56 protein-coding genes and 1 pseudogene (1 of these 57 cut by a window edge) are annotated in these 51,691 nt (G+C 36.0%); 28 read left to right on the top strand and 29 right to left on the bottom strand.

Annotated elements, in window-relative coordinates:
• Window positions 1-385 carry the 5' portion of a DNA replication/repair protein RecF gene (gene recF, locus GV828_RS04735; RefSeq protein ID WP_166536331.1) on the bottom strand. Its footprint begins 695 nt before the window's first position, so the window shows 385 of its 1,080 coding nt (coding positions 1-385); it begins with the start codon at window positions 383-385; the stop codon falls past the left edge of the window.
• Window positions 386-530: 145 nt separating this feature from the next.
• Here recF and GV828_RS04740 point away from each other — a divergent pair, with 145 nt between their 5' ends.
• The 6 genes from GV828_RS04740 (at window position 531) to GV828_RS04765 (ending at window position 6,641) form a co-directional block, all read left to right on the top strand.
• Complete coding sequence (locus GV828_RS04740) at window positions 531-1,322, top strand: tetratricopeptide repeat protein (protein WP_166536332.1); 792 nt, start codon at window positions 531-533, stop codon at window positions 1,320-1,322.
• 69 nt (window positions 1,323-1,391) lie between these two features.
• Window positions 1,392-1,883, top strand: coding sequence for a 6,7-dimethyl-8-ribityllumazine synthase (ribH, locus tag GV828_RS04745; RefSeq protein ID WP_166536333.1), 492 nt, complete (start codon window positions 1,392-1,394; stop codon window positions 1,881-1,883).
• 151 nt (window positions 1,884-2,034) lie between these two features.
• Window positions 2,035-3,909: a DNA mismatch repair endonuclease MutL gene (mutL, locus tag GV828_RS04750; RefSeq protein WP_166536334.1), complete on the top strand. Its 1,875-nt coding sequence runs from the start codon at window positions 2,035-2,037 to the stop codon at window positions 3,907-3,909.
• Complete coding sequence (locus GV828_RS04755; protein ID WP_208103138.1) at window positions 3,906-4,715, top strand: rhomboid family intramembrane serine protease; 810 nt, start codon at window positions 3,906-3,908, stop codon at window positions 4,713-4,715. Before mutL ends, GV828_RS04755 begins: the two co-directional genes overlap by 4 nt.
• Before the next feature lie 8 nt (window positions 4,716-4,723).
• Window positions 4,724-5,587, top strand: a complete 864-nt coding sequence (locus GV828_RS04760) for a rhomboid family protein (RefSeq protein ID WP_166536335.1) — start codon at window positions 4,724-4,726, stop codon at window positions 5,585-5,587.
• 10 nt (window positions 5,588-5,597) lie between these two features.
• Complete coding sequence (locus GV828_RS04765) at window positions 5,598-6,641, top strand: endonuclease/exonuclease/phosphatase family protein (protein WP_166536336.1); 1,044 nt, start codon at window positions 5,598-5,600, stop codon at window positions 6,639-6,641.
• 178 nt (window positions 6,642-6,819) lie between these two features.
• Here GV828_RS04765 and GV828_RS04770 read toward each other — a convergent pair whose 3' ends face one another.
• Genes GV828_RS04770 through GV828_RS04795 form a run of 6 tightly spaced genes read right to left on the bottom strand, consistent with a single transcriptional unit; the run spans window position 6,820 to window position 12,137 of the window.
• On the bottom strand, window positions 6,820-7,440 hold the full coding sequence (locus GV828_RS04770; RefSeq protein ID WP_166536337.1) for a WbqC family protein: 621 nt from the start codon (window positions 7,438-7,440) through the stop codon (window positions 6,820-6,822).
• A gap of 9 nt (window positions 7,441-7,449) precedes the next feature.
• Window positions 7,450-9,156 carry a signal peptidase I gene (gene lepB / locus GV828_RS04775; RefSeq protein ID WP_166536338.1) on the bottom strand — a complete coding sequence of 569 codons (1,707 nt, stop codon included), beginning with the start codon at window positions 9,154-9,156 and terminating at the stop codon, window positions 7,450-7,452.
• Window positions 9,157-9,203: 47 nt separating this feature from the next.
• Window positions 9,204-9,905, bottom strand: a complete 702-nt coding sequence (gene dapB / locus GV828_RS04780; protein ID WP_166536339.1) for a 4-hydroxy-tetrahydrodipicolinate reductase — start codon at window positions 9,903-9,905, stop codon at window positions 9,204-9,206.
• The gene (locus tag GV828_RS04785; protein WP_166536340.1) at window positions 9,906-10,469 is read right to left on the bottom strand and encodes a DUF5683 domain-containing protein; all 564 of its coding nucleotides are present in this window, start codon (window positions 10,467-10,469) and stop codon (window positions 9,906-9,908) included.
• Window positions 10,469-11,365 carry a ParB/RepB/Spo0J family partition protein gene (locus tag GV828_RS04790; protein WP_166536341.1) on the bottom strand — a complete coding sequence of 299 codons (897 nt, stop codon included), beginning with the start codon at window positions 11,363-11,365 and terminating at the stop codon, window positions 10,469-10,471. The genes GV828_RS04785 and GV828_RS04790 overlap by 1 nt, the downstream gene beginning before the upstream one ends.
• A 4-nt stretch (window positions 11,366-11,369) precedes the next feature.
• Window positions 11,370-12,137 carry a ParA family protein gene (locus GV828_RS04795; RefSeq protein WP_166536342.1) on the bottom strand — a complete coding sequence of 256 codons (768 nt, stop codon included), beginning with the start codon at window positions 12,135-12,137 and terminating at the stop codon, window positions 11,370-11,372.
• Window positions 12,138-12,416: 279 nt separating this feature from the next.
• Here GV828_RS04795 and GV828_RS04800 point away from each other — a divergent pair, with 279 nt between their 5' ends.
• The 5 genes from GV828_RS04800 to chrA are packed head-to-tail and all read left to right on the top strand — an operon-like array spanning window position 12,417 to window position 16,075.
• Window positions 12,417-12,746: an ArsR/SmtB family transcription factor gene (locus tag GV828_RS04800; RefSeq protein WP_166536343.1), complete on the top strand. Its 330-nt coding sequence runs from the start codon at window positions 12,417-12,419 to the stop codon at window positions 12,744-12,746.
• 60 nt (window positions 12,747-12,806) lie between these two features.
• A complete protein-coding gene (locus GV828_RS04805) occupies window positions 12,807-13,280 on the top strand; it encodes a DUF6428 family protein (protein ID WP_166536344.1) in 474 nt (157 codons plus the stop codon).
• 18 nt (window positions 13,281-13,298) lie between these two features.
• Window positions 13,299-13,904, top strand: coding sequence for an arsenate-mycothiol transferase ArsC (locus tag GV828_RS04810; RefSeq protein WP_166536345.1), 606 nt, complete (start codon window positions 13,299-13,301; stop codon window positions 13,902-13,904).
• A 1-nt stretch (window position 13,905) separates the two neighbouring features.
• Window positions 13,906-14,937 (top strand): ACR3 family arsenite efflux transporter, encoded by a 1,032-nt coding sequence (gene arsB, locus GV828_RS04815; RefSeq protein ID WP_166536346.1) that lies wholly within the window; start codon window positions 13,906-13,908, stop codon window positions 14,935-14,937.
• A gap of 13 nt (window positions 14,938-14,950) precedes the next feature.
• On the top strand, window positions 14,951-16,075 hold the full coding sequence (gene chrA / locus GV828_RS04820) for a chromate efflux transporter (protein ID WP_166536347.1): 1,125 nt from the start codon (window positions 14,951-14,953) through the stop codon (window positions 16,073-16,075).
• A 55-nt stretch (window positions 16,076-16,130) separates the two neighbouring features.
• On the opposite strand, the gene GV828_RS04825 is transcribed toward chrA, so the two are convergent.
• The 5 genes from GV828_RS04825 to GV828_RS04845 form a co-directional block, all read right to left on the bottom strand.
• Window positions 16,131-17,009 carry an SDR family oxidoreductase gene (locus tag GV828_RS04825; protein WP_166536348.1) on the bottom strand — a complete coding sequence of 293 codons (879 nt, stop codon included), beginning with the start codon at window positions 17,007-17,009 and terminating at the stop codon, window positions 16,131-16,133.
• Window positions 17,010-17,288: 279 nt separating this feature from the next.
• The gene (locus tag GV828_RS04830; protein ID WP_166536349.1) at window positions 17,289-17,888 is read right to left on the bottom strand and encodes a hypothetical protein; all 600 of its coding nucleotides are present in this window, start codon (window positions 17,886-17,888) and stop codon (window positions 17,289-17,291) included.
• A 9-nt stretch (window positions 17,889-17,897) separates the two neighbouring features.
• Window positions 17,898-18,188, bottom strand: a complete 291-nt coding sequence (locus GV828_RS04835) for a hypothetical protein (RefSeq protein WP_166536350.1) — start codon at window positions 18,186-18,188, stop codon at window positions 17,898-17,900.
• Window positions 18,185-19,804: a hypothetical protein gene (locus tag GV828_RS04840; protein ID WP_166536351.1), complete on the bottom strand. Its 1,620-nt coding sequence runs from the start codon at window positions 19,802-19,804 to the stop codon at window positions 18,185-18,187. The genes GV828_RS04835 and GV828_RS04840 overlap by 4 nt, the downstream gene beginning before the upstream one ends.
• Window positions 19,767-21,320: a T9SS type A sorting domain-containing protein gene (locus GV828_RS04845; protein ID WP_166536352.1), complete on the bottom strand. Its 1,554-nt coding sequence runs from the start codon at window positions 21,318-21,320 to the stop codon at window positions 19,767-19,769. Before GV828_RS04845 ends, GV828_RS04840 begins: the two co-directional genes overlap by 38 nt.
• An 849-nt stretch (window positions 21,321-22,169) precedes the next feature.
• Here GV828_RS04845 and GV828_RS04850 point away from each other — a divergent pair.
• Entirely contained in the window at window positions 22,170-22,616 is a 447-nt protein-coding gene (locus GV828_RS04850) for a hypothetical protein (protein WP_166536353.1), read from the top strand.
• On the opposite strand, the pseudogene GV828_RS04855 reads toward GV828_RS04850, so the two are convergent.
• Window positions 22,570-22,776: pseudogene (locus GV828_RS04855) on the bottom strand (SDR family NAD(P)-dependent oxidoreductase); the annotation flags it as partial. The gene GV828_RS04850 and the pseudogene GV828_RS04855 sit on opposite strands and share 47 nt — an antisense overlap.
• Before the next feature lie 127 nt (window positions 22,777-22,903).
• On the opposite strand from GV828_RS04855, the gene GV828_RS04860 reads away from it, so the two are divergent.
• A complete protein-coding gene (locus GV828_RS04860) occupies window positions 22,904-23,401 on the top strand; it encodes a hypothetical protein (RefSeq protein ID WP_166536354.1) in 498 nt (165 codons plus the stop codon).
• A 10-nt stretch (window positions 23,402-23,411) separates the two neighbouring features.
• On the top strand, window positions 23,412-24,143 hold the full coding sequence (locus GV828_RS04865; RefSeq protein WP_235935414.1) for an LVIVD repeat-containing protein: 732 nt from the start codon (window positions 23,412-23,414) through the stop codon (window positions 24,141-24,143).
• 35 nt (window positions 24,144-24,178) lie between these two features.
• Here the strand turns inward: GV828_RS04865 and GV828_RS04870 are convergent, their stop codons facing one another.
• The 6 genes from GV828_RS04870 to GV828_RS04895 all read right to left on the bottom strand — a co-directional run bounded on the left by GV828_RS04870 (window position 24,179) and on the right by GV828_RS04895 (window position 30,532).
• Window positions 24,179-25,567: an amidohydrolase family protein gene (locus GV828_RS04870; RefSeq protein WP_166536355.1), complete on the bottom strand. Its 1,389-nt coding sequence runs from the start codon at window positions 25,565-25,567 to the stop codon at window positions 24,179-24,181.
• 132 nt (window positions 25,568-25,699) lie between these two features.
• Window positions 25,700-26,023, bottom strand: coding sequence for a LytR/AlgR family response regulator transcription factor (locus GV828_RS04875; protein WP_166536356.1), 324 nt, complete (start codon window positions 26,021-26,023; stop codon window positions 25,700-25,702).
• A 50-nt stretch (window positions 26,024-26,073) separates the two neighbouring features.
• On the bottom strand, window positions 26,074-26,355 hold the full coding sequence (locus tag GV828_RS04880) for a hypothetical protein (RefSeq protein WP_166536357.1): 282 nt from the start codon (window positions 26,353-26,355) through the stop codon (window positions 26,074-26,076).
• Window positions 26,356-26,665: 310 nt separating this feature from the next.
• Complete coding sequence (gene scpA, locus GV828_RS04885; RefSeq protein WP_166536358.1) at window positions 26,666-28,807, bottom strand: methylmalonyl-CoA mutase; 2,142 nt, start codon at window positions 28,805-28,807, stop codon at window positions 26,666-26,668.
• A 55-nt stretch (window positions 28,808-28,862) separates the two neighbouring features.
• Window positions 28,863-29,090: a hypothetical protein gene (locus GV828_RS04890; protein WP_166536359.1), complete on the bottom strand. Its 228-nt coding sequence runs from the start codon at window positions 29,088-29,090 to the stop codon at window positions 28,863-28,865.
• 65 nt (window positions 29,091-29,155) lie between these two features.
• Window positions 29,156-30,532, bottom strand: coding sequence for an MATE family efflux transporter (locus GV828_RS04895; RefSeq protein WP_166536360.1), 1,377 nt, complete (start codon window positions 30,530-30,532; stop codon window positions 29,156-29,158).
• A gap of 222 nt (window positions 30,533-30,754) precedes the next feature.
• Between GV828_RS04895 and GV828_RS04900 the strand changes: the two genes are divergently transcribed.
• Window positions 30,755-31,291 carry a hypothetical protein gene (locus GV828_RS04900; RefSeq protein WP_166536361.1) on the top strand — a complete coding sequence of 179 codons (537 nt, stop codon included), beginning with the start codon at window positions 30,755-30,757 and terminating at the stop codon, window positions 31,289-31,291.
• A 60-nt stretch (window positions 31,292-31,351) separates the two neighbouring features.
• Here GV828_RS04900 and GV828_RS04905 read toward each other — a convergent pair whose 3' ends face one another.
• Window positions 31,352-32,233: a PPK2 family polyphosphate kinase gene (locus GV828_RS04905; protein WP_166536362.1), complete on the bottom strand. Its 882-nt coding sequence runs from the start codon at window positions 32,231-32,233 to the stop codon at window positions 31,352-31,354.
• A gap of 198 nt (window positions 32,234-32,431) precedes the next feature.
• On the opposite strand from GV828_RS04905, the gene GV828_RS04910 reads away from it, so the two are divergent.
• The 4 genes from GV828_RS04910 (at window position 32,432) to GV828_RS04925 (ending at window position 35,120) form a co-directional block, all read left to right on the top strand.
• Window positions 32,432-33,268 carry a DUF6929 family protein gene (locus GV828_RS04910; protein ID WP_166536363.1) on the top strand — a complete coding sequence of 279 codons (837 nt, stop codon included), beginning with the start codon at window positions 32,432-32,434 and terminating at the stop codon, window positions 33,266-33,268.
• A 100-nt stretch (window positions 33,269-33,368) separates the two neighbouring features.
• Window positions 33,369-33,872 carry an RNA polymerase sigma factor gene (locus GV828_RS04915; protein ID WP_166536387.1) on the top strand — a complete coding sequence of 168 codons (504 nt, stop codon included), beginning with the start codon at window positions 33,369-33,371 and terminating at the stop codon, window positions 33,870-33,872.
• Entirely contained in the window at window positions 33,872-34,732 is an 861-nt protein-coding gene (locus tag GV828_RS04920; RefSeq protein ID WP_166536364.1) for a hypothetical protein, read from the top strand. Before GV828_RS04915 ends, GV828_RS04920 begins: the two co-directional genes overlap by 1 nt.
• Before the next feature lie 40 nt (window positions 34,733-34,772).
• The gene (locus tag GV828_RS04925) at window positions 34,773-35,120 is read left to right on the top strand and encodes an FEKKY domain-containing protein (RefSeq protein WP_166536365.1); all 348 of its coding nucleotides are present in this window, start codon (window positions 34,773-34,775) and stop codon (window positions 35,118-35,120) included.
• A gap of 46 nt (window positions 35,121-35,166) precedes the next feature.
• Here GV828_RS04925 and GV828_RS04930 read toward each other — a convergent pair whose 3' ends face one another.
• The 7 genes from GV828_RS04930 to GV828_RS04960 form a co-directional block, all read right to left on the bottom strand.
• Entirely contained in the window at window positions 35,167-36,798 is a 1,632-nt protein-coding gene (locus GV828_RS04930; RefSeq protein WP_166536366.1) for an ABC-F family ATP-binding cassette domain-containing protein, read from the bottom strand.
• A gap of 96 nt (window positions 36,799-36,894) precedes the next feature.
• Window positions 36,895-37,533: a DEAD/DEAH box helicase gene (locus GV828_RS04935; protein ID WP_166536367.1), complete on the bottom strand. Its 639-nt coding sequence runs from the start codon at window positions 37,531-37,533 to the stop codon at window positions 36,895-36,897.
• 72 nt (window positions 37,534-37,605) lie between these two features.
• Window positions 37,606-38,769 (bottom strand): sigma-54-dependent transcriptional regulator, encoded by a 1,164-nt coding sequence (locus GV828_RS04940; protein ID WP_166536368.1) that lies wholly within the window; start codon window positions 38,767-38,769, stop codon window positions 37,606-37,608.
• A 270-nt stretch (window positions 38,770-39,039) separates the two neighbouring features.
• Window positions 39,040-40,326 carry an ABC transporter permease gene (locus GV828_RS04945; RefSeq protein WP_166536369.1) on the bottom strand — a complete coding sequence of 429 codons (1,287 nt, stop codon included), beginning with the start codon at window positions 40,324-40,326 and terminating at the stop codon, window positions 39,040-39,042.
• Window positions 40,327-40,444: 118 nt separating this feature from the next.
• Complete coding sequence (locus GV828_RS04950; protein WP_166536370.1) at window positions 40,445-41,365, bottom strand: ABC transporter ATP-binding protein; 921 nt, start codon at window positions 41,363-41,365, stop codon at window positions 40,445-40,447.
• A gap of 175 nt (window positions 41,366-41,540) precedes the next feature.
• Entirely contained in the window at window positions 41,541-42,647 is a 1,107-nt protein-coding gene (dnaJ, locus tag GV828_RS04955; RefSeq protein ID WP_166536371.1) for a molecular chaperone DnaJ, read from the bottom strand.
• A gap of 30 nt (window positions 42,648-42,677) precedes the next feature.
• The gene (locus GV828_RS04960) at window positions 42,678-43,265 is read right to left on the bottom strand and encodes a nucleotide exchange factor GrpE (protein ID WP_166536372.1); all 588 of its coding nucleotides are present in this window, start codon (window positions 43,263-43,265) and stop codon (window positions 42,678-42,680) included.
• A 149-nt stretch (window positions 43,266-43,414) separates the two neighbouring features.
• Here GV828_RS04960 and GV828_RS13280 point away from each other — a divergent pair, with 149 nt between their 5' ends.
• From GV828_RS13280 to GV828_RS04975, 4 genes are all read left to right on the top strand, one after another.
• The gene (locus tag GV828_RS13280) at window positions 43,415-43,645 is read left to right on the top strand and encodes a hypothetical protein (RefSeq protein WP_394350648.1); all 231 of its coding nucleotides are present in this window, start codon (window positions 43,415-43,417) and stop codon (window positions 43,643-43,645) included.
• Window positions 43,564-43,773 (top strand): type II toxin-antitoxin system RelE/ParE family toxin, encoded by a 210-nt coding sequence (locus GV828_RS13285; protein ID WP_394350647.1) that lies wholly within the window; start codon window positions 43,564-43,566, stop codon window positions 43,771-43,773. Before GV828_RS13280 ends, GV828_RS13285 begins: the two co-directional genes overlap by 82 nt.
• A complete protein-coding gene (locus GV828_RS04970; RefSeq protein WP_166536373.1) occupies window positions 43,757-44,092 on the top strand; it encodes a helix-turn-helix domain-containing protein in 336 nt (111 codons plus the stop codon). The genes GV828_RS13285 and GV828_RS04970 overlap by 17 nt, the downstream gene beginning before the upstream one ends.
• A 272-nt stretch (window positions 44,093-44,364) precedes the next feature.
• Window positions 44,365-45,027, top strand: coding sequence for a YceI family protein (locus tag GV828_RS04975; RefSeq protein ID WP_166536374.1), 663 nt, complete (start codon window positions 44,365-44,367; stop codon window positions 45,025-45,027).
• A 51-nt stretch (window positions 45,028-45,078) separates the two neighbouring features.
• Here GV828_RS04975 and GV828_RS04980 read toward each other — a convergent pair whose 3' ends face one another.
• Together GV828_RS04980 and GV828_RS04985 are read right to left on the bottom strand one after the other, a co-directional pair.
• Window positions 45,079-45,984 (bottom strand): TIGR01777 family oxidoreductase, encoded by a 906-nt coding sequence (locus GV828_RS04980; protein ID WP_166536375.1) that lies wholly within the window; start codon window positions 45,982-45,984, stop codon window positions 45,079-45,081.
• 178 nt (window positions 45,985-46,162) lie between these two features.
• Complete coding sequence (locus GV828_RS04985) at window positions 46,163-46,615, bottom strand: DUF4442 domain-containing protein (protein WP_166536376.1); 453 nt, start codon at window positions 46,613-46,615, stop codon at window positions 46,163-46,165.
• Between the two features lie 231 nt (window positions 46,616-46,846).
• On the opposite strand from GV828_RS04985, the gene GV828_RS04990 reads away from it, so the two are divergent.
• The 5 genes from GV828_RS04990 to GV828_RS05010 all read left to right on the top strand — a co-directional run bounded on the left by GV828_RS04990 (window position 46,847) and on the right by GV828_RS05010 (window position 51,163).
• Window positions 46,847-47,347, top strand: coding sequence for a DUF4870 domain-containing protein (locus GV828_RS04990; protein ID WP_166536377.1), 501 nt, complete (start codon window positions 46,847-46,849; stop codon window positions 47,345-47,347).
• Window positions 47,348-47,457: 110 nt separating this feature from the next.
• Window positions 47,458-47,787: a PadR family transcriptional regulator gene (locus GV828_RS04995; RefSeq protein ID WP_166536378.1), complete on the top strand. Its 330-nt coding sequence runs from the start codon at window positions 47,458-47,460 to the stop codon at window positions 47,785-47,787.
• 6 nt (window positions 47,788-47,793) lie between these two features.
• Window positions 47,794-49,500, top strand: a complete 1,707-nt coding sequence (locus GV828_RS05000) for a PspC domain-containing protein (protein ID WP_166536379.1) — start codon at window positions 47,794-47,796, stop codon at window positions 49,498-49,500.
• A gap of 4 nt (window positions 49,501-49,504) precedes the next feature.
• Window positions 49,505-50,224 carry a head GIN domain-containing protein gene (locus GV828_RS05005; protein ID WP_166536380.1) on the top strand — a complete coding sequence of 240 codons (720 nt, stop codon included), beginning with the start codon at window positions 49,505-49,507 and terminating at the stop codon, window positions 50,222-50,224.
• A 105-nt stretch (window positions 50,225-50,329) separates the two neighbouring features.
• Window positions 50,330-51,163 carry a GIN domain-containing protein gene (locus GV828_RS05010; RefSeq protein WP_166536381.1) on the top strand — a complete coding sequence of 278 codons (834 nt, stop codon included), beginning with the start codon at window positions 50,330-50,332 and terminating at the stop codon, window positions 51,161-51,163.
• The last annotated feature ends 528 nt before the right edge of the window (window positions 51,164-51,691 follow it).

A 51,691-nucleotide genomic window follows, 5' to 3' on the forward strand; every position in this document is an offset into this window, starting at 1 on the left:
TACCTTCTATAATAAGGTCTCGATCTGCCGGCGAAATAATTACAAGCGGCAAAAATCCCAAATGATCGGAAAATTTTTCGTAAGGTTTTCCATTTCGTTTCAATACTTTCTTTTGTCCTTTTTTAAGTGAACAAACAATTTGCTCCGTTCGGCTGTCTTTCTCAAATTCGCCCTCAATCACAAAAAAATCTTCTCCATGCCGAATATTTTGCACCGCTAACGGATTAAAATAACTTTTCCCATAGGCCAAATGATAAATCGCATCAAGCACATTAGTTTTGCCCACGCCGTTTTTCCCTACCAAACAATTGATTTTTTGGTCGAAGTTAAAACTAACTTCAGCGAAATTTTTATAATTTAAAAGAGAAATATTTTTGAGATACATCTGAAAATGGCTATTGAATAAGAAACTCACCTAAATTGGGCGAATCGGTTTTAGGGCATGCAAATTATTGAAAAATAACGATAAAAACATCTTTTACATTTCAATAAAAATTTTATTTTTGCACCTCACTAAATTTAGAAAATTAATGGCAACTTATAACAAACGAGGATACAAAGCCCCAAAACCTAAGCAAGAAGAAGAGACATTTGAACAAGATCCGTTAGACAACATTTCTGAACAAGACAGTACCACAGCTGGTGTTTTTAATTCATTGGACGAAGGCGCTTCTAAAACGGAAGAGTGGGTTGCCAAAAATCAGAAAATTATTTTAGGTGTAATTGGAGCAATCGCTTTTGTAGCGATTGGTTGGTTAGTTTACACCAAATTTATTGTTGGTCCGAAAGAACAAGATGCTGCAAATAGTTTGGCACAAGCTCAAAAACATTTTCAAGAAGCAGCCAATGCAACTGATGCTAAAGTAGCTGATTCATTGTATGCACTTTCTTTAAAAGTAACAGAAGGCCAACCAGGATTTGTACAAATTGCCGAAGATTTTTCCGGAACTGACGCTGGAAATTTAGCTAATTATTATGCTGGAATCGCGTATCTTCAAACTAAAAAATACAAAGAAGCAATTGAATCTTTAGAAAAATTCAAGTCCGATGATGCTTTTGTAGCGCCATTGGCAAAAGGTGCAATTGGAGATGCTTTTTCACAATTAAACCAGCCAAAAGAAGCACTAGAATACTATTTAAAAGCAGCTAAATTGAACGAAAATGAAGTAACTTCGCCACGATTTTTACTTAAAGCCGGACAAACTGCTTTGGCATTAAACCAAAAAGAAGAGGCTTTGAAATATTTTACAGAGATTAAAGAAAAATACGACACTTCAATCGAAGCACAAAACATTGATGCGATGATTGGATTGGCGCAATAATTTAAACTCGCTTTTTAAGATTTGTAGTTTTTTTCTGCAATCAAAAATTAAAAATCTGAAATCCATTAGATGGCTACAGCAAATAAAAATTTATCAGAATACGATAAAAACACAATCCCAAACTCGGAAAATTTTCGGTTTGGGATTGTTGTTTCAGAATGGAATGATGTCATTACCGAAGGACTTTTTTATGGAGCAGAAGCCGCTTTGCTTGATTGCGGAACACTTCCTAACAACATCGTTCGCTGGAATGTTCCCGGAAGTTTTGAGCTCGTTTACGGTGCCAAAAAAATGATTGAAACCCAAAGCGTCGATTGTGTGATCGTAATTGGTTGTGTAATTCAAGGCGAAACCAAGCATTTTGATTTTGTATGTGAAGGCGTTACACAAGGTATAAAAGATTTGAATGTGCAAGCGGATGTTCCCGTAATTTTTTGTGTTTTAACCGATAATAATCAGCAGCAAAGTATTGATAGAAGTGGTGGAATTCATGGAAATAAAGGGACGGAAGCTGCTATTGCTGCCATAAAAATGGCGTGGTTGAGGCAACAAGCCGGATAAAATTTTTTTTGATAAAAATATTGAAACCTGATTATTGTTGTAAAACGAAATTCAGGTTTTTTTTATGGAAATTTTAAACTTTTTTGAAACAGATTTTACGCTGATTTTCTTTTCAATTATGTATCTTTGAAAGTCAATTTCAAAACAAAAAATGTCGAGCATAATTCAATTACTCCCAGACCATGTTGCTAACCAAATTGCTGCCGGTGAAGTCGTACAACGTCCTGCTTCTGTAGTAAAAGAATTACTTGAAAATGCTGTTGATGCCAAAGCGACCGACATTAAATTGATCATCAAAGACGCCGGGAAATCGCTGGTTCAAGTGATTGACAATGGCATTGGAATGACGGTTACAGATGCCAGACTTTGCTTTGCCAGACACGCAACTTCTAAAATTCGCCATGCCGAAGATTTATTTTCTCTGAATACCAAAGGTTTTCGTGGAGAAGCGTTGGCATCCATTGCGGCAATTGCTCACGTGGAACTTAAAACACGGCAGGAGCAAGAAGAATTAGGCGTTCACCTAATTATTGAAGGTAGTAAATTTATTGCGCAAGAAGTGGCGGTTGTACCAAAAGGAACTTCGTTTTCCATCAAAAATTTATTTTTTAATATTCCCGCCAGAAGAAATTTTTTAAAATCGGACACGGTGGAATACCGTCATATTTTAGACGAATTTCATCGCGTGGCAATGGCACATCCCAATATCCATTTCACAATGTACCACAACGGGAGTGAGCAATTTAACCTTCCTGCCTCAAATTTGCGTCAGCGAATTGTAAATATTTTTTCGGGAAAAACCAATGAAAAACTTGTTCCGTTGCAAGAAGGTACTGAAATCGTGAGCATTGAAGGATTTGTAGGAAAACCTGAATTTGCCAAAAAAGGACGAGGCGAACAATTTTTCTTTGTAAATAATCGATTTATCAAAAGTGGATATTTGCATCATGCCGTAATGGCGGCTTATGAAGGTTTGCTCAAAGATGGTTGCCAACCGAGTTATTTTATTTATTTAGATGTTCCTCCAAATACAATCGACATCAACATTCATCCGACAAAAACCGAAATAAAATTTGACGACGAACACGCTTTGTACGCTATTTTGCGTTCAACGGTGAAACATAGTTTGGGACAATTTAACGTGGCACCCGTTTTAGATTTTGACCGCGACCCGAATCTAGATACTCCGTATGCTTATCAAAATAAAGAATCTGCTGTTCCGTTGATTGAAGTTGACAGTAATTTTAATCCTTTTGCTGATGAAAAACCGAATTTCGGTCAAAGCAAAAGTGTTTTTAAAACTGAGTCATTTTCGTACAAAAAAAACCAACCTTCGCCAGCTTGGGAAAGTTTGTATGTTGGTTTAAAACATGACACCGAAACTTTGGCGGTTGAAAATATTTCGATTGAATCCGAAGAAGTGACCGGATCACTTTTTAATGATGCAGAGGTGGAACAAACGAGCCAGAAAACCTACCAAATTCACAAAAAATATATTGTAAGTCCCATAAAATCCGGGATGGTAATTATTGATCAGCAACGAGCACATCAACGTGTTTTGTACGAACAATTTTTAGCAAATATTACGGTTAGTCAAGCTTCGAGTCAGCAATTATTGTTTCCGTTGCATCTTTATTTTTCGGTTTTAGAAGTCAATTTAATTGCCGAATTAGAACAGTCTTTGGTCAACACGGGTTTTATTTTTGAAGAAATAAATTCAGACAATATAATTATTTCCGGAATTCCAGTAAACGTTTCTGAAAGTGAAGTTTCTATACTTTTAGAACAGCTTTTAAATGATTTACAAGACGGAATTCCTGAAAATAGTTTCAGCCAAAACGACACCATTTCTAAATCGATGGCAAAAAGTTTGGCGGTAAAAACAGGTTCGAGTTTAACCGAAAAAGAACAAGAAAATTTGGTAAATGCACTTTTTGCTTGCAAAGAGCCAAACATTTCGCCTTTTTACAAACCTACTTTCATTACAATGACGGTAGAAGATTTAGATAAAAAATTTAGTTTATGATGAATATCACTCCAGTAGTCAAACAGCTACTGATTATCAATATTATTTTTTACATCGGTTCCAATATTGTAGGCGACCCTGCTTATCAATATCTTTCGCTTTACCATTTCGAAAATTCTAATTTTGCCCCTTGGCAAATCCTCACGCACATGTTTATGCATGCGCGATTTCCGGGAATTACGCATCTTTTGTTCAATATGTTTGCTTTATATTCTTTTGGTTCAGCATTAGAACATTTCTGGGGTGGAAAAAAATTCTTGTTCTTTTACATTTCCTGCGGAATTGGAGCGGCTTTGTTTCATTCTGGGGTAAATTATTTTGAGATTCATCATCATTTAGAAAGCGTTTCAGCTATTTTAAGTCCAGAGGAAATTAAAGTTTTACTTAATGCAAATTATAATGGCTTATTCGAAAACGGGGTAATGGTCGATGGACAAGTTAAAAATATTTTGACAGCTGCAAACATCAACCAGTCGCAATTTGACGACATCGTGATGGCAGCTCAAGCCAATCAAATCCCGGCAGTTGGAGCTTCCGGAGCCATTTACGGTTTGTTAGTCGCTTTTGCTTTTATGTTTCCTAATGCCGAATTGATGCTTTTGTTTTTACCAGTTCCAATTAAAGCAAAATTTTTCGTGCCCGGAATTTTATTATTAGATTTATACCTCGGCGTTTCCGGAAATTCTATCTTTGGAAGTGGAGGCGGAGGTGTTGCGCATTTTGCCCACATTGGAGGTGCTATTGTAGGATTCATCATGATGTGGATTTGGAAAAAAAATCAATTTGACAACCATCGCTGGAATTAATATTAGCCATGAATATTTTAGACGATTTAAAACTGCAATACAAAACGGGAGGCATTGTTCAGCAATTAATTTTCTGGAACGTGGGAATCGCCATCCCATTGATGATATTGTATGCCTTTTCCACCAACGGTTTTTTGACGGTAATGCCGTGGTTGGAACTCAATTCTAATCTTTCGGTTTTTATTACAAGACCGTGGACTTTATTGACCTATCAATTTCTCCACGTCGAAATTTTGCATTTGCTCTTCAATATGATTGTGCTCAACTTCGCCGGAAGATTATTTCTCACGTTTTTTACGCAAAAACAATTTCTGGGTGTTTACATTTTAGGCGGATTTTTCGCTGGAATATTATATCTCATTTCTTATTTTGTACTCAATCACGAAGCCCAATTAATTGGTGCTTCAGGAGCGATTATGGCCGTGATGATTGCGGTTGCCGTTTATGCACCCTTGTATGAAATCCGCCTGCTTTTAATTGGTAGGGTGAAGCTTTGGCATGTGGCTTTGGTATTTGTTATTTTGGATTTAATTCAAATAAAAAGCAGTAATATGGGCGGACATATTGCCCATTTAGGAGGTGCGTTTTTTGGTTTTTCTTATATTAAATTTTTGCAAAATGGCACAGATTTGAGCAACATTCTCACCAATTTCCTCAATTTTTTTTCAGATTTGTTTAAACCGAAAAAAAGTATGCCATTTAAAAAAGTACATAAAAATAAAAACAAACCGTCCGAAACGACGTTTAATTCAAAAGGTAAAGACAAAACGCAGCAACAAATAGACGAGATTTTAGACAAAATCAGCAAGTCAGGTTACGAAAGTCTTTCAAAAGAAGAAAAAGATTTCCTTTTTAAAGCCGGTAAAAATTAATGTACTACGGATGAAAAATTTGTCTTGGTTCAATAAAATGATGTTTAGCTTCAACATGATTTTGGCAATAATTACGTTTTTGGCTTATATTTTACCGTTTTTAGCGCCAAAACTTTTCCCGTTGTTATCAGTAATTACTTTGGTGTTGCCGCTAATTTTAATCGTCAACGTTTTGTTCCTGATTTATTGGGGAATCCAAATGAAACGTCAAGTTTTGTTGCCCATTTTGGTGTTGCTCATGGGAATTCCATTCATCAATAAATTCTACAAATTTTCTGGTAAAAATCTGCCGGAAACGGAAAATGATTTTACCGTAATGTCTTACAATGTTCGGTTACTAAACGTATATAAATGGATTGAAAGAGACGATGTTCCGGAATTGATTCAAAGTTTTATCAATGACAAAAACCCCGATATTCTCTGCATTCAGGAATATTCTGAAGGAAAAATTAAATTACGGGCTTATCCGCATCAATACATTTTGATGAAAGGCGAAAATACTAAAACCGGTCAGGCGATTTTCTCAAAATTTCCCATCATTGGAAAAGGCGATATCGAATTTCCAAATTCGAATAACAACGCCATTTTTGCCGATATTAAAAAAGGAAACGACACGATTCGCGTTTACAACATACACTTACAATCCATAAAAATTACGCCAGATGTTCATGAAATCAGTTCCGATGGCAATATTACGGAACAAAAATCTAAAAAAATTGTGCGTCGCATCAGTGAAGCTTTTAAAGCCCAACAAGAACAGGCCGAAATCATCATGAACCACAAAAAAAACAGCAAATTGCCCGAGATTATTTGTGGAGACATGAACAACAGCGCGTTCTCTTTTGTGTACAGAAGCATTCGTGGCAACTTGAACGACACGTTTGAAGAAGCGGGAGAAGGCTTTGGAAAAAGCTATAATTTCAACTATTATCCCGCCAGAATCGACTATATTTTTGCAGATAAAAAGATGAAAGTCAAGGAGTTCGAAAATTTCCCCGACTTCGTAAATTCAGACCATTTCCCGATTTTTACCCGTTTGGCTTTCGAAGAATAAATTTTTTTTTGGAGCGAAACTAAGGGCATTTTTACAATCGTCATTCCTGCCTTCGCTGCAATCTGCCATTGCAATTTGTTCCTATAATCCCAGAACCATTTTCAAGCAATGTCAGGATTTTCGCTATGTCAGGGCTAAGGGAAAAACCATTTGATTTTTTGGAATCGTCTGTAAAAAATCAGGGCAAAATTATTTTTTGATTTTCGAGATAATCAACCGCCTTTCTGCCTTCATTAAACAATAAATCCAAGATAGAAAGATTGTTGATAAAACCGTGTTTTTCTTCAAAAACTTGAGTGTATGTTTCTAAAATGGTAGTATCTTTTTTACCATTTGCCAAAAACCTAAAATCCGTAAAACCTTCCGGTTCGTGGAAATATTCAGTGGTTTTTTCGTATTCAGGAGCCAATCCTAAACAATGACAAACAATGTCGAAAGCCGCAAAATTAAGATCGGTTAAAAAAGTATGTTTTTTCTCAAAAATCGGACGAATATCATCTTCAAAAAATTCAAAAAACGGACTCGAACGATAAGCGGCTTCTAATGATTTGAAATGTAATTTTTGCCAATCAAAAGCATCTTCAATTTTTACATCTCTAGTTTTTTGATGCTTGCCATTACCATGTTTCACCGGAATATTCAACAACTGAATCCCGTTTGGGCTGTAAACATACATGCGGTTTCGGTTGGTTTGTTTTTGGAAATTATCATCCATTTCAAACGTTACTGAATCAGCATTCATCATCACCGCAAATTGGCTTATCGACGGAAAATAGGTAGGAAGCAAAAGTGCTTTCATGACAAATTTTTAATATTTAGAAGCGCGTTTTTTCTTGCGTTTGATCACAAAATCAGCTATAAAATAGCCGCTTAACAGTACCACAAAAATCCAGAAGTAGGAGAAAGGTTTGCCGCTTCCGCCAACCGTTGTAAACAACCTGTCCCAACGTATTTTATCAAAAGCTTTGCTCCACGGAACATTAGGATCCACACTCCAGAAAATAAATACCGGTTTACCGACAATGTGATCTGCCGGGACAAATCCCCAATAACGGCTGTCTTCAGAGCGGTGGCGGTTGTCCCCAACCATAAAATAATAATCTTGTTCGAAAGTGTATTGGTTTACAATTTTGCCATCAATTCTAATTTCATTACCGTTAACCTTTAAATCATGGTTCTCATAAGCAGAAATTAATCTTTTGTACAAGGCAATATTTTCGGCGTTAAGCTGAACTGTCGTACCTTTTTGAGGAATGGTTATCGGACCGTAATTGTCTCCAGTCCATTTACCATCTTGTGGAAAAACTTTGTCTCTGGCAGGATCTGTGATATTGAATTTCACTACAGAATCAATTGCTTTGTTTGCTCTTAATTGTTCTGCTCCTTCGAGTGTCAAATTAATTTCAGCGACATTTTGCGATAATTCTTCGGCATATAATCCCGTTGCTCTTACACTTGGTGGAAATCCTTGCGAACCCGTCATCACTAAGTAAGAACCATCAGGATTTTGTGAAGCATTTAAAACATACGGTTGCATTGCATCAATCTGTTGTTGACTAGCCGGACGAACGTTAAAGTTTCGGGTAAATTCAGTAGAACCTGTGGCTTGAAGTGCCGGTCCAAGAATTCCTTTAGACGCGTAAACCGTATGGTAATATTGAGGTTTTGCTCTTTCGGAAAGCTGTAATTCTTTACCATTAATAAAAACAAAGCCATCTTTTATTGAAAAAATATCGCCTGGAGTTGCCACACATCTTTTCACATAATTCGATTTTTTGTCGATTGGTTTTTTTACAGCAGTTCTTCCGGATTTGTCAAAAAATTGGTAAACTGTATCAACCGGCCAGTTAAAAACCACTATGTCATTTTTTTTCACCGATTCAAATCCAGGAAATCTAAAATAAGGAATTTGCGGTTTGTTGAGATAAGATTTTTGATTAATTACCGGAATGGTATCGTGAACCATTGGGGCTGCAACTGCCGTCATTGGGGTTCTCGCACCAAAATGATTTTTGCTTACCAAAAGGAAATCGCCCACAAGCAGTGTTTTTTCTAACGATCCGGTTGGAATGTTAAATGGCTGGATGAAATAAGTATGGACAATTGTGGCTACCACAATCGCAAAAAGAATGGAACTTACAGTATCGCCGGTTTTGGTTCTCGCCACCAAACTTCTGTTTTCCACATATTTTACATCCACAAAATAATTGACGAAATAGATGTAAAAACCAAGCGTGAAAATACCCAAAAGTGTATCGGCAGTAGTATTTTTTCCAAAACTTCTCAAGGTTTCAACCCATACAACCGGAAACATGATTAGGTTAACGATTGGGATAAAAAGCAAAATAACCCACCATTTCGGACGGTTAATTATTTTCATCAAAATCACGGCATTATAAACCGGAACTGCGGCTTCCCAAGCTTTAAAACCAGCTTTTTGGTACAATTTCCAAGTGCCTAAAAAATGAACAACCTGAAGAATCAAAAAGAATATAATCCACTGAATGAGCGTCATAATTTTATTTTTTTATATCTGAATATGTATCTTAAACTATTTTTTTGTTACGAAATTTCCAGCACATCTTTCATGCTGAAGATTCCCGTTTTGCCTAAAATCCATTCGGCGGCAATCACAGCACCAAGCGCAAAACCTTCCCGGTTGTGAGCCGTATGCGTAATTTCAATTGTATCTACTGGCGAATTATAGGCAACAGTATGGGTTCCGGGAACGCCTTCAATTCTTTTGGCGTCAATTAAAATTTCGTCCGCTTTTGCATCTTGCAAAGCCCAACTCGAATAATCTGAATGGTCAATGATAGTTTTGGCTAAAGTAATTGCGGTTCCGCTTGGCGCATCGAGTTTTTGGGTATGATGGACTTCTTCCATCGTTACTTTGTAATCAGTAAATTTTGCCATCATTTTTGCCAATTCTTCGTTTATTTTAAAAAACAAATTGACACCCAAACTAAAATTAGAACCGTAAATGAAAGCGCCTTTTTTTTCTTGGCAAAGCTTTATCATTTTTTCATAATTTTCCAGCCATCCTGTGGTTCCCGAAACTATTGGGATATTTTTTTCTAGGCAAGTAGAAATATTGGTCACAGCAGCATCCGGAATACTGAAATCGATGGCGACATCGGCGTTTTCTAAACCGTCAAAAGTGTTTTGAGTGGTTTTTTTCAACACAATTTCGTGTCCGCGTTCCAGAGCAATTTTTTCAATGACATGGCCCATTTTTCCGTAGCCTAAAAGTGCAATTTTCATTTAAAAACTATAATTTAAAGTAAGTCCCAGATTTTGCCGCTGATTGAAATCATTTTGAAACATATCTGGTTTTACCGAAAGATTTTCGTTGACATTGAATTGCATCAAATGCGCATTTACATTTGCTTCAACGATATTTAAAATATAAATTCCAACGGTTACAATCAACGATAAATCGCGATTTTTCTGGAATTGTCTTTGTGCCGAAATTAGTTGAGAATCTGTTAGTTGTGATAAAACACCATCAGTTGAAGGATTTCCTACTAAACGTCTTTTGTATTCGTCTCGGTATTTGTTATAATTGCGGTCATTCCAAGCGTAAATGCCAACTCCGGTTCCTAAAGCGGCATAAACAATGGGAATTTTCCAATATTTTTTATTGTAAGCTTGTCCCAATCCAGGCAAAATAGCCGAGTAAAACGCTGCTTTTGATGGCGAAAGCGGATCGATTGTTTCCGTTTTAATGCTGTCTTGAACCACAAGAAGCGGTAATTCTTCTTGCGCAAAAATATTTTGGTTGAACACCAAAAAAAACAAAATTAGTATGGAAGCATACTTTTTCACTATTCTTGCAGGAGTTTGATGATGCGGTTAAAATCTTCTTCAGAATGAAACGGAATCGTTATTTTTCCTTTACCGTTAGCAGCAACTTTCACGTCGATTTTGGTTCCGAAATAATTACCGATGGTTTTTTTCTGGCTGTCTTCAATTTTAAAACCAGCGCTTTTACTTTTTGGAGCGGCAGGTTTCAAGCTTTCTTGATAATTTTTTACTAAAGTTTCCGTTTCACGAACTGATAAATTTTGGCTCACAATTTTTTGGTAAATCTCGGTTTGCGCATCAAGATCTTCGATATTAATGATGGCACGACCGTGACCCATGGAAATAAATCCATCGCGAATTCCGGTTTGGATAATAGGGTCTAATTTTAAAAGACGTAAATAATTGGCAATGGTAGAACGTTTTTTTCCCACACGATCGCTCATTTGCTCCTGTGTGAGTTGAATTTCGTCCATCAATCTTTGGTAAGAAAGCGCAATTTCTATCGGATCTAAGTCATGACGTTGGATATTTTCTACCAAAGCCATCACCAAAGATTCGTTGTCATTTGCCAATCGAATGTAAGCCGGAACCGAAACCAATCCCGCTAATTTCGACGCGCGAAGTCTTCTTTCTCCGGAAATTAATTGGAACTTGTTGAATTCTAATTTTCTAACCGTAATGGGCTGAATCACACCTAATTCCTGAATAGACTTTGCCAATTCTTGCAAAGATTCTTCATTAAAATTCGTTCGTGGCTGAAACGGATTGATTTCAATCGCATCAATTTCGAGTTCAATAATATTTCCGACCACTTTATCGGCATTTTTATCTTCAACCGATTTAATGTCGTTTTCAGGATCCTTCAACAATGCCGACAAGCCTCTACCTAAAGCTTGTTTTTTTATTGCCTTTGTCATTTATCTACTTCGTATTTTTTTTAATAATTTCTTCTGCCAAATGTAGGTAATTCGTAGCACCTTTACTCGTGGCGTCATAATTAATAATGCTTTCACCAAAACTTGGCGCTTCGCTCAACTTTACATTACGTTGAATAATGGTTTCAAAAACCATGTTGTTAAAATGTTTTTGCACTTCTTCTACCACCTGATTCGACAAGCGAAGACGCGAATCGTACATCGTTAAAAGCAAACCTTCGATGTCTAAATCCGGATTGTGAATTTTTTGCACACTTTTAATCGTATTCAACAATTTTCCTAAACCTTCTAACGCAAAATATTCACATTGAATCGGGATCACCACCGAATCTGCCGCCGTTAAAGCATTCAACGTCAGCAATCCAAGTGAAGGAGCACAATCAATCAAAATATAATCATATTGGTCTTTTACACTTTCCAACGCCGATTTTAACATGTACTCGCGATTTTCTTTATCAACCAATTCAATTTCAATCGCCACCAAATCAATATGAGCCGGAATCACCGAAACGTTTGGGGCTGTACATTCAATCGTTGCTTCTTGCGGCGTATTACTATGTTCTAAAATCTGATAAGTTCCAATTTCAACTGATTCTACATCAATCCCTAATCCTGAACTTGCATTCGCTTGAGGATCAGCATCAATCAATAATACTTTTTTCTCCAAAACGCCTAAAGACGCCGCTAAATTTACCGATGTCGTGGTTTTGCCAACGCCACCTTTTTGATTTGCAATCGCAATGATTTTGCCCATGAAACTTCTAAAATTTTGAACCGTAAAAATACAACTAATTATGGTTTTTAAAAGTGTTATTTGTTAACATTCGACAATCAATTATTAAAGGAGTTTTTTAAACTAATGCGGAATGTTTGGGTGACGAAATTTTTTAGCTTGTAATTTTCTTGATTGTTTAATTTGGAGTTTGTTAGAATATAACAGATTATTGAAACGTGAAGTAAATATTTTTTCTATTACAGTTGTAAAAACATATCGCAATAATATCGTAATATTGCAATATAATAATTAAAAGAAATGGGCGTTACAAAAACCGAAATATTCAACGAGCACCAAAACAGATTGGCTTCTATTTTTAAAGTCTTGGCACATCCTGCCCGCATTGCTATTATTCAGCACATTATGAAGCAAAATGCTTGTATATGCAATGATTTGGTAGAAGAATTGGGATTGGCACAAGCTACTATTTCGCAACATCTAAGAGAATTAAAAAGCATGGGCATTATTAAAGGAACCATTGAAGGAACCAGCGTATGCTATTGCATAGATGAAACCGTGTGGCTTACGCTAAAAAACGAATTGCTTGTGTTTTTTAAAGATGATGTAAGTGTTAAGAAATGTTGCTAGAGCATTTTTTTAATTCTATTAATCGTAATATTGCAATAAAACAATTTAAAATTCAATAACATGAAATTATCAACCATTAAAGAAATTTTACCAAGATTGGAAAATGTTGCATTTCAATTAGAAAATGGAGCGTTTGTACCTGAACATTTTCACATAACAGAAGTAGGACAAATCACCAAAAAATTTATTGATTGCGGCGGGGTGGTTCGCACCGAAAAAGTGGTAAATTTTCAATTATGGAATGCCGATGATTACAACCATCGATTAAAGCCTGCCAAACTTTTAAACATTATTAAACTTTCAGAAGAAAAATTAGGTATCGAAGATGTTGCAATTGAAGTGGAATATCAAGCGGAAACCATCGGCAAATATGATTTAGATTTCAATGGAAAAACTTTTGTATTGAAAAATAAAACTACGGCTTGCTTGGCAGAAGATGCTTGCGGAATTCCATCTGAAAAACAAAAAAAGAATTTAGCAGATTTATCTGTCAATACTAATAATTCATGCACTCCAGGCAGCGGATGTTGTTAATTTAAACCGTTTGATTATATGTATCCAATCTTATCGAAAACCGTTAAAAGCTTACCTTCTATTCCGGCAGAACGGAAAATTATTTTACAACCGCTTATCGATTTTGTGCAGCAAAAAATAGCAGATAAACAAGAAATAAATATAAACTTTATTTGTACACACAATTCGCGCAGAAGTCATTTCGCACAAATTTGGGCACAAGTAGCTGCGGCGCATTTCCATATTCCTCATGTACAATGTTATTCCGGTGGAACAGAAACAACTGCAGTGTATCCAACGATAGTAGATACTTTGCAAAATCAAGGTTTTAATATTCTTAAATTATCCGAAGGAAATAATCGCGTTTATGCGATAAAATACAATGAAAACAGCAATCCGATTATTGGTTTTTCAAAAAAATACGACGATGATTTTAACCCAAAATCAGCATTTGCAGCAGTGATGACTTGTTCACAAGCAGATGGTGGTTGCCCTTTTATTTCCGGAGCTGAAAAAAGAATACCTATTACATTTGAAGACCCAAAAATAGCTGACAATACGCCAGAGCAATCAAAAGTTTACGCTGAACGCAGTTTGCAAATTGCAGCTGAAATGTTTTATGTTTTTTCAAAAATCAATTTATAAAATGCAACCGAAACTTAAATTTTTAGATCGATACCTCACATTATGGATATTTTTAGCAATGGCGGTTGGCGTGTTGTTGGGCAATCTGTTTCCAGACATCTCCAAAATTTTCGACAATTTATCAACAGGCACTACCAATATTCCATTGGCAATTGGATTGATTTTGATGATGTATCCGCCATTGGCAAAAGTAGATTATAACTTACTACCAAAAGCATTCAAAGATAAAAAAGTAATTGGCATTTCATTATTGTTGAATTGGGTGGTTGGTACGCTATTAATGTTTGGTTTAGCTGTTTTATTTCTACGAAACGACCCTGATTATATGACCGGTTTAATTTTAATTGGTTTGGCAAGATGCATTGCAATGGTGATTGTGTGGAGCGATTTAGCAAAGGCAAACCGAGAATATACAGCAATGTTGGTGGCTTTAAACAGTGTTTTTCAGATACTTTCATACAGTTTTTTGGTGTGGTTGTTTATCAACGTTTTGCCTGCTCAAATAGGATTGGCACAATTCAACGTAAGTGTGTCGATGAAAGATGTTACAGAAAGTGTATTGATTTATTTGGGTATTCCGTTTGCAGCAGGCTTTTTGAGTCGATACCTTTTGATAAAATTAAAAGGCGTTGAATGGTTCAACAGAAAATTTATTCCAGCTATTTCGCCACTTACTTTATATGCGTTGCTGTTTACAATTGTGTTAATGTTCAGTTTAAAAGGCAATAAAATAATTGAATTACCATTGGATGTGCTTAAAGTGGCCATACCATTAATCATTTATTTTGTGTTGATGTTTTTTGTAAGCTTCTTTGTCAACAAAGCTTTAAAAGTTCCTTATGATAAAAATGCTTCGATTGCATTTACCGCCACAGGCAATAACTTTGAATTGGCAATTGCGGTTTCAATAGCGGTTTTCGGCATTCATTCGCCGCAAGCATTCGTGGGTGTAATTGGGCCATTGGTAGAAGTTCCAGTGTTGATATTACTGGTAAAAGCCAGTTTGTGGTTGCAAAAGAGGTTTTACAGCTAAAATGTAGTAGAAAATGGAAAAAGATGCTTCTTTAAAAGATATTGCTCAACTATTTTTAAAATTGGGCGTTATTGGTTTTGGTGGTCCTGCTGCTCATATTGCTATGATGCAAAAAGAAGTTGTTGAAAAAAGAAAATGGCTTACCGAACAACACTTTTTAGACTTGATAGGTGCCACCCATTTAATTCCGGGGCCCAATAGTACCGAAATGGCGATTCATATTGGGCACGAAAAAGGCGGTTGGAAAGGTTTGATTGTTGCAGGTCTTTGTTTTATTTTACCTGCTGTTTTTATTACAGGATTTTTTGCTTATCTCTACAAACAATACGGACAACTTCCAGAAGTGCAACCATTTATTTACGGGATAAAACCAGCCATTATTGCCATTATTATTGGAGCCATTTTTCCACTGGCAAAAAAATCGTTAAAATCAACATTGCTTATTCTTATCGGAATCGGGGTTTTAGTGGGTTCTTTATTAGGAATAAATGAAATATACTTGATGTTTGGTGCAGGGTTTCTGGCATTGATTTTAGCCTATTTTAAAAACAAAAAGCCACATGCTTTCACCAGCTTTTTTCCAATTACCCTCTTACAAATTTCAAATGTAGCTTTACTTTCTGCAACCAATGCCAACTTATTTTGGATTTTTCTAAAAATTGGCGCAATACTTTATGGAAGCGGTTACGTTTTATTTGCATTTCTAGACACAGAGTTAGTGGCAACCGGACTTTTAACAAAACAACAATTGATTGACGCCATTGCAGTGGGGCAATTCACTCCCGGACCAGTTTTTTCATCTGTAACTTTTATAGGTTATCAAATTAATGGTTTTTCAGGCGCAATCGTTTCAACCATAGCGATATTTTTACCCTCATTTGTGTTCGTGGCGTTGCTCAACCCTATTGTTAGGAAAATGAGAAATTCTAAGCTGCTATCAGTCTTTTTAGATGCCGTGAATGTAGCTTCTGTTGCCTTGATTGTAGCCGTTTGCTTTGAAATGGGTAAAGATACCATTACGGACTGGCGCACCATTTTAATTGCTTTTATAAGTATTGCAACTGTATTTAGCTTCAAAAAAATAAACAGTGCAGTTATAGTTTTGGGTGGTTCCGTTTTGGGGTGGTGGTTTTTTTAGATCATTCTTCAAAATTAAAAATAATTTTTTCGGAGGATAATCAACATTTCTGCCGCTATGATTTCTTCGCTTTAATCATGGCTTCGAGCTGGTCCCACATTTCTTCCGGAATCGCTTCTAATAAATTAAATTGCCCGGCTCCTTTAAGCCATTCGCCACCATCAATGGTAATCACTTCGCCATTCATATAAGCCGAAAAATCCGACACTAAATAAGCGGCTAAATTTGCCAATTCCTGATGATCACCAACACGTTTTAGCGGCACTTTTTTGGCCAAATCAAATTTATCTTTTAAATCGCCCGGAAGCAACCTGTCCCAAGCACCTTTGGTTGGGAAAGGTCCTGGAGCGATGGCGTTCGAGCGAATACCATATTTTGCCCATTCTACCGCAAGACTTCTCGTCATGGCCAAAACACCCGCTTTTGCCGTTGCTGACGGAACCACATAAGCTGAACCTGTCCAAGCATAAGTAGTTACAATATTTAAAATTGTAGCATTTTTTTGTTGGATATCAATCCAATGTTTTCCAAACGCTAACGTGCAATTTTTAGAGCCTTTCAACACAATATCAATCACCGTATCAAAGGCGTTCGCGGATAATCTTTCGGTTGGAGAAATAAAATTTCCCGCAGCATTATTGAGCAAAACATCTACTTTTCCATATTTTTTCAGCACTTCATCAAGCATGACTTCCACTTGTTCATAATGGCGAACATCGCAAGAAACGGGCAAACATTCGCCACCAGTTTCCTTCACTAATTCTTCAGCGGTAACTTCTAACTTGTCTAAATCGCGCGAGGTAATGGCAGTTTTGGCCCCTAATTCCATAAAATATTTCGTCATTGCTTTCCCAAGACCACTTCCGCCACCGGTAATCACAATTACTTTATCTTTTAATGCGTCGTCGCGTAACATTTTTGCTTTGAAATCCATAAAAAAATATTTAAAGTTGCTACTAAAATAGGGAATATTTAGGAGGTAAGATTTTTTTTATCACATAATTGTACAAAATCGTGCAGTTGTTTTTGGCGCAATACTTCAAACGCTAAACGATGTAATTGTTATGATTTTTCTAGTGAAAAAAGTCGGCTCGAGCTTTTCACATATCCTTTTCATCACTAACTTTGATGTATACTCATCATTCATATACGACATACCTTAAACAAAAAAGACAAGTTAGCAGCTTGTTTTTTTTTTTACAAAACTATTGTTTTATTGTGTTCGTTTTTTCATAAATACCATATAAGTTCCTTCCGGATATTTTTTTAAGGCTACTTTTAAAGTGTCATTAGGATTTGCTTTTTTCATCACAAAAAACATATCTTCTTTATTATTTCGCAATAAGGCAATGGAGTTACTACCACTAAATGTTATTGTATCTCCCTTTTGTTTTAGAGAAAGTTTTGTTTCTGGTTTGGTAACAATTTTTAACTTGTAATTATCATTTAAGACTAAAGAATCTTTAGGAACATTATCATAAAAATCTACATAAATTGACTCTCCGCCTTTGGAAGGTTTTTTATGACGACCAGTGATAATTTCAATATCCCACTTTGTTGGAATTTTATATATTAAGAAAACCGTATCGTTAGTCTGAAAACTCTCATAAGCAGGTCTCCATTTTTGTGTAAGATGAGAGCCAAGCGGGTCATTGTCATAATCATTAATCTTAAGATAATCTTTTACCCGTCCAAAAGCTACACCTTGAATTTCGGTGGTTTCAGCAAGTTTTTTACCTTCGTTCCAAACTAAATTAAAAAAAATTAAAACTCCGACTATCAATAATAGTAAAATAAAAAGATTTTTTTTCATATTATTCAATTAAAATGCAAAAATAATTGGAGCAAGCTCAGGTTGCGTAGCTATGATAATAGTCCCAACAACAACTGCTACAAGATTTACCACAATTCGATTTGGATAAAAACTAAAATTAGCATTTGTTGTTTGCCCATCTTTATTTGTATATCCGACTGATGTATTCAATTGATTTGCAATTGAGACTCCTGTGGACACATTAGTTGTTCCATTTGTAAAACCAACAGAAAAACCTATGGAGGAGAATTCTATAGTCGAATTTAAGCTGCCAAAATAAGTTGTTGTAAATGAACTCAAATTACCATCAGATGAAAACGTTGGTTCAACATGTAAATGCCGCCGCCTAACCAATATCGCTTAATGTCAGATTTTAGACTAGTGGATGTGATAGAAAATTCAGCCGGACCATAAGCACCTTGATAATAATTTACTGTATAGGTACCTGGTGTCAGGTTAACTAATTTGCCCAAACAACCATTCTCTGAACTTTCATAAACGTAGAGGTTGGTAACATTCCTAGCACCTTTTTTTAAAGTTGCGGAAGGGGACATATAATTTCCAAAATCAGGATTATAATATTGTTCTCCTGTAAATTTTAAGTAATAATTGCCAGCTGTTGTAATTGTAAAATTGTAGGGTGCCGAATCAGTTGCCGAAAAATATTTTGCCCCGTGTGAATTAATATTGTAATTTATTCGGTTCTCTAATTTAGTGGGATCTGTGTAAAAACTTAATGCTCCATTCCCCATTAATTGATTGTTTTGAGCGGAATAAGTATTGGATTCAAAATCATAAACAACACATCCGCCGGTTGGATAAATAATTTGTTGCAATACCCCGTTTGTCGTTTTGATATTGTCTGCAGATTCTCCGGGAGCGACAACAGAGCATCCCATCTTGGAGTACCCCCAGTAATCGGTTCCGCTACCTGAACTATCAAATAACCCGGACTGCCGATATTTAAATTGATAGATTTCACTGTGTAGTTCATCGATGGTGCTTTTAGTAAGTAGGTCAGCAAAATTATCATACGTAAATTTTACTAAAGCAGTGTTTAAAAAATCATAAACGGTCATCCTCCAATAGGTTGTTCGATTGGTGCCGCCAAGTGTAGGGGCAATGCTTAAATCAAATTCCACCTTTCCGATACCTTCAGAGATTACCCTTTTTAAAAAATTGAATTGATAATTACCAGGATAAGTCTGAGAAACATATTCGTATTTTACCACAAAAACGCCATTCATATCCTTGATAGAGGTGAGATGAAATACATTATTTATATTAACTGCAGAACCTCCACTAGAGTGGTCGTAGCTGTCTGTAGTGGTAAAATCATACAGAAAACCATTTACATCTTGTATTTTAAATTGTGTTAATTTACCGTTATCTGTAATAACGTCCACGGTAACGACTTCACCGTTATTCTCTAATACCGATGCGGTATAGACACTTCCTGACTTCTGAATAATAAATTTTCCGCTATTCCCTAAAAAGTTAAATTCATAAATGTTTGGCTCTGCCGAGTAACCTAAGTTCAGGCGGTTTTCGTCAGGAACGGTAAAGTTATCTCGATATACAACACCGGCGCTCTTATAAAAACTCCACCCTTTACCTGCATCACCAATATTTTTATTGTAAATAGAAATATTAGAAGGGTGGTAGGTCAATAGGAAATTTAATTTTAACTTATTGGATCGCGTACCCATGGTGTAAAGAGGAATGCTGATTTTGGGAGTTCCGGTGGATAAATCTACATGATACCGGTCATACATAATTTGTGATTGAGCGGTATTGTTTCCCTGCGATAACATAAGTTGAGGCAGGAGGAGAACAATCCATAATATGAGGTAAGTAATGTTTTTAATCATGGCTTTTCTAGTTTTTGATAATTTTAACTCCGTTTTCTTGGACATCGGTCGTAACGTGTATAATGTAAGCGCCGATTGGTAGTCCGCTTAAATTAATCGGAATCGTACGATTTCCGTTTAAGGTTATACTGTTGAGTAGTCTGCCTCCCAAGTCATAAACTGTAGCAGTACCTTTCACGTAATCGTACCCCAAAACCACATTGGTATAACTTGATGTTGGATTGGGGAAAGCTTCTAACGGGAGTTTTTCTGGCTTTTTCTTTTCTTTGTCATACAGCTTAACTGCCCAAAAGTCGGTTTTCCCTATTGTTTTTTTTCGAGCCCGGTTGGGGCGAGACGCGTTAGACATACCCACCATTAAATAACCGCCGTCACGTGTAATAAATGCCTTTCGTAAAAGATCACGCCCCCCGCTACCTACTGATTTTGACCATTTTTGGTCACCTTCCTCCGAAAGCTTCATGAGTACAAAATCGTTAAGTTGCTCAGAGCTGGCTACCTTTTTAGTAGATTTACTTGAAACACCTATGATAATGGTGTTGTCACTATCTTCCACTAAAGAAGTGGGTTGGTCAAAAGGACCAAAATTGTAGGTTTGTTCCCATAACAAGTTACCCAACGATCCTATTTTCAATAGCCAGATGTCCGAACCATCTTTTGCGAAAGAGCTGTTGGAGCTTCCGGCCGCTAAATAGTTTCCGTCTTGCGTGACTACGAGAGAAAATAATTCATCTGTTCCGTTACCTCCAAATGTTTCTTCCCAGATGACATCTCCATTTTCATTTAATTTAATTATCCAAAAATCACAGGTGAGATTGTCGTCCAATTTATGATCAGAAGAGGGCGAATTGGTTGTTCCGCCGATAACAATTTCTTGAGATTCCGTTATCAAACCTGTTTTTAGAACATCTTCATAGCGACCTCCAAACGTTCGTTCCCAGATAATATTTCCTTCTTTATCAATCCGTACAATCCAATAGTCTAGTCCTCCTTCGGAATTACTTTCTTTGAATTCAGAAATATTGGATGATGAAGAGCCAAATAACAAATAACCACCTTTGTAAGGTAAAATCTTAGTAAGAATGTCGCTACCCCTTCCTCCAAGAGTCTTTTCCCACTGCACATTTCCGCTGGCATCTAATTTTACAATCCAAAAGTCCTCCTGACCAAGACAATTTAGTTTTTTTACACTTTCTTTAGAAGGGCTATCGGAAGTGCCTCCCAGCAAAAAACCGCCGTCAGAAGTAAGACACACCGAATAGAGCATATCGCGTCCTTCGCCTCCAAAGCTTTTTTCCCATTCAGCATTTCCGTGTTCATCCATCTTCCATATCCAATAATCCAGATGGCCAAACTCTTTAGATTCTTTTGTCCCGGACTGTCCCGAAAGCGAACTTCCTGCCAATAGAAAACCATAATCTGCCGTAGGTAAAGCATCTAATAAGTAATCAGCTTGCTTACCACCATACGATTTTTCCCAATCAATGTCTTGGGCAAAATGAGGCGAAATCGCAGCCAGAGAAAAAATCAGTAGCGCTTTTTGAAATGTAGTGTTAATCATGATGTTGTATTTATTAATTGCAAGTATAAATTAAAAACATACCAAAGCATTACGGGTTTCCGTAATCTCAAAGAAAATCAATAAAAAAGTGTGGTAGAAAAACAATTAAGGTTTACAATGAGTACAGAAACCTTAACGGAATAAACTTACAAATAAAATATTAGAAAAACAAGATCAGTTGTTAATTTCAAAAAATCGATTGTGAACATTCAACAACTTAAGTCAAGAACTTTAAACTTTAAACCTCAAACCCTCCATTTTCCAACTCTCACTACTAACTACTAACTGCTAACTCCTCACTTCCCCATATCTTCTCCCACTCTTCCTTATGGATACTTTATGTTTTAGCCCACTTTGTTAAATTCTTTAACATTTTATCTTAAAATGCGAGGATTTCATTGTTTTCATAGGTTGCAGTGCGCTAACTTCTTCCAGTCAAAGTCCGGTGTAATCACAAAATTCAGGCACGCTAACGAACTGATCTGCACTTTTTCCGAAATGAATTTTACTTTTTTGATAAGTAACCGACTTTGCTTATAAGATTTTCCGGTGATTAACTGCACATCCTTCGGATAAATGCACACTCTGGACGCTTTTGTTTTCATAAATTATTAAATTTTATAGAAACCAAATTTCAATGCGTAAATCCGTCAATATTCACAACTTGGGATAAGGTTGGGTACGATTTTTAAAAAATGCTGATACTCATCCTAATTCAATATAGGTCATTTGCGGTCGTCTAAACCCCCGCACCATTGCAGTTGTCAATCAATCACTTAAACTTTGCCTTGTCAATCAATCAGTTGCAACATTTGGTGGCATAGTATTAATCATTAAATTTTTTAAATTATGGCAAAGCAAAAAGGCCTTGTTAAATTAAAAGGCACACTCGGAGACATCACATTCTACAAATCTAAAGATGGGTATGCAGCTCGGGAAAAAGGAGACTTGAGCGGTTCTCGTATCGCATTAGACCCCGCTTTTCAGAGAACAAGAGAAAACAATGCTGAATTTGGTAGAGCGGGAAAGGCAGGTAAACTGTTACGTGTGGCATTCATGTCGCAAATTGCAGGGGCAAAAGACGGTCGCATGGTAAGCCGCTTAACTAAAAAAATGGTTGAAGTCATCAAAGCCGATGCAATCAACGACAGAGGATTACGCAATGTTATTGACGGAGAGGCAGAAATGTTGACTAATTTTGAATTCAACATCAATGGTAAATTGGCAGCTACTTTTTTTGCACCCTACACGGCAAACATTCGCCACCAGTTTCCTTCACTAATTCTTCAGCAGTAACTTCTAACTTGTCTAAATCGCGCGAGGTAATGGCGGTTTTGGCTCCTAATTCCATAAAATATTTCGTCATTGCTTTCCCAAGACCACTTCCGCCACCGGTAATCACAATTACTTTATCTTTTAATGCGTTGTCGCGTAACATTTTTGCTTTGAAATCCATAAAAAAATATTTAAAGTTGCTACTAAAAAAGGGAATATTTAGGAGGTAAGATTTTTTTTTGATTTTATTTTAAAAGATTTTACGCAACTAAAATCTATTTCTGGAATCTAAGTTAAAAAACACCAACATGAAAAAATTATTTTATCTTCTTTTAACTACAACGTTGTTTACAAGTTGTATTTTTTTAAATAATTCTTCCGACGATTTTGTTCCAACGGGAAATGAGTATCGACCAGTGGTGATGAATCGTGCTAATTTTGAAAGTTCTGTAGCGCTTTTGCCACCGAAGCCGATAGAAAATTCGGGAAAAATTTATGTTAGAGGACAGCTCTTGTTTATTAACGAAAAAAGAGAAGGTTTTCACATTTTTAATTATGAAAATCCTTCTAGTCCTATTCCTATAGCGTACATTCAAATTCCGGGAGCAACCGATTTGGCTATGAGAGAAGGAACCATTTACATTAATCAGGCGGTTGATTTGGTTACAATTCAGTACGGAATTGATTCTCAAAATTTTACTATTACCAATCGCAACCGAAATATTTTTCCGCAAATGCTGGACCCAAATGGTTTTTTAGGCGAACATGGATCTGACGAAATTATTGTGAATTATGAACAACTTTAAAAATTTTATCATGAGAAAAATATTAATCTTTCCGTTTATTTTGCTGTTCTTTTTGATGGGTTGTTCTGCTGATAGTGATTCTAACTCCAGAATTGACGGAGTAGGAGGTTCATTAGCGATTTTTGCGTTAAGCGGAAATTATTTATACACGGTTGACGAATCGAAATTAAATGTCTTTTCATTGTTGAACCAAAATGAACCTGTGAAAGTAAATGACATCCCGATTGGTTGGAATATTGAAACTTTGTTTGCCAATGGTGATAAATTATATATCGGTTCGAGAAATGGAATGTTTATCTATTCTATTGCCAATCCGGAAAATCCCGTAAAATTATCAGAAGCACAACACTTTACAGCTTGTGATCCAGTGGTGGCAAACGACACCCATTCTTTTGTGACGCTACATTCTAATACTAATTGTGGCAATAATTTAAACGTGTTAATGGTTTACGAAACCACCGATGCTACTAACCCGCAACTAATTCATCAACGTAACTTGGTGTCACCAAAAGGGCTGGGTTTGTATGACAATTATTTGTTTGTATGTGATGATGTGATTAAAATTTTCGATGTACGAAACCCGGAAAATCCCGTATTAGTAAAATCTTTAAATGTGCAAGCTTTTGACGTCATCATCACCGGAAATAATTTATTTACCATAGGCGAAAATGACTTGCAGCGTTTTAGCTTAAATCCTTCGGATGTAAATGATATTGAGCATTTGAGCCAAATAAATTTTTAGAAAAAGTGCCACTAATCTATGTCTTATTGATGATTTTAGGGAACTATTTCTCCATCTTTTATAATGGTTTTTTCTGAAACAAAATTATGGGCATTATCAAAAGGATTTTTAGACCATATAATTAAATGGGCTTTTTTGCCTATTTCTAAACTTCCTGTTTCATTTTCAATTCCAATTGCTTTTGCGCCGTTGTAACTTGCAATTTTGAAAATATCGGCAGTTTTAAAACCATATTTTGATAAAATGATGAGTTCTGAAAGATTTACTTTTCCACCGTTTGGCATATCCGAACCTAAACGTATTTCAATTCCTGAATCGTGCATCTTTTTGACGTATTGCATCATTAAGTTAAAATTTTCCTGGCACCTTTTTCTTTGTTTCTCCGTAAGTGATGTGTCTTTTACTTGGGTAAAGAAGGTGGGTTCAAACTGTACAAAAAGGCGATGAAGCGTGGTGGAAAAAGTAGCGTTGTTTTGCCTCAGATTTTTAATAAACGCTTTCATTTCTTTGTGTTTATTTTCTTTAATAAAACGAAATTGTTCTAGGAAAAATTCAATGACTCTGCTTTCTGTGTTGAGTTCGCCAAAATTGGTTTTGAACTGGTTGTCGAGTCTTACCCAATCGTCGTCAGTTGTAATAACGCTGTTTGGAATTAATGCTAAATGTTCATAGTTTTTCAGTCCCTTCTCAAGGGTTTGAGGTATCGTCAAATATTCTGGGTTGAAATCACCGATATGGCCATAGGTTTTGATGCCTAAACTATCAGCAACTTTAATGATGCTCGAAAATTCGGGTTCCTTTAACCGATGATAAAGTTTAATGTGTTTAATTCCTAATTGGGAATATTCTACTATTTTTTGCGACGCCATTTCTGACGAAGTAACTTCGGTGTGACCTATATAAGGGGTTCTAGTATCTTTTGAAATTAAAGCCCCACCACAAACGATAAAGTCCACATTATTGGGAGAAGAATTATTTTGCCAAACTACTAATTCCTTAACCCAGTTTTCGGGTTGTCCCATTGTCATTACTGTCGTTGTACCGTAAGGCAAATATTCATCCGAAAGCTTTTTTCTTAAAATATTTAAACTGTCTACTGGTAATATTTTCGGAGCTTTTTCATAATCGCCAAAAACATCGGTTGGATGAATGTGTGGATCGATGAATGATGGCGTTACTAATTTTCCTTTCGCATCAATAATGGTTCTGGCTTGATGCTTTTTTTTGGAAGAAATCATTACAATTTTGCCTTTTGAAATCAATATTGATTTTTTTGAAGATACTTTGCCGGACTTTGTATTTAAAATTTTTGCATTTAAAATAACAAGGTCATAATTGTTTTCGCTTTGACCTTTTTCGATGGCATGAAATTGAGAAAATCCTGCAAAAGATAAAAATAAGAGCAGTAAGTAAAATTGTTTCATGGTAACATTGATGAGATTTGCGGTGAGTTATTATTGCAATAAAAATTTGGCAAAAATGCCGATATACAACCTACCAAGCAAATAATTTATTTTAATCCTTCGATTTTTTATGCCAAAGCTCCCTTTTCTTATTTACAATAACAATCTTTCCATTCGGCGAGACAAACATTCGCGATAACTTTTGGCCACCGAAATTTCATGTTCCCCAATCATGATGTGGTGATCTTCGAGATAATCCACATTGGTTAAATTAATGATGAATGAATTGTGAACCCGCATAAACTCATCGGGAAGCCCATCTATAAGTTCTTTCAATGATTTGTAATAAATGTACTTTTTCCTTTTTGTAAAAATTTCAACATAGTTCCCCAAACCTTTAATGACTAGAATTTCGTCAAAAAACAACTTGATTAACTTTCTGTCAGATTTTATAAAAGTATATTTTACAGTATTCATAATGCCGATGTGAAATTCTAATAGACTACATTAGGAAGATTTTGTTACAATTATACTCCTTTCAAATTTAAATTGAAGCATTGTTCATTAGCGAGTGTATCTTTCGGAAGGATAAGAATAGGATTTTTTATTACAAAAAGTTTGTCGTGTTCGTCTTTCATATTCATAGATATGATAACTTTAAAAAGTTTTTCGCTGGATTTTACAATTCCGTTTCTTGTAAATTGATAATACCTTCCGCAATATTGGTATCGCGGAAAACCCGTACGCAAAGAATGGCTTGAATCGTAAACTGATACAATGCTAACAAAATCTGAAACTGCGTTAGTCAAATATATTAAAAATTGGAATAGTTTGATTATTGCGAGTCGAGAGATCATCGTAGAGCTCGGGCAAAAAAAAATTCTAATCAGGAAATTGCTTCGCCTGTTCGCTAATTGTTCAAATCCAAATTCAAAAAAAAATAATTCGAGAATTCGTGGCGAAAACGTATCAACATCAACAACATCAAAATCAAAAAAATCTTTGATCTGTGGCGAATAAAAAATTCCAATATCTAAATTCCAAGGAGAAATTAATTTGAGAATTCGTGGCTAACAGCAAATTCAAAAAACATAAAATTCAAAAAAATTATGTAAACTACTATTCCTGCAATAAAATATCTAAAATGGTAATCGCGGCATCGCTGATTTTGGTTCCGGGACCAAATACGGCAACAGCTCCAGCATCAAATAAATATTGGTAATCTTGTGCGGGAATGACGCCTCCAACGATGACCATAATGTCTTCACGCCCGTATTTTTTGAGTTCGTCAATGACTTGCGGCACCAAAGTTTTGTGGCCTGCCGCCAAAGACGAAACGCCTAAAATATGCACGTCGTTTTCCACGGCTTGTTTGGCAGCTTCGGCGGGAGTTTGAAATAACGGGCCAATGTCCACGTCAAAACCAACATCGGCATAACCGGTTGCTACCACTTTTGCGCCACGGTCATGACCGTCTTGTCCCATTTTTGCAATCATAATCCGCGGTCGTCTTCCTTCAACCGCCGCAAATTCGTCGGCTTTTTTCTTGGCCGTTGCAAAACTTTCATCGTTTTTAATTTCTTTGCTATACACGCCACTAAATGATTTAATTTGTGCTTTGTAACGTCCGAAAACCGCTTCGAGTGCATCGCTGATTTCTCCCAAAGTAGCGCGTTCGCGAGCGGCATTTACGGCTAATGCTAATAAATTTCCTTCGCCGGATTTTGCAGCTTCGGTTAATTGTTGTAATAAATTTTGAACTTCAGATTCGTTTCTTGACGCTCTAATTTTTTCCAAACGCTCGATTTGTGCTTTTCGAACCATTTGGTTATCAACGTCTAAAATATGCAGAGGGTCTTCCTTTTTTAATCGGTATTTGTTGACACCAACAATCACATCTTGCCCAGAATCAATTCGTGCTTGTTTTCTGGCAGCAGCTTCTTCAATTCGAAGTTTCGGAATTCCGGCTTCAATGGCTTTGGTCATGCCGCCTAATTCTTCCACTTCTTCGATTAATTTCCAGGCTTTATCGGCAATTTCGGCGGTTAATTTTTCTACGTAAAAACTTCCAGCCCAAGGATCAACAGTTTTGGTAATTTTGGTTTCTTCCTGAAGGAAAATTTGTGTATTTCTCGCAATTCTTGCCGAAAAATCCGTTGGCAATGCAATGGCTTCGTCTAAAGCATTGGTATGCAAAGATTGGGTTCCGCCGAAAGCTGCAGCACTGGCTTCGATTACGGTTCGTGCCACGTTGTTAAAGGGATCTTGCTCGGTTAAACTCCAACCCGAAGTTTGGCAATGGGTTCGTAATGCTAAAGATTTTTCGTCTTGCGGATTGAATTGCTTCAGTAATTTTGCCCAAAGCATTCTTCCGGCTCGCATTTTGGCAATTTCCATAAAATGATTCATACCAATCGCCCAAAAAAACGAAAGGCGAGGGGCAAACTCATCAATTTTCATTCCGGCGGCAAGTCCGGTTCTAATGTATTCCAAACCATCGGCTAAAGTGTAAGCCAACTCAATATCTGCGGTAGCTCCAGCTTCTTGCATGTGATAACCGGAAATGGAAATAGAGTTGAACTTCGGCATTTTTTTGCTGGTAAATTCAAAGATATCAGCAATGATTTTCATTGATGGCGATGGCGGATAAATGTAGGTGTTTCGCACCATAAACTCTTTCAAGATGTCATTTTGGATGGTTCCGGAAAGTTTTTCGGGAGCAACACCTTGTTCTTCAGCAGCTACAATATAAAAGGCCATAATCGGTAAAACAGCACCATTCATGGTCATGGAAACTGACATTTCATCCAGCGGAATTTGGTCGAAAAGAATTTTCATATCTTCCACCGAATCAATGGCAACACCAGCTTTACCAACATCTCCCACAACACGTTCATGGTCTGAATCATAACCGCGATGCGTGGGCAAATCAAATGCTATGGAAAGTCCTTTTTGTCCAGCAGCTAAATTTCTTCGGTAAAATGCATTACTTTCTTCAGCGGTAGAAAATCCGGCATATTGACGAATCGTCCACGGGCGACGAACGTACATCGTGGCATAAGGTCCGCGAAGATTTGGTGCAAAACCAGCTCCAAAATCTAAATGTTCTAAACCGTCTAAATCTTTTTCGGAATACGTTTTTTTTACGTCAATGCCTTCTGCTGTTGGGAACTTTTCTAAATTTCCAATTTGAGATGGACGACTTTCTACTTTCGACTTCTGACTTTCAGCTAAATGAATATGCTGGAGATTTTTTCTCATAATCAACTCTTTTTTGGCTTCAAAAATGGGGTGAGTTTTGCTTTTTTCTTCGAAATTAATTTTCGTATCGTTCGATTTCGCGGTCGTAAAAATTATTGGCTTCTTCAATTAAATCTTCCATAATTTGATTGAGTTCTGCTTCGTCTAAATCTTCGGCGTCCTCCAAAAATTCCACTTCATCATCTTTTAAATTGATGATAAATCGAGGATAATCCATGTGGATGATGAAAATATCATCCGGAAAATCGGTATTGTCGCCTAATAAAAATTTTGGTAATTCCATTTGAATTATGAGTTATGGATTTATGAATTGTTGCTAAAGTAAGTTAATATACTACTCGCTTTTAACTATTCACTTTCAATTATTAATTTTTTCGTGAGATAATTAAAGCGAATATACAAAAATATGGCGGCAACTGTCAAGCCTGCCAAAAGTCCGATCCAAATTCCGGTGGCTTGAAGCGAAGTATATTTTCCTAAATAAAAAGAAATGGGAAAACCCACAATCCAATATGCTGCAAAGGTGATGTACATTGGGATTTTTACATCTTGCAATCCTCTCAAAGCCCCTAAAACTGCTACTTGGATTCCATCTGAAATTTGGAAAATTGCGGCAACCAAAAGTAATTTTGCCGCAATTTTTATTACTTCTAAATTGTCTGCTGCTAATTCGGGGTTGTTCATATTCAGGAAGAAATGCGGTAAATATTGGTGAAAAATTACAAAGGCAATTCCGAAAATCGTTTCGATAATGATGACCAATAAAAAAATCGATCTGGCTACGACTAATAATTTGTTAAAATCCCGTAAACCCTTTTGATTACTCACACGAATCATTGCGGTAACGCTTAATCCCATGGCAAACATAAACGTTGCCGATGCTAAACTTAGTGCAATTTGGTTTGCCGCCTGACTGGTTTTTCCCAACGAACCCGAAAGCCAAATCGCTGCCGTGAAAAGTGCGACTTCAAAAAACATTTGTAAAGCCGAAGGTAATCCCAAAGCAATTATTTTTTTGGAAGTGGCTTTCTCCAGATTTTTAAAACTAAATCCTTCAAAATATTGTTTTAATTTTTCTTTGCGGGATAAGATGACGTGCATGAAAACTACCATCATAATGCGCGAAATAACGGTTCCTACTGCAGCTCCAATAATACCTAATTTCGGGAAAATCCAAATGCCGTAAATGAGTAAATAATTTAAAATCACGTGAACCACATTGGCCATGATAATCGCGTACATCGAGTATTTTGTCATCGAAAGTCCGTCGGCAAATTGCTTGTAACCTTGATACGCTACAACGGGAATCATCGAAAATCCAACCCAATCAATATAAGGTTTTGCCAACACAATCACTTCTTCGGGTTGTCCCATGAAATACATAAGCGGTTTGGCAGCAACGATTATGGAAAACAACATAAGCCCTAAAATCGTGCATAAAAATAGCCCGTGATGAAATGTTTTTTTTATATTTTCAGAATTTCCTTCAGAATCGCTTTGTGCAATAATTGGCGTCAATGCGGTAGAAAATCCAATTCCTAAAGAAATGGCGACAAACATAAAACTGTTGCCCAAAGAAACTGCCGCTAATTCTGCCGAACCTAATTTTCCGACCATCACATTATCCACAATTCCAATTAAAGTATGACCCAACATTCCCAAGATAATTGGGTATGCGAGTTGAAGATTGTATCGAAATTCTCGGGTATAAATATGCAGATTCACGGTAAAAATTTTCCGGCAAAGATAATTTCAAAAGTCAGTTTCGGAGCAGTTTTTGCTTAAAATGTTTTGCCTCATATCTAAAACTTTATACAATTTTTTTGCAACGTTATAGAATCACCATTTTTTGTGTTAATTTTTAACAATACTTTAAAAATTAAGCAGTAAAACGGATGTTTTTTTAGTGTTAATTTTACACCAACTAACCATTTTAATCTTTTTATTATGAAAAATTTAAAACAACTAACGAGTGCGTTTGCCGTTTGCTTCGCCTTGTTTACTACAAATGTTCAAGCGCAAGATGCACTTCCGGCTGATGTAACGGAAAATTATGATTCAGGATTTCGTTTGGGCTTCGGACTAAATACCGGATATGTTTTTGAAGATCCATATGGATTTGCACTTGGTGGAGATGTTCGTTTGCAGTATGATTTCAACCGAAGATATTCGGTAACCCTAACTACAGGATTTACCAATATGTTTGTACCAGGTGACGATTTAGGATTTATTCCTGCCAAAGCTGGTTTCAAAGCCTTCGTTTGGGAAGATCGTTTCTACATTTTAGGAGAAGCTGGAGCGGCTTTTGCGGTAACCAATGATTATAACGAAACCAGTTTGTTGTTGGCTCCCGGAATTGGTTATGCCAATAAATATTTTGACGCCAGTATCCGTTATGAGCATTACAATAATTTCCCTACTGCTGACGGAAATGAAGGCGTGGGACAAATTGCTTTGCGCTTAGCATACGGTTTTAGACTATAAAATAAAAGTTAGTAGTGAACTTAAAAGCCCCGAAATTTTTTATGTTTCGGGGCTTTTTTGTTATTTTTCGTTAGACAATTCCGTTCGGTAAAGGTTGATATTTTCCTTCACTTTATCTTCTAATTCAGGAAATTTAATGTCTTGATATTTTGAGAGTTCGTTAAAAATAGTTTCTAGAAAAATAACTCGTGTCATCTTTTTATCATCAGCCGGAATCACAAACCAAGGCGCATTTTTGGTACTACTTTTATTGATGGCTTCCTCATAAAATTGCTGGTAATCATTCCAAAATCCGCGTTCTTTTAAATCTCCCGGCGAAAATTTCCAATTGTGTTTTTCCTTATCCAAACGGCGCAACAACCGCTGGCGTTGTTCTTCTTTGCTTAAATGCAGGAAAAATTTCAATACAATAGTACCGTTTTGCGCCAAATGATTCTCAAAATTCACTATTTGCTCCAAACGCTTGCCATAAAAATCTTCCGGAATATCTTCAACTGAATTAATTCCCGGTAAATTCTCGTTCAAAATATATTCTTTGTGAACCCGCGTCACCAGCACATTTTCATAATGCGTTCTATTAAAAACCGCAAATTTTCCTTTTTCCGGCAACGCAATATAATGTCGCCACAAAAAATCGTGTTCCAACTCCGTAGAATTAGGCGTTTTAAAACTATGCACCACAACACCTCTCGCGTTAAATTCCTTAAAAACCTCCCGAATCAAACTGTCTTTCCCCGAAGTATCCATCCCTTGAATGCAAATCAAAACCGCATATTTATTATGAGCATACATCATATCTTGCAGTTCCGCCATCTTTTTCCGCGTTTCCTTAAAATGTTTTTTTTGCACCTCTTCGTCCATTTCCAAAGACGTTTTCGTAGGAATATCCTTTAATGAAATAGGTTGCGTAACCTTAAATCTATCCGTGTCAAAATGTTTCATAGTCCATAATTTAACGCTAAATATAAATAATTATCTTTATACAATTTTGATTTGGGCAGCATTTCCCGTTTCCGCTACAATCTTTTTGTTAATTGCTCCGGATTTGAATCCGGGCAATCTATAAAAAGGATTTCCACTGCTCCCGAAATTTCGGGACGGGGCTGCAAACCCTGCTAAATTTCACCAATGGTAAACAACATGAAAAAATTAAAATTAGAACTATTCCTCAAAATCATCGGTATCGGTTCGGCTTCAGGATTAATTTTCAAAGACAATCATTTATTCATCATTTCCGATAATGCTTCAGTTTTATACCAACACTATCTCGATGAAAATCAATTACAGCAACATTCCGTAATCGAAATCCCAAATGCACCAACCGAAAATATTCCTAAAAAAATTAAACCCGATTTTGAAGCCATCACCACTAACGGAACTGACTATTTTCTCTTTGGTTCTGGAAGTACCCAAAACCGCAAAAAGCTAATCGCGTTTCAACCCAATACTAAAAAAAACACCGAAACCGATTTGACTTTGCTCTACGAAGCCATGCAAAATTTCGCCGAAATCAATCCCGAAAACTTCAACATCGAAGGCGTTATTTATACCGAAAAATGTTGGTATTTCTTCAATCGTGGCAATGGAGACAAGTCACAAAACGGCATTTTTATCGTTACCGGAAACCTTACAGACGAATTTTCGATCGTTTACAATAAAATAAAATTACCGAAAATCAACAAAATCCCAAGCAGTTTCACCGATGCGGTTTGGCACAACAATACCATTTATTTTCTCGCTGCTGCGGAAAATACTTCGTCCACTTACCACGATGGAGAAGTTGCCGGAACCTTAATTGGCGCCATCAACCCCGAAAAAATGAAGGTTATTTTTACCAGAAAAATTTCCGACAAAAATAAATTTGAAGGCTTGAGTTTCTTCCGCGAAAGCGAAAATAAAATAGAATTTTTGCTTTGCGAAGACAATGACAGCGAGGTACTTTCCACAGAAATTTTTAAGTTGACTTTGCCCAAATAAAATTTTTTCAACCTCGTCCCAACCTTTTCCTCAAAAAAATGCTCTATATAAAAAAAGCAACATCGTGATAGACGAAAAATTAATAATTGCCTGCCGGAAAATGCAACGCGACGCTCAGAAAAAAGTGTATCAACTTCTCGCGCCACCGTTGTACAACACTTGCAAACGCTACCTCAAAAACGAAGAAGAAATTGAGGAAGCTCTTGCCGATGTTTTTTACATTATTTTCACCAAAATCGACCAACTCAAAGAAAATCATGCATTTTATTCTTGGAGTAAAAAAATTGCGGTAAACCAATGTTTGCTGGTGTTAAAGAAAAAATTAAACTTCAATATGTACCTCGAAGAAGCCCCACAAAGTTGGCAACCTGTCGCAATAGAAGACACAAATTTAGAAGAAGAAGATTTGCTCAATTTGCTCAATTTTATCCCGGAAGGCTGCCGAACGGTTTTTAACTTGTTTGCCATTGAAGGATTTGCCCACAAAGAAATTGCACAAATGCTCAATATTTCCGAAGGAACTTCGAAATCACAGTTGAATGTTGCCAAATCAAAACTGAAAGTTTTAGTGGAAGATTTGTATTACCAAAAAAGAAAAATGTAATGGAAAGTCAAGATAAATTGTACCAATCTTTTAAAAATGCCGCCGAAAATACGGTGCAAAAGCAATTTCCGGCGATGGAAAAAGTGTGGGAAAGAGTAGAGGAGAGGCTCGATAAAAAGGTTTTGAAGCAAGAAAATAAAACTTGGAAAAAGCTGGCGATTGCGGCTTCGGTTTTGTTGTTCACAGTTTTGGGTTACCAAATTTTTAACCGTGATGAAACCGAACAAGTTCAGGAAGAAAAAGTAGTTTCGGTTGAAGCGGAATCGGTTAGTAATGAAGAAGTTGTAGCGGAAACAGAAGCTGTAATTCCCGAAGAAAATGCACCAATCGTGAAAGATGCCGAAGTCATTTTGAAAAAACAAATAGAAAAAGAAGCGGTTGCAGTTAACGATGACATTGCAGTTCAAGATTCTATGGTTTCAAACGGAATGATTTCTGCTAAAGCGACCGATAAAAAAGTGGTAAACGAAACGGCTTTTGCTCAAAGAAAATTTGAAGCCGTTGGCGTGCAAAGAAATGAAATTGTTGTAGAAGAAACCGCTGTTGCTGCTGTTCAAGAAACAAAAGAACCGCCATTGGTTGTGATTGATGGCAAAGTTTCGAAAGAAAAAAAATACAGCAACGGTTTTTTACCTAAATCTGATTTTGAATCGGTAACATATTTGTCCAATCCGTTGTACATTATTAACGGTGAAGAATTTACAGAAAAGGAACTTTTTGGACCAAAACCCACCAGCAAATATGCACCTTTGAGCAAACAAAAAATTGTTTCAACTACTATTTTACAAGGCGAAGCTGCCGTAAATGCTTATGGCGAAAAAGGAAAAAACGGCGTGGTAATTATCACAACGAAGAAATAATTTTCAATCCTAAATCATATATCTAAAATCCTCAATCAACATGAAATCTTTATCCATCTTATTTTTTCTAATATTTTTCCAAATTTCAAACGCACAAAATATTGTTGTTTCGGAAAAAGAACGCGCCGAAAAACAATTTGAAATTGATGTAAAAAACAACCACCTAAAAATTTATGTGCAAGGCGGAATTGTTTCGGCAATTAAAAAGGAAGATGTAGATTTTGCTGAAAAACACGGATTTTATTACCACGAATTCGGGTGTTTAGCTCCCGCAAATCGCGATTATTACGAGCATTACAATCAATTGGTTTTTATACATTTGACGCAAAAATTTGGCACAGAATGGAAAAGTCAAGTTTCTGAAAGTAGTATTGGGTTTAAAGTTTAAAATTTCAGGTTTCAGGTTTTTCGAAACGGAAAATTGCGACTGAAAACTATTTCTCGATCTCCCGTAGGCTTTCCATTTTTTTCAATGCCAAAAATCCTTTGATGTCTTCAAAATGTTCTTTGACGCGTTTGTTACCAAATTCAAATACTTTTGTAGCCAAACCATCCAAGAAATCACGATCGTGAGATACCAATATCAAAGTTCCGTCAAAATCACGAAGCGCATCTTTGATAATGTCTTTGGTTTTCATATCTAAGTGGTTTGTTGGCTCATCGAGAATCAATACGTTTACAGGTTCGAGCAATAATTTCATCATCGCCAAACGTGTTTTTTCGCCACCCGAAAGTACTTTTACTTTTTTGTGAACATCATCGCCACCAAACATAAATGCACCTAACATATCTTTGATTTTTGTGCGAATGTCACCCACGGCAATTCTGTCAATTGTTTCAAAAACTGTGGCTTCGCCGTCTAACAATGACGCTTGATTTTGAGCAAAATATCCAATTTGAGCATTGTGTCCCACTTCTAATTTTCCTTCAAAATCAATTTCGCCCATAATGGCTTTAATCATGGTTGATTTTCCTTCCCCGTTTTTACCAACGAAAGCAACTTTTTGACCACGTTCAACTACCAAATTAGCTTCCTTAAAAACAACGTGATTGTCATAAGATTTTGACAATTCTTCCACCACCACAGGATATTGACCGCTTCGTGGCGATGGCGGAAATTTTAATCTCAACGCCGAAGTATCCACTTCATCCACTTCAATCGGTACAATTTTTTCTAACATTCTTACCCGCGATTGAACGGCATCAGTTTTAGAAAAAGTTCCGCGAAAACGGTCGATAAAGGCTTGATTATCTGCAATAAATTTTTGCTGTTCGTCATATGCTTTTTGCTGATGAACTCGACGTTCTTTGCGCAATTCGAGGTAGTGCGAATATTTGGCTTTGTAATCGTAAATTCTTCCCATCGTCACTTCAATGGTACGATTGGTAATGTTGTCCACAAAGGCACGGTCGTGAGAAATGACCATCACGGCTTTGGCAGAATTAATCAAAAATTCTTCTAACCATTGAATCGACTCAATATCCATATGGTTTGTGGGCTCATCGAGTAAAATTAAATCGGGTTTTTTCAATAAAATTTTGGCTAGCTCAATTCTCATTCGCCAACCTCCGGAAAATTCTGATGTTGGTCTAGAAAAATCTTCTCTGACAAATCCGAGTCCTTTTAGTACTTTTTCAACTTCGGCTTCATAATTAATTTCTTCGATGGAATAAAATTTCTCGCTCAATTCCGAAACACGCTCGATTAACTTCATGTAATCGTCGCTTTCGTAATCGGTTCTTACGGTTAATTCGTCATTAATTTTGTCGATTTCTGACTTCATCGCAAAAATTTCGGCAAAGGCTTTAGACGTTTCTTCCATCACGGTGCAATTGTCTTCGGTCAATAAATGCTGCGGAAGGTAAGCAATTACGGCTTCTTTTGGTGCCGAAATTCCACCTCTTGTAGGTTTATTTACTCCGGCGATAATTTTGAGAAGCGTAGATTTTCCGGCTCCGTTTTTGCCCATTAACGCAATTTTATCATTTTCATTGATGGCAAAAGTCACATCGCTAAACAAAACCGAACCGCCAAATTCAACGGCAACATCATTAACTGTAATCATTTATGAAGAAATTTTTCGGGAGAATATTTCCCGATTTTTGAGGTGCAAAGATAGATTTAATTTGAAAAAGAATGAGATTAAAATAATCATGAAAATTTATTCTTCGGAAAAGTTAATTTCGTCATCGTCCATTTCAAAAAAAAGTGGCTCAATCATGATTTTATCAGCGAGAATTTCGATTTTTTCTGTGATTTCGTTACAAAAAAATATGCGTTGCATTTTTTCCACACTTTCCGAAAGTCTTGCAATTACAGAATCGTGACGGTTTCTTAATAAAATATCGGCATCATCAATGGCAAAAAATTTAATGGTAGTCATGTTGAAACCTGCCGATGAAAACATGGCATTGATTTTTGTAGGTGTTCCAATTAAAATGTCGCAACCCGCAGAAATTTGGTTTTTATCTTCGTCCATATCGCTTTTTTCATACACGCCATAAACGCGCAAATTATTATAGCGATTGAAGTTTTTAAAAATTTCGAGCATTTCCAACACTTTTTCTTTAGTTTCCACCAAAATTAAAGTTCGGGTACTTTCGCCTTCCTGTTTATGCATTTTTTGGATGGCGTTGATGACGATGGTAGTGGTTTTCCCCGTACCTTTTGGCGATTGAATGACCAAATCTGCGCCACTTTTTATTGCAGAAAATGTTTCTTCCTGAAGGAAATTTGCTTCTTCAAATCCGTTTTCGATTAAAGATTTTTGAAGATTTGGGTTTATTTTTTTTAGTTTCATTTTTTTGATGCTATACGCTTTAGGCTTTTGGCTGTAAGCTTATTGATTAGAGTTTAAACCTATTGCTTAAAATTATTTACTGGCAAAAAGTTTTACATCAGTTTCAGAAATTTCGGTTCCACCTAATATGATAAGGCGTTCTACCACGTTTCTGAGCTCGCGGATGTTTCCTGTCCAGTCGTATTCTTTGAGCAAATTTATGGCTTCTTGGCTAAATTTTTTGGGAGAAGTTCCTTGTTCGGTACCAATTTTTTCTGCAAAATGGTTGATGAGCAACGGAATATCGTCTCGGCGATCGTTCAATGCCGGAACTTTAATTAGAATTACAGCTAATCTGTGGTACAAATCTTCACGAAAACGCCCCTCTTCAATTTCTTTTTTCAGATCTTTATTGGTTGCCGCCACTACACGAACATTGACTTTTATGTCTTTGTCAGCTCCAACTCTGGTAATCATATTTTCTTGTAACGCACGTAAAACTTTGGCTTGTGCGGAAAGACTCATATCACCAATTTCATCCAAGAAAATGGTTCCACCATCGGCGGCTTCAAATTTTCCGGCGCGATCTTTTACGGCAGAAGTAAAAGCACCTTTTACGTGACCAAATAATTCACTTTCAATTAATTCCGAAGGAATTGCGGCACAGTTTACTTCAATTAACGGCGCGTTTGCCCGTTCGCTTTTTTCGTGTAATTGATGCGCGACTAATTCCTTTCCGGTTCCGTTTGGTCCGGTAATTAAAACCCTGGCGTCAGTTTGTGCTACTTTGTCCACCATTTCGCGAATGTGGTTGATGGGTTGGCTTTCGCCAATCATCTCGTAATTTTTGCTGACTTTTTTCTTGAGAATTTTATTTTCAACAACGAGTTGTTTTTTATCTAGAGCGTTTCGAACCGTGTTGAGCAAACGATTCAAATCTGGTGGTTTTGAGATGTAATCAAAAGCTCCAAGACGCATGGTATTGATGGCGGTTTCGAGATCTCCGTGACCAGAAATCATCACCATTGGAATTTCGGGTTTGATTTTTTTTACGGCTTCGAGGACTTCTACGCCATCCATTTTGGGCATTTTGATGTCGCACAAAACCAGATCGTAATCGTCGTTTTTTATTTTTTCGAGTCCAACTTGGCCATCTTCAGCTTCTTCAACTTTGTAGTTATCGTTTTCTTCGGATAATATTTTGGTTAAAACTCTGCGAATTGCCGCTTCGTCTTCGATGATGAGTATTTTGGACATGTTTTGATTGAGGATATTTGATTTATGATTTAGGATTGGAAAAATTAAAAGATTTAAAACGTGGATTTTGTCTTTCGTCTTTCGTCTTTCGTCTTTCTTCTGCTTTTTGCTAATTTACGAAAGTTTACTGAAACAAAAATGGTTTTTCCTTTAGCCCCGATTGAGCCGATATCCTCGCTTTTCTCATTTTTTTGAGAAAAGCGAGATAAAGGCGAAAGCGGGAACTGCGATTACTGATGAGAAACGGCGATGGTGCTTCCCTAAAAAAAATTAATATTTTAGCCAACGGAAAAGTTCTTTCCAGGTGGGTTTTTTGCCGTACATGAGGATTCCCACTCGGTAAATTTTGGCGGCAAACCACACGACTCCAAAGAATGTGCCGAATAAAATAATGAGCGAAAGGATGATTTGCCATGCGGGAACGCCAAATGGGATTCGCATGAGCATGACGATTGGCGAGGTTAACGGAATCATTGAAAATGTGGTGGCAACGGTTCCATGGGGTTCGTTTAAAACGGAGAAAAATCCTACGTAAACGGCTAACATTAAGGGTAAAATAATGGGTAAAAGAAATTGTTGTGAGTCGGTTTCATTGTCAACAGCGGCACCAATTGCGGCATATATGGAGCTGTAGAGGAAATAGCCGCCGATGAAATAAATGATGAATCCGATGGCTAATGTGAAAATTGGGATGTTCAAAAATTCGTTTAAATAGAGCTGGAATTCTGAATTTTCGGTGGTGTTTTGGGCAACTTGTGCGGTTGCAGTGGTTTCGATGCCAAATGTGAGGCTAATGATGAAGAGTAAAACGCCACCGATAATGGCCCAAATGATGAATTGTAAAACACCTGCAAGTGAGGTTCCGATGATTTTTCCCATCATGAGTTGGAACGGTTTTACAGATGATATAATGATTTCGATGATACGATTTGTTTTTTCTTCGATAACGCTTCGCATGACCATATTGCCGTAAATGATGATGAACATCATGATTAGGTATCCGAAAGAAGCGCCAATGAAGACCTTGATATAATTTAATCCTTTTACGTTTTCTTCTCCGGATGTTTTGGCGAGGGCGATTTTGATTTCGGCTTGTGCATTTTTTATAGCCAAAGTATCCAAGTTGGCCAATTGCATATTGGTTTGCGTAAGGCGTTTGTTGATGGTGTTTTCGGCATCAAATATAAAATCGGGATCTGGACTTTCGTTGGAAATGTATTGGATTTTTGATGCTAATTGTGAATTATTTTCGGTTTTGGGTATAAATAACAATCCTTCAAATTTTTCTGCTGAAAGGCTGTCTTTTAAACTTTCCAACGACAAATTACTATAATTAAGATATTGGTATTCGTCAGAATTTTTAAAATCGTTCACAAATAAACCGGTTTCGTCGTGTAAGGCGATTTGTTTGATATCAGATTTCATGGTGCTTAAATACACTACAAAAGCGACTAAACCTACCATTAACAACGGACTCAAAAAGGTCATGACAATGAACGACTTGTTGCGAACTTTGGCAATAAATTCTCTTTTGATAATTAGTTTTAAAATGCTCATTTTCTGGATTTATGATTTGAGATTCTTGATTGAGGATATATGATTGAAAGATTGAATGATTGAAAGATTTAAAAATTGTTCAATTGGTTCTCAAAAAAAATATATCATTGATTTAAAATTATCTGCTGACAGTTTGGATAAAAATATCGTTTACGCTTGGGATTTTTTCTACGAAATGTGTGACTTGTCCATTTTGGGTAAGAATGTTGAGCAAATCATTTGGTGTTGCACTCCCAATGTTGATTTCGAGTTTTAAATCGTCGTTGAGTGATTTAAACGAAGTTTGTGCGACGGTGAATTTTTGAGTTAGATCATACATCAATCTTTCTACATTTGACGATAAAATCCCGATTTGGAAATTATTAGAACGGTATTCGCGTTTGACATCTGTGAGTTTTCCTTCAATTAATTTATTCGATTTGTGGATCAATGCGATATCGTCACATAATTCTTCCACGCTTTCCATTCTGTGGGTTGAAAAAATAATGGTTGCGCCTTGTTTTTTCAGTTCTAAAATTTCGTCTTTAATAATATTGGCGTTTACAGGATCGAATCCGCTGAAAGGCTCATCAAAAATAAGTAGTTTGGGTTTGTGTAAAACGGTTACTACAAACTGGATTTTTTGCGCCATTCCTTTGGAAAGTTCTTGGATTTTTTTGTTCCACCAACCTTGAATTTCTAATCTTTCAAACCAATATTCAAGCTGTTTTTTAGCTTCGGCTTTTGATAATCCTTTTAGTTGTGCCAAATAAAGCGCTTGTTCGCCCACTTTCATCGATTTGTATAAACCGCGTTCTTCCGGCATATAGCCAATTTGCTGAATGTGTTTAGGTTGTAGTTTTTCGCCATCTAAAAAAACGTCGCCTTGATCTGGCATGGTAATTTGATTGATGATTCTGATGAGTGAGGTTTTTCCGGCACCATTTGGTCCTAAAAGTCCATAAATGCTTCCTTTTGGTACTTGCAATGAAACGTTATTAAGTGCGGTGTAATCTCCGTATTGTTTTACAACATTTTTTACTTCGAGGATGTTGTTCATAAATTTCAAAATTATTTTATGCTTGGTAAAGTGCCGTAAAGATACAATTATTCAGATGTTTTTTATAGCGATAAAAAAAACCCACCCCTATTTGCACAAGGATGGGAAAAATTGCTATGAAAAAGAAAATCACTAGCGAACTAGTAATGTTCAAATATATAAATTTTTTAATTTATTACGAAAACATATCCTTAACTTTTTCAAAAAAAGATTTTTCGGACTTTTCTGGCTTTGGCAAAAAGCTGTCTTCGTTTAATGAATTTTCGAAGAATTGGCGTTGTTCTTTTGTAAGATTTTGGGGTGTCCAAACATTTACATGTACTAATAAATCACCGGTTCCGTAGCTGTTGATGCTTGGAATTCCTTTTCCTTTTAACCGAAGGATTTTTCCGGATTGGATGCCTTCTTCGAGTTTGATCCTTACTTTTCCATTTACCGCATCGATATCTTTTGAAACCCCTAAAACGGCTTCTGGAAAACTAATATAAAGGTCATAATGAAGATTTTCGCCTTCCCGTTTTAAAAATTCGTGTTCAATTTCTTCAATAGCCACGATTAAATCTCCCGGAATACTGTTGCTTCCTGGAGCATCATTTCCTTTGTTGGAAACTTTTAATTGCATTCCATCAACAACACCAGCCGGAATTTTAATGGAAACGGTTTCGTCTGTCATCACCATTCCGTAAGCATCGGCATCTTTTGGTTTACTTTCCAAAATTTGTCCAGAACCCTGACAACTATGACAAGTTGTCGCAGATTGCATTCGTCCTAAAATGGTATTGGTTACTTTCATCACCTGACCTTGACCATTACAAGTAGGGCAGGTTTTGTATTGAACGCCTTGAGCCTGAACTTTTCTTTTAACTTTTACTTTTTTCTCCACGCCATTGGCAATTTCTTCGAGCGTTAATTTTACTTTGATACGAAGATTACTTCCTTTAACGCGTCGAGGACCTTGATTTCCGCCAAAACCGCCGCCAAATGCACCACCGAAAATATCTCCAAACTGACTGAAAATATCGTCCATGTTCATGCCGCCACCGTTAAAACCGCCACCGTTTTCAAACGCTTGATGACCATATTGATCATAACGTGCTTTTTTCTGTGGGTCACTTAAAACCTCGTAAGCTTCGGCAGCTTTTTTGAAATTTTCTTCCGCGGTTTTATCGCCCGGGTTTTTATCTGGGTGGAATTCTATTGCTTTTTTGCGGTATGCTTTTTTGATAGCAGCAGCATCTGCGCTTTTTGAAATTCCGAGTATTTCGTAAAAATCCTGTTTCATTTTTTCAATAATTATGTTGGGATGCGCTTTTTATTGTCCGATAACTACTTTTGGAAAACGGATAATTTTGTCGCCCAATTTGTAGCCTTTTTCTATTACATCAACAATCTTGCCTTTTAGTTCTGGTGAAGGAGCCGGAATTTGTGTGATGGCTTCGGCGAAATCCGCATCAAAAGCGTCGCCGGTTTTTAATTCCACTTCTTCTAAACCTTTGGAGGCTAAAGTGTTTTTAAATTTGTCATAAATTAAATCGACACCTTTTACTAAATTTTCGTCGCTTGATTTTGCAATTTCGGTTTTGGCTCTGTCAAAATCGTCAATAATGGGAAGCATGGCTAGCAAAACTTCTTGGTTTGCGGTTTTAAAAAGGTCGATTCTTTCTTTTGCTGTACGGCGTTTGTAATTTTCAAATTCTGCAAAAAGACGGATAAATTTGTCTTTTTCTGCCGCCAAATCTTCTGAGAGTTTTTCTTCAACGGTTAATTCCTGTGCAGGAATTCCAGCGTTTTCTGGGGTTTCCTGAGTTTCGGAAGTTGTTGTTTGATCTAGCTCTTGCTCGTTATTTGGGTTTTCAGCACTCATGTTATTTTTGCTTTTAAAAATATTCTTTATTTTCATTCTTAGTTTTTGTGGTTGCAAAAGTATTGCCATTTGTGAATAAATGTCAAAATGTCACGGGATTTTTGATTTTAATTATTGATTTTTTTTAGAAATAGTTTAGAAGCAATTTTTTTTGTATCTTTGTAAGGAAACAATATAAGCCAATTATGAAAAAGTTTGAAGTGTTATTTTTAGCCGAGGCAAGATCATTTTTATTTAATCTTGACGAAAAGAGTAGAGACAAAATAATCTTTAATATCGACAAAGCGAAAGTAAAAACAGATAACGAATTGCTTAAAAAACTAAAAGGTGAAATTTGGGAATTAGAACGTTATTCAATAAAACTCATTACCGAATTTTTGCTTTTTGGGACAGAGATGATAAACATACAACTTTAGTTTTAGCGACACACGGCATCATCAAAAAGACCGGCAAGACGCCAGAAAAAGAAATTGAGAAAGCAGAACAAATTAGGTTACACTATTTTGAATTAAAAAAAAGGAATGAAGATGGAAACAAAAAATAAAGCGTTAGAAATTTTTACTTTTGACCAAATCAAAGATGAATTTATTGGCGAAGTTGGCACTGAACGAAGAACGCAATACGAGCAAGAATTGCAATTTGAACTTATGGGAGAAATGATCAGGAAGGTACGGATTGAGAGAAATTTGACTCAAGAAGAATTAGGAAAATTAATTGGAGTGCAACGTGCCCAAATTTCTAAATTAGAAAATAATGCAACTAATGTTACGATTGAAACTATCTTAAAAGTTTTTGGAGCGTTGAAAGCGAAGGTCAACTTTAATGTGGAATTGATGAATACCAAAATTCACATTGCACAATAAAATATTTTTGAAAACGACGCTTTTCCGCAATACAAATCCCGAAATTTTAAAATACAAAATAACGATTGGGTTTAGCCCCGGGAGCAACGTAAATCCTTACTTGGCATTTTCACTAAAAAAAATGGCAAGCGAAGATTGAAGTGTATCACGGGCCGAAGTTTAAACAATTCACTGGCGTGTTTGCTCCTTAACAAAGTTAGTTTTATCATTTTTTTAAGATAGTTTGGCAATTTGTTTTGATAAGTTTGTGTCAACTTAATAAAACCAAATTTATGAAAAACCGTATTCTTACTTTTTTTATGGCGGCAACGTTGGGTTTGACCGTTTCTTGTAAAGGTGATAAAACTTCGGAAGCTGGTGAAGCTGCTGAGGTGAAAGAGGCTTCGGCTGAAGCTGTAACTTATAATGTGGATGCTGCAAACAGCAAAATTGAATGGTCTGGTAGTAAACCTACGGGGAAACATACTGGAACAATTTCGGTTAGTGAAGGTACTGTGGCTGTAAAAGGGGATCAGTTAGAAAGCGGAAAATTTGTAATTGATATGAACTCTATTATGGTTACGGATTTGACAGGTGAGGAGAAACAAGGTTTGGAAGCGCATTTGAAAGGAACCGGAAAACCGGAAGCTGAAGATGAGTTTTTTAATGTGAAAAAATATCCAACGGGAACTTTTGAGTTAACTAAAGCGGTTACTGAAAACGGAAAGACAAACGTGGAAGGTAACTTGACTTTGAAAGGTGTGACTAAAAATGTTAAATTCCCTGCGACTGTAGCCGTTAACGGTGATACAGTAACCATTACCAGCGAAACTTTTGCAATTAACAGAACGGAATGGAATGTTAATTACGGGTCGAAATCTGTTTTCGACAATCTTGGTGACAAGTTCATCAACGACGAAATTGAACTTAAGGTTAGCGTTACAGCTAAGAAATAAATTGTTAATTCACCCTCAAGAAAAAGCTTTGTTTAACGACAAGGCTTTTTTTTATTTTAATAAATTGCGTAGGGCTTCTTTGAGCTGGGGAAATTGAAACCGATATCCTTGCGAAACTGCTTTTGCCGAATCTACTTTTTGCGAAGAAACTAATAAAATATGCATTTCGCCTAAAATGAGTTTGAGCATAAAGGTAGGAATAGCTGGCATAAAAAACGGTTTGTTTATTGTTTTGGCAACCGAAGCCGTGAGTTCTTTATTGGTAACAGGATTTGGTGCTGTGGCATTATAAACGCCATTCCATTTATTTTTTAAGGCAAAAAGATAAATGCCAACCAAATCGTTGATGTGAATCCAAGATTGCCATTGTTTACCAGAACCCATGGGCGAACCGACTCCTAACTTGATGGGTTTTAAAATTTCCGGAAGCATGCCGCCTTTTTCGGAAAGTACCAATCCGGTACGAATTTTACACACGTTGATGTTTAATCGTTTAAAATTGTCAACGGCTTGTTCCCATTTTACCACTACATTTCCTAAAAACGAAGCATCAACAGCGGTTTCATCTTCGGTGTAAAATTTTTGCAAACTGTTAGGGTAAATGCCAATTGCCGAAGCGGAGATGATTTGGCGGATTTCGTGATTGGCCGTTTTGATGGTTTTGTACAATAAATTTGTGGATAAAGTTCTGCTTTCAATAATGGCTTGTTTATTTTTTGAAGTCCAACGTTTTGAAATGGAGGCTCCCGCCAAATGAATTACTGCATGAACTCCTGCAATGGCATTGGTATCAATAATACCTTTTTGCGGATTCCAGTAAAATCCTTGATGATTAGCTTCAGAAATAATTTCGTCCTTATTAGTAGTAAGAAAGTTAACGCTGTAATTTTCTTTCAATAATTGTGAAACGAGTTGGCTTCCTATCAAACCTGTTGCCCCAGTAACTAGTATTTTCATGGCTTAAAAATTTAGACTTTATTCAAATTTACGAAGCAATTCATGAAATTAAATGTTAATTAAGGAAGGTTTAGGAGTAAATTTTGCCACAGATTTGGAGTTTATTTTGATTTGTATATCTGGAATTTGGAATATGGAATTTTCTCCCCTTAGCATTTAGAATTTGAAAAATTGGAATTTATTTGACTCGTATGCTCCATTCAAAATCAAGTTCTGAAACTTGTTCGCCTTTTTCGTTAACGCCAATAGATTTCATCCAAAAGGTTTGACCTTCGCCAGTTTCAATAGTCTTTTGTATAGCTTCTTTAATTAAATGACCGTCTTTACAAGTAAAAAAAACTCTTCCAGTTGCTTTTTTGGTAAAATTACTTTTGTTATTGGCTACTAACATTGATATTTTTTTGCCGCTTTTGCGAATATGAAGCATAACCAAAGCACCTGTGGTTAATTCAGCAGCCATTGCTTGAACAGCGAAATACATAGAATTAAACGGGTTTTGGTTAATCCATCGATGTTTAACGGTTGCAATGCAAGAATTGGAATCAATAGATTTTACCCTGACGCCACAAATAAATGCAGAAGGCAATTTGAAAAATAAAAATTTATTGAGGTTAGAAGCCGTGAATTTCATGGATAATTGTTTCTGATAAAGATAATATTTTGCATTTGAGTAGCAAAAAAAGCAATTATATGAAAAATACAAAATAATTGTAAAATTGTTTTATAGTTGATTAACAAAGGAATACGCCAAGATAATGTTTTTCTAAATGTTAATATATTGTTAAATTTAGGTACTATGCAAAACAAGATACTGTTTTTTAGATATATATTTGCATAGGATATTATTATATACGTTATCATCATGACAACATCAAATCAAAAAACAACAGGAGCTTTAACCCATTTAAGTGCGTTATCGCAGTATTTTATTCCTTTCGGAAATTTTATTTTCCCAATTATCATTTGGTCATCAGCCAAAAAAGAAGGTGATATCATTGACCACAGCGGAAAGCAATGCATCAATTTTCAGTTGAGTTTGTTATTATACTCTTTGATTTTGGCGATGATTGCCATCCCAACATTTATTTATAGTGTTGTAGGAAATATTCCTTTTGAAGCGATTTTAAACGAAGAAAATGTTGAGCAATATTTTAACATCGATAATATTACCGGCATCCTTGCTTTAGGAATCACTATCATATTTTTATTTTCCGTATTAAAAATCGCTGAATTTGTGCTTATAATTTATGCTTCAGTAAAAACAGCAAACGGCGAATTTTATCGCTATCCGTTTACCATCAATTTCTTGAAAACGAATAATGTTCAGCCGGAACTTGATTTGGCTACAGAAGCAAAATCTTAAATTGACACTTTCAATGACAAAGACAATGACAAGTTCAAAATAAATCATCAAAATAAATCATCAATCATCAATCAAAAAATGAACAGTTTAATTAAAATTTAAAAGTACTTATGAATATTGAAAACACTAAAGCCCAAATGCGCAAAGGTGTTCTAGAATTTTGCATCTTATCAGTCTTAAAAGAAAAAGACGCTTATACTTCAGAAATTCTTGACACATTGAAAAACGCGCGACTCCTTGTTGTGGAAGGTACTGTTTACCCTTTATTAACAAGGTTAAAAAACGACGGATTACTCAACTACCGTTGGGAAGAATCAACTTCGGGACCACCACGAAAATACTACGGGTTAACCGAATTAGGAAAACAATTTTTAAAAGAATTAAACGGAACCTGGACAGAACTTTCAGATGCCGTAAACATTATAACCAGCCAAAACTAAACCATCATGAATAAAACAGTCAACATTAATTTAGGAGGTGTCTTTTTTCACATAGACGAAGACGCTTATCAAAAACTTAGTCGTTATTTCGATGCCGTAAAACGCTCGCTTACCAATTCGACCGGTAAAGACGAAATTATGAAAGATATCGAAATGCGAATTGGAGAAATTCTTTCGGAAAAAATTAAAGGTGATCGCCAAGTGGTTTCGATTAAAGATGTGGAAGAAATCATTGCCGTGATGGGCGAACCCGAAGATTACCGCATTGACGATGAAGCACAACCTGATAGAAATTACAATTATGCGGCGGGAAAACGCACCAAAAAATTATACCGCGACAAAGACAATAATATGATTGGTGGTGTTTTGGCAGGGATTGGTCATTACCTTGGTATTGACGCGTTGTGGCTCAGAATTTTAATGGTGATTTTATTTTTTGGTTTTGGAACCGGATTATTAATTTATCTCATTTTATGGATTTTAATGCCGGCTGCCAATACCACTGCAGAAAAATTAGAAATGACGGGGGAGCCTGTGACCATTTCTAACATAGAAAAAAAAGTGCGTGAAGAATTTGACATGGTTTCGCAAAAATTCAGTAATCTTGATTATGACAAAATGGGTAACCAAGTAAGATCTACCAGCAAAAAAGTAGGGGATACCATAGGCGATATTTTCTTGAAGATTTTTTCAATCATTGGCAAAATTATTGGAATTTTTCTAATTGTTTTTTCGTCCATTACGTTGGTGTCTATGATAATCGGATTTTTAAGTGCTGGATCTCTTTCAATGGTGGATTATCCTTGGCAAAAATACATTCAAAACTTTACTGATTTTCCACTCTGGACCATTGGTTTGGCCACTTTAGGAGCTGTAGGAATTCCGTTTTTCTTCCTTTTGATTTTAGGATTGAAATTACTAGTAAAAAACATGAAATCCATAGGAAATACTGCCAAATATACGCTTCTAGCATTGTGGATTATTTCGGTTGGCGTGTTGATGTTCATAGCAGCAAATCAGGCCAAAAACAGTGCTTACGATTCCAAAAAAATTGAAAGAAAAACTTTTGATTTTCCAGCAAATGATACTTTAAAAATTCGTTTCAAACACAATGATTATTATGCCAAAAATCATTATAGAACCACTCACGATTTTAGATTTGTACAAGATTCTGCTGGAGTTGAAAAAATTTATTCTAACAATATTGGCTTATACATCATGAAAGCCGAAGGCGCAAAACCTTACATTCAAATTGAAAAACAAGCCGACGGAAAAAGTTTTGCGGAAGCAAGATCAAGAGCCGAAAAAATTGAATACAATTACCAAATTATCGGAAACGAGTTGATTTTAGACAATTATCTGTTAACCGATATGGCGAATAAATACCGCAACCAAGAAATTAAAATCTACCTTTATTTGCCAAACGGGATGTATTTTAAACCAGATGCTTCGGTAAAAGATTTTGATTATAGCGACGATAGTTTCTTTGATTTATGGTACGATTCTAATAATACTTATCAAGTAATTGATTCTCAAGTAAAATGTTTAAATTGCGAAGTATTAGTTCCCGAAGAAATACAAGCAAAAGAACCTATGGTGCAAGATAGCTTAACGGTGGAAGTTGTTCCAGAAATTCCGCAAGAAACCAGAGATGCTGACGGAAAAATAAAAAGACTCGAAATCACAGAAAAAGGTGTAACCATTCAACGATAAAATTATGGCACGAATAATAGTTTATCTCTTAAAATTTTTAGTCGCAATCATGTTTGCCCTGTTTTTTAACTCTTGTCATAAATCAATTGAAGGAAGTGGCAACATTGTGAAAGAGAACCGAACGGTAGAAAAATTTACTGGAGTAGATGTTTCAAGCGGTATAATAGTGATGATTGAACAAGCTGAAAATCAGGAAGTGATTGTTGAAGCAGATGATAATATCAAAGATCAAATTCAGACTAAAGTGGTAAACGAAACTTTAGAGATTTCAACATCATATAACAGTTTGAACAACGCCACGATGATTGTGCACGTAAAAATCCCTGAAGTTTCCTATTTAAATTCCACAAGTGCTTCGAAAATTAACGGAAAATCGGTATTAATTTCGGAAGATTTAGTAGTTGAAACTTCTAGCGGAGGCAATATTGAAACCGAAATAGAAGCCCATAAGTTACGCGTCGAAAGCAGTAGCGGCAGCACCATCGAAATTTCTGGTAAAGCTTTAAATGCTGATTTTGATTCCTCAAGCGGAAGTTCTATCGATGCACTAAATTTAGTAGCGAACGAAGTAAAAGCATCGGCTTCAAGTGGAAGTTCAATAAATGTTAAAGTACTGAAAAAATTAAAAGCTGATGCTTCAAGCGGGGCTTCGATAGATTTTTTCGGACAACCAGTTAACATCGAAAAATCGGAAAGTTCCGGCGGAAGTGTTTCGCAGAAATAAAAATTCAATCCCGGTTTTTTAGCCGGGATTTTTTTTGCATAAAAACAAAAGCTAAAATTCGCACAGTTTCCACGTTTTTTTATATTTGTGAAAACAAGTATCCGAATGAAAAAAATTTTACTCTTTACCGTATTTTTTATCTCAACCCTTGCAATTGCTCAAAATAAAGAAAAAATTAAAGGTACTAAAACCGTCGCCATCGAACCCAAAGAAATACAATCTTTTAAGAATATTCAGGTAACGGACAACCTCGAAATTTTTCTTGAAAAAGGAACCACACCAGCTTTAGAAATTGAAGCAGATGATAACTTACACGAAATTATTGTGGCAGATGTTACCGCTGGAACGCTATATCTTTCGACCAATAAAAAAGCCACAAATTTTAAAAAATTGAGTGTTAAAATAGTTTATACCGATGATTTAAAGTTAATTACCGCAAAAGATGAGGTAACGGTTAGCGCTTTGTCCGAATTAAATTTAGACAATATTACTTTTAAAACTTTTGATTATGTGAAACTTTTTCTCAACGTAAAATCGAGATTGTTTACCGTTTTTGCCAATGATAGATCAAAGCTCGAACTCAATGCAAAAGCCGAAATTGCTGCAGTTGAATTGAGTAAAAATAGTAATATGAAAGCTTTAATTTCCGCGCAAACACTAAAATTTGACATGTACCAAAAAGCAACTGCTAACATAGAAGGTGACGCAGTAGAATTAAAACTTCGCTTAGACAACAACGCTAATTTTACAGGGAAAAATCTTACTGCTCAAACCGCCGAAATTACTTTGGAAAGTTATGCTTCTGGAAGTATTTTTGTGAATACCAATGCCACAATTAACGCTTCAGGAAAATCTGAATTACAAATTTTTGGCGAACCTAAAATTGATTTGGCAAAATTCAGTGACAATGCTGTTTTAATGAAAAAAACGATGCGATAGTTTTTAAAAAACCACAAATTTTATGAATCAAAATGATTTCTAAAAAAAATTGGTTTTACTTCAACTACAAAAAAATTAGTGAATTCGTGGTTAAAAAACTTACCACAAATTCACTAATTAAATTTATTTAAATAAAAATTATTCTAAAGTTGCTAAATAACGCTCTGCGTCAAGTGCTGCTGTATTTACTTAATTTTTTTTAAAAATTATTCTAAAGTTGCTAAATAACGCTCTGCGTCAAGTGCTGCTGTATTTACTTAATTTTTTTTAAAAATTATTCTAAAGTTGCTAAATAACGCTCTGCGTCAAGTGCTGCTGTATTTACTTAATTTTTTTTAAAAATTATTCTAAAGTTGCTAAATAACGCTCTGCGTCAAGTGCTGCTGTATTTACTTAATTTTTTTTAAAAATTATTCTAAAGTTGCTAAATAACGCTCTGCGTCAAGTGCTGCTGTATTTACTTAATTTTTTTTAAAAATTATTCTAAAGTTGCTAAATAACGCTCTGCGTCAAGTGCTGCTGTATTTA

Origin of the sequence: Flavobacterium ichthyis (assembly GCF_009915155.1) — a bacterium.
Taxonomy (GTDB): Bacteria; Bacteroidota; Bacteroidia; order Flavobacteriales; family Flavobacteriaceae; genus Flavobacterium; species Flavobacterium ichthyis.

Bases quoted from the DNA above. Each gene is read 5' to 3' on its own strand.
- GV828_RS04890 (WP_166536359.1), bottom strand. From the start codon at position 29,090: ATGGAATTACCAAAATTTTTATTAGGCGACAATACCGATTTTCCGGAT.
- GV828_RS04755 (WP_208103138.1), top strand. From the start codon at position 3,906: ATGATGAATATCACTCCAGTAGTCAAACAGCTACTGATTATCAATATT.
- GV828_RS04950 (WP_166536370.1), bottom strand. From the start codon at position 41,365: ATGAACAACATCCTCGAAGTAAAAAATGTTGTAAAACAATACGGAGAT.
- GV828_RS04810 (WP_166536345.1), top strand. From the start codon at position 13,299: ATGTATCCAATCTTATCGAAAACCGTTAAAAGCTTACCTTCTATTCCG.
- mutL (WP_166536334.1), top strand. From the start codon at position 2,035: ATGTCGAGCATAATTCAATTACTCCCAGACCATGTTGCTAACCAAATT.
- GV828_RS04760 (WP_166536335.1), top strand. From the start codon at position 4,724: ATGAATATTTTAGACGATTTAAAACTGCAATACAAAACGGGAGGCATT.
- GV828_RS04945 (WP_166536369.1), bottom strand. From the start codon at position 40,326: ATGAGCATTTTAAAACTAATTATCAAAAGAGAATTTATTGCCAAAGTT.
- GV828_RS04850 (WP_166536353.1), top strand. From the start codon at position 22,170: ATGGCAAAGCAAAAAGGCCTTGTTAAATTAAAAGGCACACTCGGAGAC.
- GV828_RS04990 (WP_166536377.1), top strand. From the start codon at position 46,847: ATGACAACATCAAATCAAAAAACAACAGGAGCTTTAACCCATTTAAGT.
- GV828_RS04980 (WP_166536375.1), bottom strand. From the start codon at position 45,984: ATGAAAATACTAGTTACTGGGGCAACAGGTTTGATAGGAAGCCAACTC.
- GV828_RS04905 (WP_166536362.1), bottom strand. From the start codon at position 32,233: ATGAAACATTTTGACACGGATAGATTTAAGGTTACGCAACCTATTTCA.
- GV828_RS04925 (WP_166536365.1), top strand. From the start codon at position 34,773: ATGAAATCTTTATCCATCTTATTTTTTCTAATATTTTTCCAAATTTCA.
- GV828_RS04790 (WP_166536341.1), bottom strand. From the start codon at position 11,365: ATGACAAAGGCAATAAAAAAACAAGCTTTAGGTAGAGGCTTGTCGGCA.
- GV828_RS04765 (WP_166536336.1), top strand. From the start codon at position 5,598: ATGAAAAATTTGTCTTGGTTCAATAAAATGATGTTTAGCTTCAACATG.
- chrA (WP_166536347.1), top strand. From the start codon at position 14,951: ATGGAAAAAGATGCTTCTTTAAAAGATATTGCTCAACTATTTTTAAAA.
- dnaJ (WP_166536371.1), bottom strand. From the start codon at position 42,647: ATGAAACAGGATTTTTACGAAATACTCGGAATTTCAAAAAGCGCAGAT.
- GV828_RS05010 (WP_166536381.1), top strand. From the start codon at position 50,330: ATGAAAAAAATTTTACTCTTTACCGTATTTTTTATCTCAACCCTTGCA.
- ribH (WP_166536333.1), top strand. From the start codon at position 1,392: ATGGCTACAGCAAATAAAAATTTATCAGAATACGATAAAAACACAATC.
- GV828_RS04960 (WP_166536372.1), bottom strand. From the start codon at position 43,265: ATGAAAATAAAGAATATTTTTAAAAGCAAAAATAACATGAGTGCTGAA.
- GV828_RS04860 (WP_166536354.1), top strand. From the start codon at position 22,904: ATGAAAAAATTATTTTATCTTCTTTTAACTACAACGTTGTTTACAAGT.
- GV828_RS04870 (WP_166536355.1), bottom strand. From the start codon at position 25,567: ATGAAACAATTTTACTTACTGCTCTTATTTTTATCTTTTGCAGGATTT.
- GV828_RS04900 (WP_166536361.1), top strand. From the start codon at position 30,755: ATGAAAAATTTAAAACAACTAACGAGTGCGTTTGCCGTTTGCTTCGCC.
- GV828_RS04795 (WP_166536342.1), bottom strand. From the start codon at position 12,137: ATGGGCAAAATCATTGCGATTGCAAATCAAAAAGGTGGCGTTGGCAAA.
- GV828_RS04910 (WP_166536363.1), top strand. From the start codon at position 32,432: ATGAAAAAATTAAAATTAGAACTATTCCTCAAAATCATCGGTATCGGT.
- GV828_RS04970 (WP_166536373.1), top strand. From the start codon at position 43,757: ATGGAAACAAAAAATAAAGCGTTAGAAATTTTTACTTTTGACCAAATC.
- GV828_RS04840 (WP_166536351.1), bottom strand. From the start codon at position 19,804: ATGTCCAAGAAAACGGAGTTAAAATTATCAAAAACTAGAAAAGCCATG.
- scpA (WP_166536358.1), bottom strand. From the start codon at position 28,807: ATGAGAAAAAATCTCCAGCATATTCATTTAGCTGAAAGTCAGAAGTCG.
- GV828_RS05005 (WP_166536380.1), top strand. From the start codon at position 49,505: ATGGCACGAATAATAGTTTATCTCTTAAAATTTTTAGTCGCAATCATG.
- GV828_RS13280 (WP_394350648.1), top strand. From the start codon at position 43,415: ATGAAAAAGTTTGAAGTGTTATTTTTAGCCGAGGCAAGATCATTTTTA.
- GV828_RS04770 (WP_166536337.1), bottom strand. From the start codon at position 7,440: ATGAAAGCACTTTTGCTTCCTACCTATTTTCCGTCGATAAGCCAATTT.
- dapB (WP_166536339.1), bottom strand. From the start codon at position 9,905: ATGAAAATTGCACTTTTAGGCTACGGAAAAATGGGCCATGTCATTGAA.
- GV828_RS04995 (WP_166536378.1), top strand. From the start codon at position 47,458: ATGAATATTGAAAACACTAAAGCCCAAATGCGCAAAGGTGTTCTAGAA.
- GV828_RS04830 (WP_166536349.1), bottom strand. From the start codon at position 17,888: ATGAAAAAAAATCTTTTTATTTTACTATTATTGATAGTCGGAGTTTTA.
- GV828_RS04975 (WP_166536374.1), top strand. From the start codon at position 44,365: ATGAAAAACCGTATTCTTACTTTTTTTATGGCGGCAACGTTGGGTTTG.
- GV828_RS04865 (WP_235935414.1), top strand. From the start codon at position 23,412: ATGAGAAAAATATTAATCTTTCCGTTTATTTTGCTGTTCTTTTTGATG.
- GV828_RS04930 (WP_166536366.1), bottom strand. From the start codon at position 36,798: ATGATTACAGTTAATGATGTTGCCGTTGAATTTGGCGGTTCGGTTTTG.
- GV828_RS04875 (WP_166536356.1), bottom strand. From the start codon at position 26,023: ATGAATACTGTAAAATATACTTTTATAAAATCTGACAGAAAGTTAATC.
- GV828_RS04915 (WP_166536387.1), top strand. From the start codon at position 33,369: ATGCAACGCGACGCTCAGAAAAAAGTGTATCAACTTCTCGCGCCACCG.
- GV828_RS04845 (WP_166536352.1), bottom strand. From the start codon at position 21,320: ATGATTAACACTACATTTCAAAAAGCGCTACTGATTTTTTCTCTGGCT.
- GV828_RS04985 (WP_166536376.1), bottom strand. From the start codon at position 46,615: ATGAAATTCACGGCTTCTAACCTCAATAAATTTTTATTTTTCAAATTG.
- GV828_RS04740 (WP_166536332.1), top strand. From the start codon at position 531: ATGGCAACTTATAACAAACGAGGATACAAAGCCCCAAAACCTAAGCAA.
- arsB (WP_166536346.1), top strand. From the start codon at position 13,906: ATGCAACCGAAACTTAAATTTTTAGATCGATACCTCACATTATGGATA.
- GV828_RS04935 (WP_166536367.1), bottom strand. From the start codon at position 37,533: ATGAAACTAAAAAAAATAAACCCAAATCTTCAAAAATCTTTAATCGAA.
- lepB (WP_166536338.1), bottom strand. From the start codon at position 9,156: ATGACGCTCATTCAGTGGATTATATTCTTTTTGATTCTTCAGGTTGTT.
- GV828_RS05000 (WP_166536379.1), top strand. From the start codon at position 47,794: ATGAATAAAACAGTCAACATTAATTTAGGAGGTGTCTTTTTTCACATA.
- GV828_RS04825 (WP_166536348.1), bottom strand. From the start codon at position 17,009: ATGGATTTCAAAGCAAAAATGTTACGCGACGACGCATTAAAAGATAAA.
- GV828_RS04800 (WP_166536343.1), top strand. From the start codon at position 12,417: ATGGGCGTTACAAAAACCGAAATATTCAACGAGCACCAAAACAGATTG.
- GV828_RS04920 (WP_166536364.1), top strand. From the start codon at position 33,872: ATGGAAAGTCAAGATAAATTGTACCAATCTTTTAAAAATGCCGCCGAA.
- GV828_RS04940 (WP_166536368.1), bottom strand. From the start codon at position 38,769: ATGTCCAAAATACTCATCATCGAAGACGAAGCGGCAATTCGCAGAGTT.
- GV828_RS04805 (WP_166536344.1), top strand. From the start codon at position 12,807: ATGAAATTATCAACCATTAAAGAAATTTTACCAAGATTGGAAAATGTT.